This window comes from Bremerella alba (assembly GCF_013618625.1).
GTDB lineage: Bacteria > Planctomycetota > Planctomycetia > Pirellulales > Pirellulaceae > Bremerella > Bremerella alba.
In genome coordinates, this window is record NZ_JABRWO010000009.1 from 288,358 (window position 1) to 345,343 (window position 56,986).

Here is a 56,986-nt window from a genome sequence, read left to right on the forward strand (position 1 = left end):
TGTGGTCGGCCAGTGATCGGGCTATGCTGACTCGGCACAAACAGGTTAGTAACTTTCGGAGAGCTCGCTATGGGTTTTTCCTTTCGTAAGTCGTACACGTTCGGTCCATTGCGAGTTAATCTCAGCAAGTCGGGGGTCGGGTTTTCGTTCGGCGTCACCGGTCTGCGGGCCGGGTATAGCGCGAATGGGCGAAAATATGTTTCGGCAAGCGTGCCTGGCACCGGAGCACGGTACTATAAGTCGACCAAATCGCTTTCCGGTTTGTGGAACCAATGGTTCGGCGGCGATGAAGAGGCCGAAGAATCGCCGAAAAAGAAGCCTGCGAAGAAACTGAAAAAGAAAGAATCGTTCTGGTAAAGGCAAACCACAATGAAAGCCAAGTTCATACGCATCTTCCGCACGTCCAGTTCCGAACGCTTCCTGCTGCACGATGATGGAAGCGAAGAAATGGGCATGATCGACCTCCACTTCCTGGCCGATGGTACGGTGGCCGGAAACTTGTTTCTGGTCGCATCGAAAGTGACCGATGAAGGGGGCATCCGAGCGCTGCTCGAACTGATCGACGAACAACTGGTACCGGCCGCCAGCATGGAAGACGCGAATCTTTCGTTTACCGTCACTCAAGGGGAACTGGTGGGGACGTTTTCTAGCGCGGAAGAGTAAGTGGGGTTTGCCACAGAAGACACTGAGAACGCCAAGGGAAGATATTTGGCGTGCCACTGCTGGACGAGCCAGCAGTGGCACCCTTTTGAATTCTCCTCCCGTCGGTGCTCTCTGTGAGCTCTGTGGCTAAATATCCTTGCATCTGTCTTTCTAAACCGTTCAACTAGACGTTGCGCGGATTCGTGGAACTATCCGTTTCCCCCCACTGTATGCCCAAAGAGGAGATGCTCATGCGACGCCTGTCGTTGGTTGCTGCCGCTAGTTGCTGTTTAATGCTGTGTGCCGGCGTGGTTCATGCGATTGATTTGCCAGGGTTTTCCGTTGGTGAAGTCAATTTGAAGTCGGCTGGCCCCCTTTCGTTTGCTCCAGACAATGTGCTGATTGTTGGCGATCCGAAGGCCGCCACCGTCTATGCGATTCAAGTCGATAAGTCGGCTGCCAAATCGCCGACTGAATTGGAGATGCCGATTCCTGATGGGATTGAAGTCGCCGATCTGGTTGTGAGCCCTGACACGGGCGTGATTTACCTGTCGGTGACCGAGAACGGCAAGCCCAACATCGTACGCGTCGAAGGTGGCAAGCTGGTGCCGGTTGCTTTGGACAAAGTCAAGCGAGCCGTTGCCGAGTTGGCGAACGCTCCGGAAGACAAGGTCGTGGGCGAAGGTCGTCGTCGTGGTAATCCTCGTGAAGAGTCGATCACCGACATTGCTTACGTCGACAACCAGGTGATTGTTACGGGCCGAACTACCGGCGATGCTTCAGCTGCCGTGCATTCGATTGCCTATCCATTCCAAGAGCAAGGCAGCGCCATGCCGATTGAAATCTATCATGCGGCTCATGGTCGTTATGAAGACGACGCCGTGCCCCGGGTTTTTGTTCCGTTTACCATCGATGGCAAGCCGCATCTTCTGGCCGGTTTTACCTGCACGCCGCTGGTGAAGTTTCCGCTGGGTGAAATTGCCAAGGCGAAGCAGGCTTACCGTGGAACAACGGTTGCTGAACTGGGAAACCGGAATCGTCCTCTGGACATGGTTGTGTACGAAAAGAATGGTCAGCAGTACCTGTTGATGACCAACAGTGCTCGAGGCGTGATGAAGGTTAGCACCGAAGACATCGAACGCGAAGAAGGCCTGACCGCCCCGGTTAAGGGGGGTGGCACTGCCGGACAGGATTTCGAGTCAATCGACTGGGAAGGGGTCGTGCAGTTGGACAAGCTGAACGACAAGATGGCCGTCATCATCACTCAGGCCGAAGGTCAGCCGGCTGTCCTGAAGACGGTTGCCCTACCGTAAGGGAATTGCTTTCCTGTTAATTCACATAAAAAAGCCTCGCATCGTCTGATGTGAGGCTTTTTTGTTGTATGGGTTGTGTTGACGCTTCGCCTGACCAATTGACGGCTTGCGCGGCAAGAGTATCGATCATTCCGCGATAAAACTCCCGACTTACGTGAATTTCTGAGGAGAATCGACGTTTTTTGGGTCGGAGCGTGGACATTGCTTCGCATTCGGCCTCATATTTAAGGTGCCAGCGATGTCGCGCCGACTAGCGACCTTTTCAACTACCATGCTTCAGGACAACTTGAGAAATGAAACGAACCATCGGCTTTCTATGTGCAGCGCTCTTGCTCATTTCGGTACCATGTATCGCGCTGGGTCAGGTATCGCCGCAAACACTGGACGCGATTTCCACGCCGGAACAACTCACAACGCCCATCGGCCCGCTTGATTTTCACGATGGGACGCCCAGTGAAGAGACCGCACAAAAGGCAATTGACACGGTCACGTTTGCTCGTGCGTTGAACGTGTATAACAACAGTTTTCGCGGTTCGTCGGCGCTGGGATTGGTCAAAGGCTTTCAGAGCATCGGAGCTGAAAGTGGCGACATTATCATCTTTGAAGAGTTGATGGATTCCAATTCGCTGTTTCTGACGGCGAACGCCGATACGGTTTATTACCTGGGATGGATCGACCTTTCCAAAGGCCCGGTCGTTATCGACCAACCTTCAGGTGGCCTCGGGGCGATCAACGACATGTGGTTTCAATGGGTCATCGATATGGGGCGTCCCGGCCCTGATCGTGGGCTGGGCGGAAAGTACTTGATCGTGGGGCCAGACTACGACGGTACGCTGCCGCAAGGTGGCTACTTCGTGGCGCACGCGAAGACAAACACGGTGCTGTATGCTTTGCGGGCCTTCATTGTCGATGGCAAAGATCCTAAGCCGACGGTCGAAAACATCAAACAAAACTTGAAGATCTATCCCTACGTGCCAGGCAGCTTTGGTTCGCCCATTGCAGAGGCCCTAGAAGGAAAGATCCGACTTGCCGGAGAGCCGAAGATCCCGGATACCAAGTTCATCAATGGTAGTGGGAAGTCTTTCAACACGATTCCTCCGGCCGATTTCGGTTTCTACGAGATGATCAATGAAAACGTGCAGAACCAGCCGGCGACCAGCTACGACGTCGAACTTGCTGGTCAACTGGCCGCGATCGGTATCGTGCATGGAAAGGAATTCAATCCTGACGAGAAGATGAAGAAGATCCTGGCCGATGCGGCCTCGGTCGGTCAGGCCTACGGTCGTACGCTGCAGTGGTACTTCAAAAAAACCAATCCAGAGTGGGCTTACTACGAAGGATCGAACTGGGGCAATATGCTCTTTGAAGGTGGGGCCCTTTTTGAAACGCCACCGCCAGCCTACGAAGATGGCATGTTCAAGCCCTATCCAGCTACCGGGGCACGAACGCTCAACTCGCGTACGGCATTCTACTTTGCTTACACGCTCGACTCGCCTGGCATGATCATGCGAATCCCAGGCGTGGGCTCGCAGTATCTGATGAGTTTCCTCGATGCCAACAGCAAGCCGTTCGATGGAGCGAAAACCTACAAAGTCGACTTGCCGAAGGGGATCCCGGCCGCCGCGTTCTGGTCGTTCACGGTTTACGACAACCAGACGCGGTCCATGTTGAAGACGCCGCAACGATACCCTCGTGCCGGTAGCCAAAGCTATCCGACGCCTGCCGCGGTCGCCAACGAAGATGGCTCGACCACCATCTACTTCAGTCCTGAAAAGCCAGAAGGAATCGAGCAGGGGAACTGGGTCCAGACCGATCCAGAGAAGGGTTGGTTTACGATCCTGCGTCTTTACAGTCCGCTGCCATCGTTCTTCGATAAATCTTGGCAGCCAAGCGAAATTGAGTTGGCCAACTAAGCCAACCAATGCCTAAAGAATTTTCGTGCCTAGTCGAAACGCCCGCATCTTGGTGATGTGGGCGTTTTTTTGTCGGCCGCCAGTTGTGGGTGTGCCAATTTTGTCGCCAGTCTTGACTGGTAAGGTATTTCTTACGTAATGTGGTGCCATGGTTAGAACTCCTAATTCCGAGCCGGACGTTTTTGGTGCTCTCAGTCATCCTGCACGTCGCCAGATGTTGGAAGTGCTCGCCGAGGCGGACTATTCGGTTAATGAGATCGCCGGACATTTCGCGATGAGCCGACCAGCTGTTTCACAGCACTTGGCTATTTTGAAAGATGCCGGCCTGGTCACCGACCGTCGCGAAGGACGGTGCATCTACTACCGGATGGAACCCCTGGGGCTCAAGCCGGTAATTGATTGGGTTTCGCATTACCGAGCGTTCTGGCCGAAGCATATCGAGCAACTGGAAAACTTGTTGGACAAGATGGACGAATGAACCCGGACGACCAGACTCCCAAGTCTCAGACGGAAACGCTGTTATTCGTTTTCGATTTGAAGCACCCACCTGAGAAAGTGTGGCGAGCACTAACCGATCCAGAGCTACTAGCCCAGTGGCTGTTGCCGGTGGTTGATTTAAGGCCTGTACCAGGCCAGGCCTTCATCTTTAAGGCACCGCCACAACCCGGCTGGGACGGCATGGTTCATTGTCGACTGCTTGAAGCTGAGCTCCATCAAAAGATCAGTTACACGTGGACTGTCGGTGAAATGGACACGGTCGTCACGTTCACGCTTTCGCAGACCGAATCTGGAACGCATGTGACGCTTATGCATGCTGGCTTTAAACCAGACCAAAAGAAGAACTTCGGTGGTGCCCGATATGGCTGGCAACTGATGGGCGAGAAGCTAATTGAACTGCTGCGTTCGGTTGCCTAGTTGAGTGGTTGAAGCTGTTTGCTGTTCTTAATAATTGTCTTGAGGTAGATCAATGATGAATATTTTTTTGTGGATTCTTCAGGGACTTCTCGCGCTGCATACGATGATCGGAGCGATATGGAAGTTCTCTCATACCGCGGAGCAAACGATGCCATCGCTCCGGGCGATACCCAACAGTGTTTGGTTGGGAATGAGTGTGCTCGAGATCGTATGTGCGGTCGCGCTAATGGTTCCAGCGTTTAGCAAATCATGGGGAATCTTTGCCGTGATCGCCCTGGCGGGGATAGCTGCAGAAATGCTGCTTTTTACTTCGCTACACTTTGCTTCCGGCGACTCTACGCTGGGGCCGGTCATTTACTGGGGTATCGTGTTTGGCTTGTGCGTCTTTATCGCCTACGGCCGGTTGGTTCTGCAACCATTTTGATCGTCATCGATTGATTCGTGCTAGCATCGCCAATCCATTCGTTCCGGTTATAGCGAATTCCCCGGAGCGCCGGGGATGGAACCCGCGCAATCTGAGCCAACTGGCTCAGAGATGCTTCTGTGGGCGTCGATACGACTACTGAATGATTTTCTGAGAAATCAATCGGACGCCCGTTCTCTCGATGCACCGGAGGCATCATGTCGAAGACTTTCCCCGCGAGTCTCCTAGCGACGACGTTTTTGTTTTTTGCCAGTAGCGCCGCCGTCGGGCAGCAGGTTGCTTTTCCAGAATCGGCTTTCGGTCAAGAGACAAGCACCCCGGGTCAACAGTACCAGGCGGCCGTCGATCAGGTTTCGTACTACGACGATTGCGGTATGAGTTGCGGCGACGTTGCCCCGAGCTGCGGCGATTGTTGTGCAGCGACTGCACATGATAGCCTGTGGTGCCGCGACAAATTCGCCGGCGATGCAGGTGGACATCGAAGTTGTCTGGCCGCAAGTGGAATTACCGTCGAAGGTGCTTTCACGCAGTTTTATCAGGGCCCATCCAGTGGCGGCAACAAGGAGGTCTTTCGCTATGGCGCAAAGCTCGATCTGTTCGTCAACATGGACACCGGCAAGCTCGGCCTCTGGGAAGGTGGGCAATTGACCATGCACGCCGTTGACTGGCAGCTTGGCCAGAACGCGATTCTCGACGCGACCGGGCTTGCTCCGGTGAACAACGCGATGCTGCTACCCAAGTTGGGCGAACCAGCGTTTGCGATGACCAGTTTGCAATACACCCAGGCAGTTGGCGGAGGCTATCTAGTCACCGGCGGTCGCATCAATATGCTCGACCTGTGGGCCACGTTCTATCCGGAATACGGTCGCGGTATCGATGGCTTTATGAACTTGTCGATGATGGTTCCCATGAATGTCACGCCAGGCCTTCCCCTGGTGACCAATGGGGCTGGGATCATTAAAGCGGGCGAACGCGGCGTGGAAGCCGCACTGTTGGTCTTCGAGAGCCAGCAAAGCCCGACGACTGTTGGGCTCGATTTCCCTAATGGCGTGACAATTATTGGTGCGGCCAGGAAGTACACCGACTTCATGTGCCAGCCTGGCTCGCATACGCTGCTAGGGATTTATTCGACCGGGGAATACACCTCGTTTGATACCTCCGGCTGGGCTGTCGTGCCCGGCAACGGTGTTGTGCCAGCGGTGAAGCAAGGAACGTGGACGGCCATGTATCTCGGCCAGCAGCAGCTGTGGGCAGATGCCTGTAACCCTAAGCGTAAAACGAGCTTGTTTGGCTACATCGGATTCTCCGATCCCGATAACACTCCTTTTCAGTTCACGTCCAGCATTTCGATCGAAAAGTTTGGCCCCTTCGCTTGCCGCGAGAACGACCGAGCCGGTATCGGGTACTTCTACAACGGGCTGAACTCCGACTTCCAGGACACGGTTAGTATTGTCGCACCTATCGGCGACCTGCACGGCGGCGAAGTCTACTACAACGCCGAGATCGTCCCCTGGTTCCACCTGACCACCGATGTCCAGGTAATTAAGCCAGGTCTGATTGCCAATGACACGGCGGTTGTGTTGGGACTACGCGGCGAACTGGAGTTCTAATCTCATAGGACCCTGCGTGTCGCGGGTCGCCGAGCGTGTAGCAGCGGATACGACCCGCGACACGCAGGCTCTACTTTCCCTTTTGATGGACTACAAAAAAAGCCCCGCATCAAGTTGATGCGGGGCTTTTTATTATTGGTTTGCAACAGCCAGGAAAGGCTTAGCTTTCGTCGCTCGATTCGCCACCTTCGCCACCGCTGCCGGCACCGACTGCTTCTTCGGGTTCGGGTTGCTGGAGCGAGCCTTTGAAGTCCAAGCGGGTGAGCTTGCCTTCGTCGTTGGCAATGGCGTCGACCGTTATGGTGTCCATGCCTTGGAACTCGCCTTTGAGGAGCTCTTCGGACAATGGATCTTCGATCGAGTTTTCAATCGCACGGCGTAGTGGTCGGGCACCAAAGTCTTGGGCCTTATCCGACTGATTGCTGCGTTTGATAATCAGCTCTTTCGCGGAGTCGGTCAGGACGAGGTCGTAACCACGTTCCTGAAGACGTTCGCGAACCTTGGACAGTTCCAGGTCGATGACCTGTTTCAGATCTTCCTTGGTCAGGTGATGGAAGATGATGACCTGGTCCAGGCGGTTGATGAATTCAGGACGGAAAACCTTGCCGATTTCTTCTTCAACGCGTCCCTTCATGCTTTCGTATTCGGCACCTTCTTCGGGTGATTGGAAACCGAAAGCCGATTCGTTCTTAATCGCGCCGGCACCTGCATTGGTGGTCATGATCAAGATCACGTTCCGGAAGTCGACGTTACGACCGAAGCTGTCGGTCAGGCGGCCTTCTTCCATCACTTGCAAGAGCATGTTGAAGATGTCCGGGTGTGCCTTTTCGATTTCATCGAGCAGCACGACCGCGTAAGGACGACGGCGAATCTTTTCGGTCAGCTGGCCCCCTTCTTCGTAACCGACGTATCCCGGAGGGGCACCAATCAGACGACTGACGTTGTGCTTCTCCATGTATTCGGACATGTCGATTTGAATCAACGCGTCGGCGTCACCGAACATGAATTCAGCGAGTGCCTTGGCGAGCAAGGTCTTACCGACACCGGTGGGTCCAGCGAAAACGAACGTCCCGGTCGGACGCTTCGGATCCTTCAGGCCACTGCGGCTACGGCGAACAGCTTTGGAGATCGCCTTGATGGCGTCGTCCTGGCTGATGACCTTCTTGTGCAGAACGTCTTCCATCTGCATCAGACGCATGCTGTCTTCAGTCGACATACGAGTCAGCGGAATGCCGGTCATCTTGCTGACCACTTCGGCAATCACTTCTTCGTCGACGACACCGTCTTTCTGGCGGCTCTTGGCTTGCCATTCTTTGACGATGTCTTCCTTCTTTTTCTTCAGCTTGTCGGCCTGATCACGCAGAGAAGCAGCCTTCTCAAAGTCTTGATCGGCGACAGCTTGTTCTTTCTTGCGGTTCAAGGTTTCGACTTCTTCGTCGATTTCCTTGAGATCTGGCGGACGAGTCATCACGCGAAGCCGCACGCGGGCACCCGATTCGTCGATCACGTCGATCGCCTTATCTGGCAGGCAGCGTCCGGTGATGTAACGATCCGAAAATTCAGCCGCCGCGACGATGGCGTCGTCGGTAATCTGAACGTTATGGTGTTCTTCGTACCGATCACGCAGACCCTTGAGGATCTCGACGGTTTCATCCTTCGAGGCCGGATCGACCTGAATTTCCTGGAAACGTCGAGCGAGGGCACTGTCCTTCTCGATGTACTTGCGGTACTCGTCGAGCGTGGTGGCACCGATACATTGAATTTCTCCACGGGCCAGTGCTGGCTTGAGCACGTTGGCTGCGTCGATAGCGCCTTCCGCACCACCAGCACCCACCAGGGTGTGAAGCTCGTCAATGAAGAGGATCGTGTTCTTGGCACGACGAACTTCGTTCATCACGGCCTTGATCCGCTCTTCAAACTGACCACGGTACTTGGTACCAGCGACCATCATGGCCAAGTCGAGCACGACGATACGTTTTTCGGCCAGCAGTTCCGGTACGTCGCCATCGATGACGCGTTGTGCGAAACCTTCGACGATGGCCGTCTTGCCGACGCCAGCTTCACCCAGCAGAACCGGGTTGTTTTTGGTACGGCGGCAAAGAACCTGAATGGCTCGTTCGATTTCACGCTGGCGACCGATCACAGGGTCGAGCTTGCCTTGCTTGGCAAGTTCGGTCAGGTCGCGACCGAAGCTATCTAGAGCAGGCGTCTTGCTTTTGCTGCCTTTGCCGGGGTTACCGCCAGCTTCGGCAGTTCCGCCAGGCTCGCCGCGACCTTCGCGGCTGCTGTCGCCTTCCATGCCGTGGCCGAGAAGGTTGAGGACTTCTTCGCGAACGTCTTCCAGCTTCAGACCCAAGTTCATGAGAACCTGGGCGGCGACGCCTTCTTGTTCTCGCAGAAGACCCAGCAGGATATGCTCGGTGCCTACGTAGTTATGGTTTAAGTTGCGAGCCTCTTCCATCGAATACTCGATGACTTTCTTGGCTCTAGGCGTTTGCGGCAGCTTGCCCATGGTCACCATATCGGGACCAGATTGGACGAGCTTTTCGACTTCAAGCCGAATCTTCCGCAGGTCGACTTCCAACGTCTTTAAAACGTTGGCAGCCACGCCGCTACCTTCTTTGATTAAGCCCAGAAGGATGTGCTCGGTGCCGATATATTCGTGGTTGAACCGCTGGGCTTCTTGGTTGGCCAGCTGCATCACCTTGCGGGCACGATCTGTAAATCGTTCGTACATGGTCATCCGTCCTCATTTCGAGTTGGCGACTGCATCAACTACTGTCGTTCCAACTCTATGTTGTCTCACAATTACGCGGCTTCCGGTAGGCTGGGTTCGCCTGTCTCCGCGTTTTGTTCACCCAAGTTGTCTGTCGAAGTTTTGGATGCTTCGACGCGGGCTTCCGTTTCCCCCTCTTCTCGATCATTAAGAAGCTGCTTCTCGCGGTGAATTTCAAACCACCAGCGTCGGCTAGCATCGAGACGCTCTAATTTTTCGAGTGTCCCTCGCGCTTCGTCATATTGCTTCGTATGCCGCTTGAGCGTCGCCAATAATAGGAGCGCATCTGCGTCGTCCGGCTCGCGCCGTAGAAGCCTTAGTAATACTGCCTCGGCTTGGTACCATTGACCTTTTAAATAGGCAGTTTGGGCGCTTTGGTAGAGCTGGTCGATGGTGGCATCGATGGCATCCCAACTACCCGAGGTAATTCGGAAACCCATCCACCCTGCGTTAATCAGCCAGAAGCCAAGGACGAAATACCAGAGTCCACTACGAACCCAGACGTTACCTAGCTCTGGCCAAACTCCTTTGGATACCAGCGCCGCATTCAACAGCAACGTGAATCCTAGAGCCCAAACCAGTCCAGTCCAGCGCCCGCGTACCCAAAGCTCGCTGAGCCCCGGCCACAGGCAGGTAATCCATGGCGTTGATAGCATCCTTACTATTCCGTAATGTGCGGTAGGCAGCTTTGAATTCACTCCCTAATCCGCTAGGAAACGCCGAGGAATTGTAACTTTAGAAACCAAGGGGAGCAAGGTAAGTCGGCAGAGTGCTTGCAGTTAGCTAAACTGGGGCATCCGGCAATCGTTAAGAGCCCATTATTCGGCGAAGAAATTTCCCTGTCTGAGCCTCATAATCAGGACAAAACATACCCATTGCCTGGGCAAATCTTTCTGTATTATCGATAACTTTATGACCGACCCCGACAATCTGAACGATGGCGGCTTACCGCCGACGATGGACATTTCGCTCTGGCGCACGCTGGACGCTTCCGCCAACCGGGCCAGTGAAGGGCTGCGGGTCATCGAAGATTATGTCCGTTACGGTCAGAACGACGTCTTTCTGACGACCGAGCTGAAAACGCTTCGGCACCAGCTGGACAGTACCCTGCAAAAGTTCGAGCGAGCGCCGGCCATCCAATCTCGCGACACCTTCGGCGATGTGGGAACGAGCGTCCAGGGGAAGTTAGAGCAAACGCGTTCCGGCTGGGCGGATCTTCTCACAGCCAACTTCAAACGCCTGCAACAAGCGCTGCGGAGCTTGGAAGAACATGCCAAGCTGGTCGACGGGGAAGTGGCAGCTTCGTTCGAACGAGGGCGGTACCTTTCTTACTCGCTCGAAAAGATGGTCATGACGACGGTCGCCGCCAGCCAGTTATTTCCCCAAGTGTCGATCTACGTTCTGATCGACGGTGGTGACGATGGACACTCGTTCGACACTTTCGTCGCCACGCTGGTGGATGCCGAAGTCGATGTCATCCAGCTTCGCGATAAGAAACTGGACGATCGCACGCTATTGGCCCGGGCCCAGTCGCTGCGAAAGCGAACCGCCGGTACCAGCACCAAAATGATCCTCAACGACCGAGCCGACTTGGCGAAAGTCAGCGGGGCCGACGGCGTACACGTCGGCCAGGAAGAACTGACGGTCAGCCAAGTGAGAAGCGTACTGGGGGCTGGCAAGCTGGTAGGCGTGTCGACGCACAGCATCGATCAGGCCCGGCAAGCGGTGCGTGATGGCGCCGACTACATCGGCATCGGCCCGACGTTTCCTAGTGGGACGAAGAACTTCGAAGCGTTCCCCGGAGTGGAGCTTCTGCGGGAAGTGGCTGGCGAGATTACGTTGCCTGGATTTGCGATTGGTGGGATTGATCCCAGCAACATAGCGGAAGTTGCGGCAGTGGGGATTCGACGCGTGGCGGTTGCTGGAAGTGTCACGACGGCGGTGGATCCGGGGGCGGTTGTTCAGGCCATGCGTACGTGTCTCTCCACTGGTTCAGAGAACTCATGATGAGCGAAGAAACCATCCTCTCTGTCCCCGTCTTCAGTGACCTGGCTAACCTGGCATTCTCCCTTCGCCGGGAAGTTTTTGTCGCCGAGCAGGGTGTGCCCGCGGAAGAAGAGCTTGATGCGTACGACCTGACTGCCGATCACTATGTCGCCATCAAGGATGGCAACGTGGTGGCGACGACGCGGGTGATTCATAAAGAAGAAGGCGCCAAGCTTTCTCGGTTTGCGGTTCGCAGGTCAGAGCGAGGACACGGCGTGGGTGGGCGGCTGATGGCGTTTGTACTCGAAGATTTGAGCGCGCGTGATAAGCCGCGTGTTTTTATGAGTGCCCAGGCCGATAAGATCGGCTTCTACGAGAAGTATGGCTTTCAGGCCTACGGGGAAGAGTATCTGGAGTGCGATATCTTGCACCGCATGATGAAGAACTGGCAGGACAAATAATCTGCCGTAATGATGCCCGCAAGAAATAACCGATGGCCGACCTTTGAAAGGGTCGGCCATCGGCTAACAGGTTTCGTTATTTCATCCTACTTAGGCGCCGTGACGTTGGAGTGCGTTTCAGCGACGCTTGATAGTTTGCGATCGGCGTTCGCTTCCTCTTCGAGAGTTACCCCAAGCAGTTCGGCTGCATCACGGTGACCAAGACGGTTGGCAAGCGCGCGAGCTGTGCCGTAACCGGCCATTTCGTAGTGTTCCACGCGTTGGGCAGCCGCAATCAGGCCGGCATCAAGGACGTCGGCGTTGCCTTTGGCGTCGAGCATTTCTTCGCCTTCTTTGAGAAGGCCTTTCATTGCTTCGCAGGTTTCGGCCTTGGGTGACTTACCAATCAGGCGAAAGACTTCTTCCAAGCGTTCGACCTGACGTTCGGTTTCCACGAGGTGAGAACTGAACGCCTCCTTGAGCATCGCGTCGGTAGCCGCATCACGCATTTTAGGAAGTGCTTTGGTCAGCCGCTGTTCGGCGTCGTATAGATCTTCGATCTGAGCGATGAATAGTTCTTCAAGCGTTTCGTATTTCTTACTGGTAAATAGTCCCATGATGATTCATCCTTTAAAATCGGGGGGGTGAGTGATGTCGTATATCTCCTATAGGTTTGATGCAAGCGACGCGCCATACGTCATGAATCTGCGGACGTTGAGAGGAAAACGCCGGAACGAGGAAGATCGACGCCCGTTGTTTGATCCAATTTCGCGCGGGTTGGATTCGTGAAGACCAAAACTGAGAAATACGTAGATAGGACAGGGGCTAAGTTATCGCGTGCAGCGTCTTTGGGTTTCGCAATATTTATTGAGCAACTCTCCGAACTGGCTTATCTTGAATGAATCGATGTTGCTCTGCAGGAGGTCTCCTAGTGCCACCGCTGGATACCATCGCAGTCGGAGCCAAGCTTGAAACCACATCTAGTCGATTCCATCCATCGAGTACGTATTTCAGCCGAGATTTCTTATGCCCCCTCCGATCAAGGTTGAATTGGTTCCTCACGATCCTGTCTGGGCAGAGATCGCCGCCGAAGAGTCGCTCAGGCTGAAGGAAGCTTTGGGAGCTTTGCTGGTTGTCGTACATCCGATTGGCTCGACCGCCATCCCAGAGATTCACGCGAAGCCGATCGTCGATCTCATGCCCGTCGTCGGCAATCTTCAGCAGTTCGACCGAAACCAATCCAAGATTGAGCAACTGGGTTTTCGATGGTGGGGCGAACTTGGCTTGCCGGGGCGTCGTTATTGCACCAAGAACGATCCGGCAACCATGGTGCGTTTGGTGCAGTTGCATTGTTACGAGCAAGGCTCGCCAGAAATCGTCCGTCACGTAGCTTTCCGAGACTACTTGTGCCGTCATCCCCGTTTGGCCCGACAGTACGAACAGATGAAAACTGAATGCCAATTGCAGCACCCGAATGATTCACATGCCTATTCGGAATGTAAATCCAAGTGGATTCAGCGGATCGAGTTAGAAGCGATTGCCTTTTTTGCGCCAGTGCTACCCGTCGATTAGCCCAAGTCCCATGCGGGCTTCATCGGATCTTTACAATCTCTGAACATGTATTCCATCGCTAAGAGATAACTTTAGAAGCTTATTAGGAAATTAAGGCTACCTTCGGAAGACGTTCCGTGTTTAATCGCTGTGATGAAGTGATGTGAAGGCTGCCCGTGGAGTCGACTCAAATTTCAAATAATGCTCAATCTCGCAGTGGTGGGATCTTCGTTTCCGGGTACGAAGAAATCACGATCCTGGTCGTGGACGACACGGCGGTCGATCGTGCGCTGGTAGGGGGCATTCTGCAGAAGAACAACGCTGGAAATCTGACAATTCATTTCGCAGAGAGTGGGGAAGAAGCCCTCGAAATGATCGAGGCGGAAGATCCCGACATTGTGCTGACCGACCTGCGGATGCCGGGTATCGATGGCTTGGAACTGGTCAAGTCGATGCGGGCTGATTATCCTTTCATTCCCTGCATCTTGATGACCGGACACGGGAGCGAAGAAATTGCCGCCGAGGCATTGCAGCAGGGTGCGGCGTGCTATGTTCCTAAGAAGGATCTGATTCAGAAGCTCGCTTCCACGCTGATCCATGTGTTGGCTTCGGCGCACCACGAGCGTGTTGCCAGGCGTTTCGATGATTGCTGGCACGAAACGACCTCGCACTTCACCTTGGCCAACGATGCGAGCCTGATTGGTGCCGTTACGGGGCACGTCCAAAGCTATCTGCAGAAATTTCGCAGCGTGTCAGAGAACGAGTTGGTGCGTCTGGGCGTCGCACTAGACGAAGCGCTACGCAATGCGATGTTCCATGGTAATTTGCAGTTGGAATCTGATTTGTGGGCGGCCGATCCCGAGAAGTTTTATGCCGAGGCCGAACGACGCCAGCTGGTGGAACCCTATCGAGAGCGAACGGTTGATTTCACGCTCACTTGCCGTCGCGAAGAAGTTCGCTTTGTGGTACGCGATCGTGGTGCAGGATTCAACGTTGAAGGCCAGGCGTTTGATCCGACCGATCCGATGCAATTAACCCGTCCTAGCGGGCGAGGGCTCTTTCTCATTCGTACGTTCATGGATGAAGTTAACTTCAATGAAGTCGGCAACGAGATCACTATGATCTTCCGTCCCAAGTCGGCGGTTGAGTTGGCCTTCGACGAAGAATCGATCTAACGATTTTCGGCTCCTTTTGAAATTCTTTCGTTAATCCAATCGCCCTGTCAGCGGTTGCCTACCGAGAACACGAGATCTCGTCCGAGTGTTCCCGGTATTTAAGCGTGCTGATTGATGCATTGATGCATAGCCACCTTTTGCCGGGATTTGCCAAAGATGAATTTTCTATTTCTCACCCTAAGGTAAATTGCAATGGCTTTCCCGAAAATGGCTCTCGCCACGCTTTGCTCTCTCGCTTTAATCTGCACGACATCCTTCGCGGAAGATGCCCAGAAGGAGCACACTCAGAAGGATATTGTCGACACGGCGGTCGAAGCAGGCTCGTTCAAGACGCTCGTCGCCGCCGTTCAGGCAGCCGGTCTGGTCGAAACGCTGAAAGGTAAAGGACCCTTTACCGTATTCGCCCCCACCGACGAAGCATTCGCCGCACTTCCTGAAGGCACGGTGCAGAACCTGCTAAAGCCGGAAAATAAAGAGAAGCTAGTCAAAATTCTTACCTACCACGTGGTGCCGGGTAAGGTGCTGGCCAAAGATGCGATGAAACTGAAAGAGGCTAAAACGGTCGAAGGTTCGACGATCGATATCGTGGTGAAGGATGGTGCCGTGATGATTGACGAAGCGAAGGTCGTCAAGGCAGACATCGTCACCTCGAACGGTGTGATCCACGTGATCAATCAGGTCATCATGCCGTAACGTTGGCTCAGATCAACACGAGGACCGAAGCCACGCTAGGCTTCGGTCCTTTTTTATGCGCTGGGCGCGGAAGCCGATTTGCTTGCTGCTTGGCGAATTTGAAGGATTCGGTCCGAACCCCAGCCACCGATAATGGCTGCAGGCAAGTAAAGTGCCAGGTCGATGGCGACAAACCAAAACGGGAACGCCATGGATATTCCGTTGACAATCCCCATCGCGGTGAAGAGGCCTCCGATGGCGAGCGATTCTCGCCATACCTGTCCCCCTTCAATCAAGCGACCGAAAGCGGCTCCGCTGAGCGAACCGCCAGCGTGTGCTAACCAAACCAGAGCAAAAGCCGTGAGGGGAAGCGAAGCGATGTGCCGACCAAACGCTTCCGCGTCGCCAGGGTCGTTGACATCTATTCCGGAGGGTAAGGGGTACATCAGAAAACAGGGAGTCAACAGCAAGACCATCATGACCATGCCGAGAACGACACCCAAGGGAATCGAAACAATGGCTCGTAAAGTGGCCATCATAGTAAGTCGCCGCTCCTGTCGGATTTGCGGCCTCGTGTTGAGGGGGAGAAGGGGCCGCCGCGAACTGAGGTCCCTCGCGACGTGCATGGAGGTGGGACTCGTCGGACAATTATCGACGGACCGCATGCTTGCGATAATAGCATTCCCCGGGATTGCGGTAAATTGTTCGTCGTTAGCAGTGTCGTGAATAATCGCTAGCAATTTTGCCTCTTGATCGTGCGAATAGTTTCTCTAATCGCTACAACTTACTGAAGCCGCAGAGTAGGTTTCGTCGATGATGAGAGAGACGAAGCGACATACAGTTGCTGCGAAGTGAATGCTAGCACGGAAAGAATAGCACGTTGGCCACAGGGACGGCTGAAAACTCGGACGACGATCAACAGCACGAGCCTGACTCGATGTTGGCTGCTATCCAATTGGCGCTCTTCAATTGGCTGGCCGACTGGGGCAGCGTGGCGATCGATTGCGTGGTTGCCATCGGAGAGCTAACCCTCTTCGCCTGGCGGACCATTCTCTGGACGTTTGGACGTATGCCCCGGCGAGAAACGCTTCTGCCCAGCTTTTATCAAGTGGGTGTGATGAGTCTTCCGGTGGTTGCTTTGACCGGAACCTTTATTGGGATGGTGCTTGCCGTTCAAAGCTATTATCAGTTTCGCGAGTTGGGTTTGGAAACCCGGCTTGGGGCTGTCATTAATATGTCGTTAGTGCGCGAACTGGGACCTGTGCTGGCGGCCACGATGTTGGCTGGTCGGGTCGGTAGTGCGATGGCCGCCGAGTTGGGAACCATGCGTGTTACTGAACAAATCGACGCGCTGACCTCGATGGGGACCAACCCCATTCATTATCTTGTGGTGCCCCGGGTGATGGCCATGCTACTACTCATTCCCGCACTGACGGTCATGGCCGACTTCATGGGTTTCGTGGGTGGATACTTCTACAGCGTGATCATCATTGGCATCGATAAGCACTTTTATTTGTACAACTCGCAGGTCTTTGTCGGCTCGTGGGATATTTTCTGTGGGCTGTTTAAGAGCGTTTTCTTCGGAGGAGTAATTGCCCTGGTCAGTTGCCATCAAGGGTTTTACTGCACCGCTGGTGCCGAAGGCGTGGGTAGGGCCGCGACGGCTGCTTTCGTGTACTCGTTCGTCATGATTTTGATCATCGACCTGGTCCTTAATATTGGGCTGGAACGCGTCTATTTGGCGATGTGGCCAGATGCCATAGTTTCGATCGGAGGTGGCTAGATGATGCATGCTCGCCTGGAAGCCGATGATGCAGACTGCCTGATTGAAGTCGATAACTTGCTCGTCCAGTTTGACGGCCAGACGATTCTGCGCGACATAGGGCTGAGTATTCCGCGCGGAGAAACGCTGGCCTTGATCGGAGAAAGTGGGTGCGGGAAGACGGTTCTCTTGAAATCGCTCATTGGCTTGGTGAATCCAACCCATGGTGAAGTCTTGTTCGACGGACAAAACATTCACGGTTTGAACGACAAGCAGTTGACCGAACAGCGAATTCGTTTTGGTTTTGTCTTTCAAAATGCGGCCTTATTCGACAGCATGACCATCGGACAGAACGTCGCTTTTCCGCTGAAACAGCATACGAATAAACCCTTGTCCGAAATCCGTGACATCGTCTTCCAGCATTTGAAGGAAGTCGGTTTGCCGGAATCGGTGGTATGGAAGAAGCCTGCCGAGCTTTCCGGAGGCATGCGTAAGCGTGTCGGCCTAGCCCGGGCCTTGGTTTTGAAACCGGACGTCGTGCTATACGACGAGCCCACCACTGGGCTCGATCCGATCATGAGTGATGTGATCAACGAACTCATACTGCGGACGCGTAGTAAGTACCCGGTGACCAGTATTGTGGTCACCCACGACATGCGGACAGCCCAAAAGGTTGCCGACCGGATGATCATGATGTACCCGGCCGCTCGCTTGAAGGAAGCGGAGCCGCAAATCTTATATGACGGACGACCTGAAGAAGTCGAAGATTGCCCGGACCAACGCGTCACGCAGTTTGTTCGCGGCGAGGCAGGTCAGCGCATCGAGGAAATGGGAGCCTTCACCGGCGATTAGCCCGAAGGAGCAAGGTCATGGACGACCGTGTATTACAATTTCGAGTTGGTTTTGTCATGTTGGTGGCCGTGCTGCTGACAGGAATCCTGTTTTTCTTGCTGGGAGAGCAGCCGCAGTTTCTCTCGAAGAAGGAAACGGTTTACGTTGTTTTCACGACCGCCCCTGGCGTCACTATCGACACGCCGGTGCGAACCAGCGGAATATTGATTGGGCGAGTCAGCAATGTGAAGTTGCAGGATGACCGCAAGGTTCTGGTAACGTTGAAGGTCGAAAAAGAGAACATGCCGCATCAGAACGAGGTCGTGCGGATCGTATCTGAATCTCTGTTAGGGGATGCTGCGCTCGAGTTTGTCCCTACCGATCGACCAGGGTTACCCAACCAGCCGCTTCCCGATGGTGCTAAGATCAACGGGATGGTTCAAACCAATCCGTTGGATGTGCTTGTCAAACTGGAAGGATCTTTAGTCTCGGCACTTTCGACCATCGAGCAAGCCGGCGGTAACGTCAGCCAGTTTGCCGCTAACGCCAATAAGCTGCTCGAAGAGAACGGCGATGACGTGGGCCGCATCATGTCGAAAACCGAAGGGGCGATCGACCGATTTGACTCGACATTGGCCGCAGTGCAGAACCTGGTGGGCGATCAGGAACTTAATCAACAGTTGAAGCTGGCCTTACAAGGTTTGCCTGAGACGATTACGGAATCGCGTAAGTTGATAGACGAACTGCGAACCGTCGCCGGTCGTGCGGACCGCAATCTGGAAAACCTAGAAGGCTTTACCGAGCCGCTGGGCGAACGTGGAGAGCAGCTGGTTGCGAATCTGGAAAACAGTACCGAGAACCTGAACATCCTGGTGACGCAGCTCGCCCAGTTCGGACGTAAGATCAACGAATCGGATGGAACGTTGGGGCAATTGATCAATGACCCGCATCTGTATCAGAACCTGAACGACGCGGCAGCCAACATCCGCGAGCTGACTCTTCGGCTGCGTCCCATCGTGGAAGATACCCGGGTGTTTGTCGACAAGATCGCACGCGACCCAGGCCGAATCGGTGTGAAGGGCATTTTGAACCGGAACCAGTCCGGAATCAAATAGCCAGGCAGCAGAGTTTCAGCTAGTTCGCTTCGGTCGAGCGAAGCACTCGCGGCTCTACTTCCCCCTCTTGCCTGAGTAAGATGGACTGGGGGCAAGAGCGGGTCACCATAAGTGCCAGTCGAGCGTTAGCCGCTTGAGGGTAGTGGTGGTAGTTCATAGCCACCTGATGGCAAGCTGTTCATGCCGGGGCTATTCATTCCAGGATTGGGCAGAGGGACTTGTTCGGCCGGCGGAGGCAGCGTGGCCGGATCCCAGTACGGAACGCGTTGCTGCTGCGATGGGGGAACGACCGTTGAAGGAACGATTTGCTGCTGAGACGGAACAATCGGCGTCGTGAAGCCGGCTTGGGCGTTGGCTCGCAGCTGTTCGGCCCTGGCTCGCAGTTCTTCCCGCGGAACGATTCGCAGCGGAACCATCTCGAAGTCGAGTTCCCGCTGGTCTCGAATTTCCCACGGAATAACGTTCTCGCTCACAAAGTCGAGACCGGGGTACTGATACCAAGGTGTCCGAAACGTGTGCAATTTGGCAACTGGTTCGTATCCGTCTTTCTCTAGACGGATTTCACGTGTGCCGTAATAGGTGTAACCGGTGTCCACCGGCGTGACGCCGATTTCCTGGTTATCGACGTACAGCACCGCCCCCGGCGGATTGGTCCGTACCGTGAACCGTCGGCGCACGCATCCCTGAGTCAGCAACAGGGTAGCCAGCAGCGCCAGCACACTAATGTGATGAAAAACGGTCGGTTTTTGTGTGAAAAAAGGCCCCATGAGCTATCCTGAAATCTGGGAAGACGTGGGGCGGGAGTATAGCGATCTCTCCCGACGGTGACTAGATAGTTTTCCGCAGCGTGCTGGCACCCTGTTAAACTTGAGATAATCGCGACAGAAAGTCGACTTTTTCAGGTTTAATGGTGCCTCAGCGAGATCGGTTTGCGGTGGTGGGAGAATCGAACAATTCCTAACCAGTTGGGCCTGGGCGAGTTGCTCTTGCTAGCGGCGGCGTTTATTATCGAAGGCTTGCATAAACTTTGTTGATGTAACTTTGGGGCTCGGTTGGGCCCGCCATTGAATCAAGGATGCAGGGCGCGTGCAGATCGATATCGCGATCTAGCAACGATTGGAGTGACCCTGTTTTACGAGGATCGTAGGTTTCTGCTGGTATGCCCCAGACCGAAAAGCATGATTGGGCCGGATGTCTCCAAGTCGCCGCGATGAGCGACGTCGGGATGCGACGTTCCAACAATCAAGACCACTTTGGCGTGGCGATCGCCCAGACGTGGGAAGACTGGCAGGCCCGGGGGCATTTGTTTATTGTCGCCGACGGGATGGGAGCCCACGCTGCCGGCGAACTTGCCAGCGAGATCGCCGTCGAGCAAGTTCGACATCTCTATAAGAAATACATCAGCAAAAAGCCTGCGATGGCGCTTACCTCGGCGATCGAGGAAGCCAACATGGTCATCAATCGTCGGGGTGAATCCAACGCAGCTTTCCACAAAATGGGGACGACGTGCAGTTGTCTCTTGCTTTTGCCGCAAGGCGCGGTGATGGGGCACGTCGGAGATAGCCGCATCTATCGACTGCGGGGCGATAAGCTCGAGCAGATGACGTTCGACCACAGCATGGCCTGGGAAATCAAGGCCGCTACCGCCGGCAAAGACTATTCATCGGATGTGTATGCCGCGATTCCCAAGAACGTCATTACCCGCTCATTGGGCCCCTCGGCCGAGGTCGAAGTCGATCTAGAGGGGGCATTTCCGTTAGAAGTCGGCGACACGTTCATGATGTGTAGCGACGGAGCGACGGGGCCCGTGACCGATGAAGAGATCGCCTTGATTCTTCATTCGCTCGATCCAACAAAAGCAGCTCAGTTGATCATCGACCTGGCGAACCTACGAGGTGGCCCCGACAACATTACGGTGATTGTTGCACGTGTCACGGACGAGAAGATGGCCAACGATCCGTGTAAAGGGAACCCTTTGATCGAAGAAGAGGACCTTCCGCCGCCACCAATCGAGCGGCAGGTCCGACGTATTCCTTTGACGCTTTGGATGGGAATCGGTTTGCTGTTGGTCGCCGCTGCAATGGCCTATTACCTGGACCAGATGCCCTACGCTTTGGCCGGTGTCTTGGTGGCCTTTGTGGCTATCATCATGGCGTTTGTCTACAAGTTCACCGGCGAAATTATACCCGTGCCGGTGAAAAAGAAGTTTCGCTTCGGCAAAGGCCCCTACTCGGATGTCCCCTGTCACGCGGATTCTAATACGGCTCTGAATCTTAAGATTCTGTATGACGAGCTTTCGGATGCGGCAGAGTCCAACAAATGGAAAATAGAGTGGGATACTGTCCGGCAACTTGGCGAACGGGCTGATGGGGAGATGAAGAAGGGGCAATATTACGGAGCAGCCAAGCACTTTCTCCTGGCCATTGGCTCGCTAATGTCTCAGATTCGTGGTCAGAAAGGGGCGAAAAATCCCTTGGTAGATGATTCGCGGGTCGATCTCGCCTGATTGTCGTTCTCCCAGATTCTGATAGCTGCTAGAGTACGTGCCGATTCTTTTCTTAGCACGGTGCTGGGACCGGATCGAAATGGATTTCGATCGCGATGGGCATATTACAACGATATATCGTCGAAGAGCTCTTGAAGGTCTTCCTTCTCGCGCTGGTATCGCTGACGTTCCTCCTGCTGTTTATCGGGCTGGGACAACAAGCGATCAAAGAAGGCCTGGGGTTTATGCCCCTTTTAAAAGCGATTCCGTACCTGCTTCCCAATGCCCTCCGCTTTGCTATTCCCGGTACCATCCTTTTTGCGGTCTGCAATGTCTATGGACGCGTCAGTGCTAGCAATGAGCTGACAGCAATCAAAGCGGCCGGCATCTCGCCGATCTCGCTCATTGCTCCGGGGCTGGTGCTTGCGTTGATCCTTTCGCTGGTCAGCGTCTGGCTAAACGATGTGGCCGTCTCGTGGGGACATATGGGGCTGCGGCATGTGGTAATGCAATCGATCGACGACATTGCCTATGGCGTGCTCAGAACGAAAAAGTCCTTCTACAGCGACAAGTTCTCGATTCTCGTAAAAGACGTCGAAGGCGATCTTCTGATTCGACCCGAAATCACGGTAACTCCGTCCGGTGATCAAGGGCTTGTCACTATTTCGGCAGCCACCGCTCAACTGAAATCAGACCCGCAGCACAAGCGTGTGATGGTCACGTTGACCGATAGCCTCATTCATTCCACGGGGCCGGACAGTCAGGTCTTTGAGCATCCCGGGAGTTTCGTCACCTCGATTCCGCTAGAAGATCCCACCGCGGTCGAAGGAATTCGCGACGCTTCGCACCAACCGATGCGGCGCATCCCGGCATGGCAAGAGAAGATGAAAAACTATAACCAACAGGCGTCGCAGGTTCTGGCTGCCAAAGGTGCTGCGTGTCTGGTGACTGGGCAAATGCCTCCACACGATGACCCCTCGTGGCTGTACTGGATCAACGAACAGCAGTGGTCTAAAGTCCAAATCAGCCGCCTGAATACGGAAACGCATCGCCGCTGGGCGAATGGTTTCAGTTGCCTGTGCTTCGCCCTGCTGGGTATTCCGCTGGCCATTCGTCAACGCAACAACGACTTCATCACTTGCTTCTTTGCGGCCTTCTTGCCGGTACTATTATTGTATTACCCACTGATGGCGTTGGGGGTTGATCGAGCTAAGGATGGCCAGTGGCCAGCTTCGATGGTCTGGCTGGGCAATGCGGTGCTCCTGGTTGTCGGAGGATGGCTTTTGCACCGAACGATAAAGAACTGAATTCTACGGCGTCCGCTTGGCGGTTCGCCCGCAGAAGGGGCACGTCTGTGCAGCGACCGGATCGAACGGTTCGTCCTCGTCATCACTCCGAAACGCTTCGGTTTGGCGGAAGCCACAATCAGGGCACTTGTGCTCCCAAGAGTAGATTTCGAGCTCATCATTCTGAAAGTGATTCTGCTGGCACGTCAAAAGATCTGAGCCACACTTAGGACAACCGCCGATTGTGATCCGCTCGCGAGACATGGGCTCTTACTTCCAAAGACAAAAAAAGCAGGCACCCCAGGAACCTGCTAAGTCTCGTTCTATCATACTCCGCGAGTCATCACGCATCAAAATCCGCGGGCGGCAATGATGTCGTCGAAGTCGCGGAGGTGGTAGCCGACGCCAGCGAAGTCGAGTACGCGGCAGAAGCCTCGTAGGGCGACACCGAACCCGTCGGGGCCGCTGAAGCCACCGAACTGACCGCCACCTTTGACGTGTGGTTCCAAGTCGCAGAAGACGCCTGGGATGCCGCGTTTCTTCAGCTTCTTTTCCAGCTTGGGAATCGACAAGGCGAAATCACGCATGATGCGTTCGTAGGCGCTGTCGCCTAAATCGGCCGGCACGAAGTTCTTCAAAGCATCTTCGTCGATGTGTCCCTTTTCGCCGGCTGGCTTGGTGATCTTGTAATCTTTAACGTGCATCCAACCCATGCCGGGTTTCATGGCCACGTATTGGTCGTACACTTCGTCAGGCGTGTAGCCTTGGCAGACCAGATTGCCGGCATCGAAGATCAGCATCATGGCTGGGTGATTCACCTTCTTGTGAATCTCGGCCAGGATGTCCCCATTTTGACCGATCAGATTGGCCTCGACTTCCAAGCCGAACGTCAGGTCGCTGCGGTGACAGGCCTCGGCGATTTGACCGAGTTGGTCGACGGCCTGGGCGATGTAATCTTTCGGCTCTGTTCCCTTGGGATGATAAAACGAGAAACCGCGAATCAGCTTGGTCTCGAATGCGTGGGCCAAATCGCAGGCCTTGTTAACGTCCTTCTCCAGATACTTTTTGAAGGGGACGAAGCGGTTCTTCGTGCCGTCGTTTTCGTCGAGCAGCTTGACCTTGCCGATTGGCGAGCCCAGGGACGAAACGTTCAGGCCGTATTCACCTTCCAAGGTTCGCAGTTTGGCGATTTCGGCCTTGGTCAGGTCCATGACATTCTTGATGCCGTTGCCGACGTCGATGAAGCGAATACTGTAGTATTCCAGCCCCAATGCTGCAAAGGCACTGAACTGTTGTTCGGCTGTCTTCTGATTGGCAGATTCGTCAGCAAAACCGGTCAAAATCACTTGGGACGTGGTCATGTCGTCATTCCAGCTTGTGTCGCGTAACAATTCTCTAATGCACTAAGGTTTGTGCACGGGAAGTGGTATTGTGAATGCCAGGACACGCCAGAGCAAGTGCCCCGCGAAAAGAGGGGGGGCGGTTTAATAGAAAGCAGGCCAGGCAAGAAGGCAGAAGAGCAACCATGGGTTACGCAGATAGGATTTCCTTCGTCCACGAAGTCGATGAGACCTATCTTATCAGTGTTCCTCTGCGTAATGGGTGGTTGAAATCTCTTCTCACTGTGGCCTCGGAGTTCTCTGGGGCAACAATATTCTTCCGAAGCGAATGATCGTTCTGTTACAACATCGAGTGCTCGCAACTCCCTTTTTTGAGAAGGCAGCCCCATGACGCCGGAATCTCTGATGCAATTGGCGATTGAGAAATGCCGCACAGGCATCGCGCTCGGCCAGACGCCGTTTGGTTGTGCGATTGAACTCAATGGTCAAGTCATTGCCGCCTCGCACAATACGGTTTGGCAAACTATCGACATCACAGCCCATGCCGAGATCAACGCGCTGCGGGAAGCTTGTCGACAAACCCAACATCCGCTTTTAGAAGGGGCGATTGTTGCGACGACCTGCGAGCCATGTCCCATGTGCGCAGCGGCGCTGCATTGGGCTCGTGTTGAAAAGGTTTACTTCGGCGCGACAATCGCCGATGCCGGTGCAGCAGGTTTCAGCGAGTTGGACCTGCCGGCAGAAAAAGTGATCGCTGCAGGGGGCGGATCGACAATATTGGTGCCGAATCTACTTCGCGATGAATGTCAGGCCTTATTCGCTGAGTGGAAACAAGACGAAAAGAGGCGGCATTACTAAGCCTTTCGGCAATTTGACGAAGCCTTGCCGCTGCAACCAACCGATAAATGATCGTAAGTTGCGTGGTCGATCTTCCCGGGAGAACAAGGATGTTCTGTTCCCATTGTGGCGTCAAAGCAGACGGTAATTTCTGTTTTCAATGTGGTAGCCCTCTTCGTCAGGCCGACGAGATGGTCTCCATAGATAACACTGTCTCCGAGGATCTTGTCCCTGCGGTCCTTTGCTGGGACGACGATGCAAACTACGAGCGCATTGCCCAGCATCCGGAAGTACGTACTGCCATTGCCAGCCATGCAGCGCAAGCACGTCCGGGGCTTTCGGCGGAAGCGTTGATGGAAATCGCCGACAAGGTAGTTCCGATTGGCATCTCGTACTCGGCGGTGGCTTCGATCGCCCAGCCGATGTGGGCTTCGCTGGGGGTTCGGACCGGCAAGCAGCGCTCGGCTGTTTTCGCCGTTCCCATCGGTCGCACGATGGCCCGCGTACTGTGTAGCCTGGCCAAGAATCAGCAGCCAGTGCAGCGGGTTGAGCAAGAGACCGACGGATGCACCATCCAGGCCGAATTGCCGTCGAGCGTCTGGGCGATGAAAGGAATCTTGACCGTCAAGCTTGTCCGCCAAGACGACGGCTGCGTGGTAACCGTCGCCACCGACATCCCCGGCCAGGCATTCGACTGGGGCATGAGCCAGCGCTGTGTTGATTCTCTACTGCAAGAGATTCAGCAAAATCTGGATTTGCCTCTGGCGGAACCGCGAAGTCGAGCGGCGTGAACTCAGTCTCTATTGCTCTTCGCGTTGTTCGTGATGCGAAGCCGGCTGAGCGGCACTTTGGCGCGAACGCCAGAAGTTTAGGGTAGTGGCACAGACGAGAAAAATGCAGCCGAATAGAGTCGCTTGCATGAGGACAATTCGTATTTGATCGTCGGCAACTTGGCTCTTGTAAGGAAATTGAGAGCTCTCGGGAATAACCTGCAGAAGCATGCCTCCCAATATCGCACTGAAATAAAACGTCACCATGGAATACGCAAATCGACGCACTACCGAGCGATTCCGCGAATTGACGAATAGCTCGGTACCAGCGAAGGTCAGTACGGCGTAGATTCCACGAGCCCAAATGTCGCGGGGGAGATTCTCGAAGGAGCCGAAGTAGCGACCGGAGAAATATACGCCCCCGGCATAGATCGTATAGCCGAGTAAGCCCAATGAAACCGCACGAACAATCCGAGCCCAAAGAGGCAAAGTCGGAGCACGAACTTCTGTGACTTCCGACTTCGGGGATTCGAATGGATTGTTCCTCATGACATCGACCGGACGCGCCCTTGGGGGTGTGGACGACTGGCAATCGTGTTAAATCACGTGCAGTTCTTCCGGTGGCGTGTCGCTGTAATGTTCGACAGTAATCGTCGAACTGATTCCACCACGTGGGGTGAATTCGGCACGGACCTGCATCCAGCGAGGCTGCAGGCTTTCGACCAGGTCGTTAAGGATAACGTTGGTCACGTTTTCGTAGAAGATTCCCTGGTTGCGATAGGCCTGCATGTACAGCTTCAGGCTTTTCAGTTCTACGCATAGGGCTTCCGGGATGTACGTGATATGGATCGTGCCGAAGTCAGGCTGGCCGGTTTTAGGGCAGACCGAAGTGAACTCAGGCACGCTGATTTCGATCTCGTAATCTCGGTTGGGGTGTTGGTTCTCGAAGGTTTCGAGAAGTCCGCGATTCTCTTCTGACACGGTCCGATTCTCCTCACTGACGGGTTAAACTGCTATTTTGGAGGCAAACCGAGGCCCTGCCTAGACCCAACACTTGGCCGATATTTCGACATTTTCCCGTGCGGTCTGCCGAACTTCCTCCACACGAGGTCCGTCTTGGCGGGTATTCTGAAGGATTCCCCTCAACACGCTGCCCAAAAGCGTGGAGAATGGGGCACTCGAATGTCACTCTCTGGGAACGGTTTCTCGCATTGCGGCGACAGACCTTTCGACAAGCGGTATCCTTGCGTGCGAATAGCTGAAATTTATCCATCGATTCAGGGCGAAGGCCTTCTGACCGGCGAGCCCAGTACGTTCGTCCGGGCCAGTGGTTGTAACTTGCGCTGTTGGTTCTGCGACACGCCGCATGCGTCTTGGAATCCGGAAGGGGAAGATCTTTCGGTCGCGGAAATATTAGGACGGATCGAACTCTTGGAAGTTCGCAACGTTGTGCTAACTGGCGGTGAGCCCATGCTATTTGCCGAGATGATCCCGCTTTGCGAGGGGATCCGGCGATCGGGACGGCATATCACTATTGAAACGGCCGGGACGCTGCACCTTCCCTTGCCGTGCGACCTGATGTCGATCAGTCCCAAGCTTTCTAACTCGACACCCAATGCCCAGGAATTTCCGCGTTGGCATCGGCGGCACGAGCAATCGCGAGATCAGCCTGAGGTTATTCAGCGGCTAATCGATGAATTTCCGTATCAATTCAAGTTCGTCATCGATAAACGGGAAGACTGTGACGAGGTACTGACCTACCTGGGGCGGTTTCCGGGTATACTCCGTGACCGCGTGTATGTGATGCCGCAAGGAATCGAGCAAACGCAGTTAGACTCGATCACCCAGTGGCTCACGCCGTGGTCGGAAGAGCACGGTTTGCAACTTTGTTACCGCAAGCAAATCGAATGGTTCGGATTTGCTCGAGGGACTTAGTCTTGGCTGCCTTCGATGTGATCAGTAGCTTGGGGCAAACTATGCGGATTAATGATTTCATCGTTGAAGCGTTTTTCCATACGATCCCGACGATGATTCTTAACATGCTGGTAAATCACTGCGGACTGTAGCCACCAGAAGACTGTCACCACGTACGCCAGGCAAGCACCCGCGAAGGAAATGCTTAGGTAGCTTGGCGAGAGATAGTGCAGGAAGAAGCCGGTTGCCAGGGCCAACATCGAGACGAACAGTTTCGATTTGCAGAGCGATTCCCAGCGATTGAGTGTTGCCGAATCGATCGCCGCTTTAGCCGTTTCATTAGCGAGTTCGCGTAGCCTGCGAATGTCAGACGTTTGTTCTGGTGCAAAACGCGACGGGACGAACTCTTCCCGCGTAATCGGTTTGACAGGTTCCTCTGGTTTGACAGGCTCAGGCTTGGCTGCGATTGTTTTTTCGGTGGATTTTTGCTGAGGTGCGGGTTCCGGATCGCCGCTCTTAGCTCGCATTCGTGCCAAGAGGCTTTGCATGTAGTCGTCGATCGAGATGTCATCGTCGCTGCCGAGAGTGGCAGCTAAGTTCTCGGTCTCTTCAGCGGCCGTTTCGCTGAATGACTCATACGAGGGTGCATCAACTTCCGGTTCCTGCGGTGTTTCTTCCTCAGGGAATTCAAAATCAGGGAAGCTCGAAAGGCCGGTTACCGGATTCACAGCCGGTGGTTGGTCGGTTTCGGGCGACTCCGCTGGAATCTCGGCTTCAGAATCGTGATGCGAAGACTCCTCTGGCAGGGTCGGAGGGGGCGTTTCTCGGAGAATACCCATCGATCGTAGGTGATCGAGCGGTGACTCGTCCTCCTCTGGCGACAGGGCATTTTCGTCGTGGCTTTGCAGGTCGGCCAAGCGTCGTTCGTCTTCCAGTTGACGACGAATTTCCAGGCACTGTTGCCGAGCGTCATCCAACTGGTTCCTCCAATTGTCCTCGATCTCTTTCTGCTGGGTGATGGTCTCATGGAGTTCGAGGTTTTGCTGTCGCAGTTCGTCCAGCTGAAGTTTCAGGTCGTCGCCACGCAATGTGGCGTCATCGAGTTGGCTATGCAACTGCTTAAGTTTCGACTCGTGCTGGGCAACTTCCTCGTCAGTCATGCCGCTTGGCTGAGCGTCTTGGGCATCGGCGAGTTGCTGTTCCAACTCGGCGATCTTACGTCCCACGTTTTCTGAGTGCTGCTGACGCTGTTCGAGTTCCTGTTGTGTCCACGCCAATTCGCTCTCGGCATCTTTGAGCGAGTCTTGGCTTTCATGCAAGTCACGCGAGGCATCCTCGTACGCAAGCCGCATTTTAGTTAAGCGAGAAACACCTTCATCTTCTTTCTCGTTCGCGGAGGCATCCAGCTGTGAAAGCTGATCTCGCACACCACGCAGGTGCGAGAGAATCGAGTTCACGCGGGTTTTGCCGAGCTTACGCGTAGAAATCCATCGCTGGCGAAGACGCTCTTCACGCGATTGAAGTTCGTTTGACTGTTCCTTTAGATGCGCGATCAAGGCCACGGACTCTTGCAGGTCAGACTCGAGCCGGCGATGTCGTGCTCGTTCTTCTTCTGTGGAATCGGCATGAGAAGTCAACTCTTGCCGAATTTCGTTGACTTGATTCTGCTTAATCTCTAGCTGTTCTCGCAGCTCAGCCTGAATGGTGTTGTTGCTGCTAATCAGATCGCGAACATGATTGAGCAAGAGTCGGGTACGTTGGTTGTGCCGCTTGCGGCGCTCGATGCGATGTTCGGTCGATTCGGTTGCCGAGGGTTGCGAAACCTCGTGCGTGTCGGCCTCGCGGGTCATCAGAGAATCGACAAGCAGCTGCGTCTGGTCGAATTTGGTCTGCAATGCGCTGAAGGAATTTTTCTGCTTGCGGACTTCGTTCAATAGATTGCGAATCCGGCGATTGGACCTCTTGCGTAGCTTTCGATGCGATGGTGATTGAATTGGCAAAGGTTGGGTAACTGCCGGCGATTCGACTTGCTGGTCAGCTAGGACCTCGAAGCTCAAGCTTCCCAGGCTCAAGCGATCGCCGATGCGTAGCCAGGCTTCGCTGACGGTGTCGCCGTTGACGCGTGTGTCGCGGGTCCACGACTTCACGATCATTCCGCCCGAACCGCGATAGATCACACAGTGCTTCGGCTGGACATCGGCAGCAATCAAACGCAGTTGGCAATCTGCGGACGATCCGATCAGACATTTCGGCGCATGAACACGAATGATCTGACCATCACGCTCGGTACCTTCAATTTTCAATACCAGCGCCGAGTTCGACTTACCGAGAAGTCGAGAATCGCGTTTCGATCGGGGGACGACGTTGTTTTGGACCATGATTCTGCTTGAAAAAGGAGGGAACCGCTGGCGGACAGGGGGCTGTCTCTGACGGCAGATTGCGATCAATGCCTGCCAGTTAGTGCCTATTTCGCTAAGTCATATAGGTCACGCAGATGGTACGGTCAAAGCAGTACCCTGGGAGAATTGAGCGGCCAAAAAGGGCTCAGGGGGTGAATTTTGATAGGTTTTAGATAGAAAAATGACGATGATCGGATTGCGTCAACCGATCGCTTTCGGATGATATCGGACCGATTTTCGCAAGAGGAAAGTGTCTTAAATGCGAAATCGGATCGACTTATTTGGAAATCCCAAGTCGTCGCTCGAATGCTGAGAAGTGCCGCAAAGTGTTATGTAGAAAGCGATTGCATTAAATCGCTCGAAATTGCTAGAGAACGGTGAAGAGACGAAAATTTTTCGGTTACTGTTCCAGAGGCGTACTATAGTTTCGGTACGATTAATCAATGTAGGATTTGCCCGCCGAATAGGGGGATCGACGTCCGCGAATTAAATCGCGAAGAGGCGACCCATTCAAATACTAGGCAGGGGCGAAACGAATCGCTAAAAATACGACTTTCCTGCACCTAAGGTGACACCATGCCGCGGCCAAGAGACGAATTTATTGGGAAGATGAAGGAAATTCTCCTTCGCCGTCGTGACGCCCTGCGTAAGGCTCTCGCCGGGGACTTGAGTCTGCTGAAAGAACTTGAGCAGACATCAGGCGACGTCGTTGATTTCGCACTCGATTCGGTCCAGGACGAACTCAGTTCGCAGCTGGCCGAGGTCGAAAGTCGCGAGTTGGCGAGCATCGACACCGCATTAGAACAAATCAAAGCGGGTAAGTATGGGGAATGCGAAGGCTGTAGCGCCACCATTCCGATCGCCCGCTTGCAAGCGCTTCCTTACGCTACTTTGTGCATTAAATGCCAGCGTGAACTGGAAGAACTTGGACCCGATGGGGTCAGTTGGGCTCAAACCGACGATACGCAAGCCGTCAACTAACGCACGGCCGCTACAATCCGATAACTTTCGACGGGATGAGTGTAAAACTCATCCCGTTTTTCTTTTCCTGGTCCCACCGCTAGCACGATCTAACTTGTAAGGTGTGACTCATGATGGATTGCGCCCCGACGACTTCCCCCGGTTTGGTAGCGGTACTATGCGATCTTTCCTTGCTCTTTCGCTCGTTCTCCTGACAGCTGGTTTTACGACTGGGCAGGATCGCTCTCTCGTATCTGCAGATCGCGCGGCAATGCGGGAAGAAATATTAGCGGAAGCCGATTTCCTCGAGCGTCAGCTCAACCATCTAAAGCGGGTCGTCAAATATGCGCGTCCTTCGATTGTGCATATCGAAACGACGATGGCCGGCAATGGGTTCTCGAAGTCGAGCGAAGTGGACGAGGCAGGTGCCGGAATCATCTTTAAGCACGATAAGAGCTTTTTCGTTCTAACCAACCGTCATGTGATCAATCAGGCACCGCTCGAGCGAATTCGGATCTACCTGGAAGATGGTCGCCTGATACGTGCCCGGCGGGTGCTAACCGATCGCGATACCGATGTGGCCGTTGTAGAAGTCGATGCCGATCGCTTGATTCCTGCCGAGGTGGGCGACAGTTCCCAGGTCGAAGTGGGTGAGAATGTCTTCGCCGTCGGCAGTCCGTTTGGCCTCAGCCAGACCGTCACCTCCGGAATTATCAGTGCCGTCGGACGACGCAACCTACAACTGGGGCGACAAGGCTTGAAGCTACAGAACTTCTTTCAAACCGACGCGGCCATCAATCCCGGCAATAGCGGCGGACCACTGATCAATCTGCGGGGAGAAGTAATTGGTCTGAACACGGCCATCGCCAGCAACTCGGGCGGGAACGACGGAATTGGCTTTGCAATTCCAATTCATGCAGCCTTAGGGGTGGCAGAGCAATTGATTGAAAAAGGTCAGGTAGCTCGGGCCTTCTTTGGCGTGCGGATGGATGCCGACTTCGACGCGGCGGCGGCTAAAGAGATTGGTTTGTTCCGAGCTCGCGGTGCCAAAGTCAGCGGTGTTACGCCGGGCTCGCCTGCGGAAGCCGCGATGATCCAAGTGGGCGACGTTATTACCCGGTTCTATGGGCAGGAAGTAGAAGACGACCTGCAACTTATTAGCATCGTCAGCCTGTGCCCGCTGGATGAGGACATTCGTTTTGAGATCTACCGAGACGGAAAGGTCATCGCGAAGACCGTTCGCCTGGCTGCTCGGAATCGGTTTGAGAACTAAATCCGGCGAGGAGATTATTCCGCCGTTTCTTTAGCGGCTTGAAGGACTCCGCGGATAATGCAATCTTTCACTCCGGCGGTATCGACGCTGGTCATCACTTCCATGTTAGGTGTCCAGGTCCGCACGATTCGCTTATCGAAAATCGTTGCTCCGAGGGTCAGGTCTCCTTGCGTCTCGACATCGCCAGCCATGGGAACGGACTCAAACAGTTCTGGCTGCATCAGGGCAACCAGCGCCACGGCATCGTTCAGACTGATACCTTCCTGGGCTAAATGACGTCGATGCGAGCGGAACGAGAACGGCAGAATCTGATTCAATAACTTCGTGACCCGCGATTCTTGCTTCGGAATGTGATCGAGCAGATCGATTCCGAAGGTGACTTGGCTGGTGATATCGATTGGCACCAACGTTTTGGTCGTTTTCGAGTGCAGCACCCGACGTGCGCTTTCGGCATCGAAATGGCAGTTGAATTCTGCACAGGGGCTCACGTTGCCGATTCCATTGAGCGAACCTCCCATAATGATGATCTGTCCGACCTGGGAGGCGAACGTAGGATCGCGCTGCAGACAGTTCGCCACATTGGTCATAGGGCCCAGGCAAAGAATAGTGACTTCATCCGGAAAAGCTCGGATTTCGTCACCGATCAGCTTTTCGGCTGAATGCGTTTGATGCAGCTTGGCCACGTTCAGGTGGATTTCGGCCAAGCCATCACTGCCATGCAAAAAGGTGGAATCGACCGGCGGAGCATGACGTGGACCAGGCCCCATGGCAATGCGGGGACGCCGCGGCGGATCGAGACATTCAATCAATGCCTGCAAGTTGGTATAGGCTTGATCTGCATTGACGTTTCCGGCAGTAGAGGTGATCGCAACGACATCCAGACTCGGATCGAAGAGGGCGATCATGAGCGCGATGGCGTCATCGATGCCGGGATCACAGTCGATAATGACCTTCCTGGACATAGTGGTCGGAACCTCCTGCCTTCATGGTGCGTGTACGTGAGGATGCCGGCCTTGGGGGTGTCGTGCCCTATTACGCAGGACATGACTCATCCAAGTCCGGTTCAACGCATGACGAGTTAGGGTACCAGACGGACAGGCCACCTTCCTCGACAACGTCATGTTATAACAGTTTTCGCCCCACGGCGGCAGAGACATCGTGGCTAGGAGAGGGGCTCTATGGGGACTAAAATGTCGAATTCGTCGTACGCACCAGGCCCAAATCCGGGGAGTTGATCGGTTGTCGCACTCAGAAGTTATTGCCAAGGTACGGTCCGGGACAGATCTAGCCCTCGAAGAAATGGCCGCTGCCATCGGTGAAATGATGAAAGGGGATTGGAGCGACGATGATATTGGCTCGTTGCTGATCGCCTTGAACGAAAAGGGCCCCAGCGTCGATGAAATCGCCGGTGCCGCCACCGCGATGCGTAGCCATATGATCACGATTGAGTCGCCCAACGAGGCGTTTATCGATACTTGTGGGACCGGAGGGGATCGTAGCGGAACTTTTAATATCAGCACGGCAACGGCTTTGGTGATTGCCGGAGCTGGGGTGACGGTTGCCAAGCATGGTAATCGGAGCGTAACCAGCAAGTCTGGCAGCGCGGATGTTCTTTCCCGCCTGGGCGTGAACATCGAGGCCGACGTACCGACCATCGAAAAGTGCTTGAATGAAGTCGGCATTTGCTTCTGTTTCGCCCCGCTGATGCATGGCTCGATGAAGCATGTGGCGCCGGTACGGAAGAAGTTAGGTGAGCCGACGATCTTCAATTTGCTGGGGCCCCTGTGTAATCCGGCCAATGCTCCGTATCAGTTATTGGGTGTCGGTAGACCCGAATATCGAGAATTGCTGGCAAGTGCGCTTCAGAAATTGGGTACGACCAAAGCGGTGTTTGTGACCGGACGCGATGGAATGGATGAAGTCACGATCAGTGACGTGACCGACGTGATCATCGCGACGCCGGCCGGATTAGTACCGATTGTGTGGCAGCCGGAAGAATTTGGGATCGAGCGACAAGGGAAAGAGGGCATGCTGGTCGAGGGGCCCGAGGAAAGCGCAGCCATGATTCGCCGCGTCCTTTCAGGCGAAAAGGGGGGAGCACGCGACATTGTCGTGATTAATGCCGCCGCCGCCCTGTGGACGATTGGCAAGATTGACTCACTCAGCGAATGTGCACGACTCGCGGAAATCGCGATTGATAGTGGTGCGGCAGAAGCGACGCTGACCAAGCTGGCGGAGGTCAGTCGCGGGTGAAGTCAGCCGGAACAACCTTAGCGATCTTAATTCTGGCGGTCTGCGCGGCCCATGCCATGGTGCATGTGCTGGAGGGATCGCTGCCGTGTGTCGAGCAGTCGATTGCCACGCAATTCCATGTTGGCTCGGCGACCACTGGCTGGCTGCAAACCGTGTGGCGATTTCCCTGGGGCGTCGGGGCGCTTCTTGCCGGTTGGCTGGTCGATCGATACGGGGCCAAGCGGATGCTGGCGCTTTATTTGCTTGGCGGAGGGGTTACCTGTTTCACGTCGATCTTACTGCCGGGACTTCCTCTGCTTTTTGCCTCGATGTTTATGATGGGGGTAATGGCAAGCATCTATCATCCGGCGGGACTGGCGCTACTTTCGCATGAAACGACGCCGGATACGCTCCCTAAAACGCTCGGTTGGCATGGGGTGTTCGGTTCGCTCGGGATCGGCGGTGTCCCGTTGATTGCTGCCGGAGTGCTTTCGCTTACCCACTCTTGGCACGCTTTTTATGCCGTTCTGGGCGTAATGTCGATTGCGTTGGGCATGGTATTCGTTTATCTCACTTTGCAGTCACCAGAGCGAGTATTCTCGAAAGTCGATCAGGCTGCTCCCGACGATCGTGGCAACTGGGGTAGCTTTGGTGTTCTGTTGGTTATGTCCAGTTTGATTGGTTTGTCTTACCACGGCGTGATGAGTTTTTTGCCGCGCTACCTATCGGATGCGAAAGTCCTCGGATTTCATACCGAGGGAGAGATCGGCGGGAATATCTTAGCGGCCAGTTCTCTCTTATTAGGGTGCATTGGCCAGTACATGGCTGGGCAAATGGCTCGTCCCAAACGGCTTGAATTCCAGTTGATGTTGATTTGTGCCGGGACGATTCCTTTTCTCGTTGGCATGAGCTTTGCTCCGCCCCAGTGGAAATGGTACTGCGTAGCGGCGTGGGGGATGATCTTCTTCATGCATCAACCGGTGTTTAATAGTTTGATTGCCAAATACACCCCCCGGTCACGCCGCAGCCTGTGCTATGGGGTCTCGTTTGCGGTAGGAAACGGCATTGGGGCCATTGCGGCAGGGCTTGTCGGAGAGAATACTCATTTGCAGTCCGCTTATTTGGGACTGGCCGGATGTGCGTCGCTGGCCGCTTTGAGTGGACTGATTTTATGGATTCGCGCGACCAGGTACCCTTCTATCGGGCCAGAAAACTCGTGAGAACAAAGTTTATGCTTTGCTTTCCTTAGCCGGGCAAGGATAATCGGGCATCTGAAGAGGGCCTGGCTTTATTGACCTCCCTAGTGGTCCTTATCTATGCTTCTAGGGGTTCCTACTTTTTCATTCGTAGTCATCTTGCGATTTCTAGAAAGCCGACTCCATGGCGATCAAATACCACTATTTACGAGTCCGCGACGTGCAAGACGTCGTTGTTGCAGAATTCATCCAGTCTTCGATTTTGGACGAAACGGCGATCGATCGCGTTGGGAAGGAATTCGAGCAACTGATTTTAGAAGCCGCCACGGCCAAGAAGCTGCTGCTTAATTTTCGCGCCATCGAATACATGTCGTCGGCCATGATCGGTAAGTTAATTCTGCTGAACAAGAATTGCAAAAACGCAAAGATCAAGTTCAAAGTCTGCAACGTGACCGGCAATATTCTGGAAGTCTTCCAGATTATGAAGATTGGCAAAGTGATCGACATCCAGAAGGACGAAAAGACCGCCGTTGATGCGTTCAGCGGGCCATCGATCGGAAAGTGGTTCGGGCTGAGCTAGCTATGACAATCTTCATACCGATCTAATCTATGTGCCTTGCCTGGATGTATATTAGGCAAGGCTGCGCTGGCATAGCAGTTGATTTCCACTCTTGGGAAGGCCGATGCGTGTGCTAGCATTGCTTTACGGCCAGTTCGCTCTTAGCGCCGCGTAAGCGTTTGCGTAAGATTCTGCGAGTTTGGACACCATCCGTTTTGCAACATTGAGTTGACTGTGCGCCAAGCGTACCGAGCAACGATCTGGGCTCATGCCTAAGCACTCTGAAACATCGGAAGAAAAATCGCTTCTCGCGAGGCCCTTGGCATGGGGGACGCGTCTGGTTGTGCGCTTCCCGATTGTCGTGCTGCTGATTGCTTTCATGGTGGCTGGGCTCTCGATCATTTACGCGACCAATCACTTGGGGTTCAAAACTAGCCGCTTGGATTTGATCAACCAGCAAAGCGGATTCAATCAGCTGTGGCTCGAGTATCTCGATCAGTTCGGTGCTGATGATGACGTGGTTGTTATTATTGAAGGGCCTGGTCGAGAGGAAATCGTCCCGGCGCTAGAAGACCTCTATACTCAACTGACTGCCCAAGAACACTCCTTCTACGCGGTACTTCACGAACGCGGGCTAAGCAAGGTTCGTGAGAAGGGCCTGCATTTTCTGCCGGAGTCGGACCTGACTCAGATCGATCAGCAGCTTCAACGGCTACGTCCGGTGATGCAAGGCCAGTGGGATTCGATGGGGGTGGGCCAACTGGCCTATAACTTGAATCAGCAGCTGCTCTTCGCCCAGCGTCAGCCTGATGCTCCCCAAGCCCAGATGATGGCCGAGCAAAGTCGCCAGCAACTGGATCGTTTGGCGAGCAATCTTCTGGCCGCGATGGGGCAGGGAGAATCGCAAGGTTCGGTTCTGGTTCCACCGAACGACTCGTTAAACGCATTGAGCCAGATCGATTCTGATTATTTTCTGGCCAACGAAGGACAGCTTGGCCTGATCTTGTTGCGACTGGTGAAGGACAAATCAGAGCTCGCACAAGGGAAGGATGCCATCGCCCAGTTGCGAAGTATTCTGGACCGATTCCAAGGGAAATATCCTCGGCTGAAGTTTGGGCTGACCGGACTTCCAGTGATGGAAAACGACGAGATGGAGCGCAGCCAGGTCGATATGACCAAGGCCAGTGTCATCAGTTTGATTGGTGTGGCATGTTTGTTCATGGCATCTTTCGGCGGTCTGCGGCATCCGCTGTTGGCGGTGGTAGCGCTTTTGGTTGGCATCGCCATGTCGGTTGGTTTCACGACGGCATTTGTTGGCCACCTGAACATTTTGAGTGTATCTTTCGGCGTGATTTTAATCGGGCTGGGGATCGACTTCGGAGTTCACTACGTAGCGAGATACCTCAAGGAAGCCGAAGAGAAGAGAACCGACGAGGCGTTGGTGCAAACGTCACGCGACATAGGCCCTGGTATTGTGACCGGTGGTTTGACGACGGCGGTCGCGTTCTTCACCGCATCGCTGACCGATTTTACCGGCGTCGCTGAGCTTGGAATTATCGCGGGCGGCGGTCTGCTGGTTTGTTTGATCGCTTCGATGACCGTCTTGCCGGCGTCGATTCACCTAGCCGATCGGCATCGCAATCGATATCAATTGCCTAAGCCACTGCATCTCGATTGGTGGGTTTTGCCGCTATTAAAGACTCCCAAGATCACGCTCCTGGTTTCACTGGGGATCGTGGGGCTGTTAGCGATAGGTTTGCCTAAGCTGCACTATGATCACAATCTTTTGAACCTGCAGCCCAAAGGTTTGGAAAGCGTTCAATGGGAAGAGAAGCTTCTAAACGATACGGATCGCAGTGTCTGGTTTGCCCTTTCGATTGCTGAAAACCGCGAGGCTTTGCTCGAGCGAAAAGAAAAGTTTGAAGCGTTGCCGACGGTGAACCGGGTTGAGGAGATCGCCTCACTCATGCCGGACAGCTCGCCTGAGAAACTGGTGATGATCGAGGATCTTGATCGACGCTTAAACAAGCTGCCCGAGAACGTGCCGACCATTTCGATTCCACCGGCGGGGCATTTGGGCCAGGTACTAGCCGACTCGCAGCGAATTCTTTCGCCAGAAGATCCTGCGGCACAGCACACCTATCGTCGGTTGGCGCAAATTCGCGAACTATTGCGGGGTATGCCTGAACCGAAGTACAACGCGATTATCTCTCAGTTTCAGCAGCGAAATGCAGGCGAACTATTGCAGTGGCTACACTCGCTGGCGGTGATATCGAATCCAGAACCACCCACCATTAGTGACCTACCGGAAGCCTTGGTTTCGCGATTTGTGGGAAAGAACAATCAGCTACTGCTGCGTATCTATCCCAACGCCAGCATCTGGGACATGGATGCTCTGGAAGGATTCGTCAAACAAGTTACCTCGGTCGATTCCAAGGTGACCGGGCAGCCGCTCCAAACCTTCTACGCATCACGGCAAATGCAGCGGAGCTATATTCATGCGGCCGTTTACTCGTTGATTGCAGTGATGATCATTCTGCTGATCGACTTCCGCAGCATGACCAATACCTTGCTGGCCTTAACGCCGGTAGGACTAGGCATGCTGATGCTCTTCGGAGTTCAAGGGTTTGCTGATATTCCACTGAACCCGGCCAATATGATCGTTTTACCGTTGATCCTTGGTATCGGCATCGACGACGGTGTCCATGTGGTGCACGACTTTCGGCGGCAAAGCCGTGGCTACTCGCTGGGTGCTTCTACGGCGACCGGCATCATTATTACCTCGCTAACCACCATGATTGGCTTTGGTGCTTTGATGTTGGCCGACCACCGCGGTCTGGCCAGTCTCGGGCGAGTGCTGACCATTGGCGTTGCGTGCTGCCTCTTTACTTCGTTGGTTATCTTGCCGTGCCTTCTGACGATACTCACCAGCTTTCGCCGAGAAGTGCCTGAGATCGAGTCAAACGCCTCGCCGTCGCGTGATCGGCCTCGTGGACGCAAGCTGACGAGCATTCCCGATGAGCCAAAATCGCACCCGCACAAAGAACCGTCTCGCGAGGATGCTGAATCCCGAGAGTCATTTGACGATCCTTCGCCGAAGCGTTAAGCGGTTTGGTGGCAGGGGTTTATGGGATTTCTCCGGGGTGCTTCTAAGCTCTCGGCAGGCTTCTATTAGGGCTTTTCGCTGGGCTTCAAATCGTTATACTAAATAGATTCCGAACTAGAACTCGGCGCAGACTCTTCAGTTTGCCCTTTATATTACGTATTTTGACCTCAAGGTAAGAACCATGGCCAAGCCACATCGCAAGTTGAAGAAAGCTAATCACGGTGCCCGTCCTGCGAATGCAAAAGCTCGCAAGTCGAAGCGTAAGAATATCAAGACCTAAGGCAATCGTATTGTCTTGATGTTGGCACGGAAGATCTGGTCAGCATCATTGAGTCGTCCTTATTTTGTTCCTTGTCGGTAGCTGAAGGATTCACGGTGGCGCGAGAAGACCTGATTCTCGACCCTGCGTCGATCGATTTTGACAACGTAATCGCGGGTCTTGATGCAATTCAAGTATCCAATCCGCAGCGATACGAGATGGAACAACTCACCGGCATCGTTTACGACGATGTCGAAGCAGGCGTTTGCGCCGGGTATTTAGATATCGCGCAAGATGCTTTTTGGGTGCGAGGGCACATGCCTGGCATGCCTCTGATGCCAGGCGTTTTAATGTGCGAAATGGCGGCGCAGGTCAGCACCTGGTATGTCGTCAAGCACGACCTGATGCCCGGCAAACGTATGGGTTTTGGCGGCATGGATGAAGTCAAGTTCCGCGGCATTGTTCGCCCTGGTGACCGGCTGTTGTGTGTCCTTAAGCAGACTCGCTATCGTCCCAATCGAATGCTCGTGTGTGCATTTCAGAGTTTCGTCGGGACCAATATGGTTGCCGAAGGCGTGATCCGAGGCATTCCTTTGCCGGACGAGATCTAAGACGCCGGGGGCGGCCGCGACTCACGGCCTGTTCTCTGCTGGTAACTCCCCATGCTTTTCCCACTGATCGATGAAAATCCAACGCGTCGCTGGCCATTTGTGACCGTGGGACTGATTGCGATCAATACCTTACTATTGCTGGCGATGCTCGGTTTAGATCCGCTGGAGCACAACCGCCTGTTTCTCGAGTATGGTTTCGTTCCCCAGCGCTTCACCGAAGCATTGAACTCTGGCGAGAATGTTCAGATTGATCTGAAGCAGCTTTTGCAGGGGTCGCCAGAAGCTCGAGAGGTTCTCGAAACGAGCAAAGATGACTCCGTCGTTACCTTGCCGGGTACGATGTCGGCAGCTTTGGGGACCATCTTTTCCTCAATGTTCCTGCACGCCGGGATTGCTCACCTGTTGGGCAACATGTGGTTTCTGTGGATCTTCGGCAACAATGTGGAAGATCGCTTGGGGCATGTTCCTTACTTGTTGTTCTACTTGCTGGGGGGCATTTGTGCGGCAGTTGCCCACTGGGCTACGACAAGTTCAGCAGGGGCATTGATTCCGACGGTTGGGGCTAGTGGGGCCGTGGCAGTGATCTTGGGCGCGTATGCGGTAACTTATCCCAAGGCTCAGGTTCGCTGCATGTTGTTTCTGTTTGTCATCTTCTTCATGGTCGATCTGCCGGCTTTGGTTGTCCTGGGCGTTTGGATCACCTTTCAGCTAGTGCAGGGCTTGGGTGCTTTGCACGTGGGGCTCGATGGTGGTGTCGCCTGGTGGGCACATATTGGTGGGTTTCTCTTTGGAATGGCCATCATGCCGCTGCTTGCATGGATCATTCCGGACACCACCTACTCAGCGATTTCGAAACAGGAACGAGCGTTCCAATTCGACCCGCGTCGTCACGATGATTTCCGTTTTTAGTTTTATCGATTACGAATCTATTATGGGCCGCAAAGCACTACCTAAGCTGAACCCTGACGTCGACTTCTCCCAGCACTTTTTTGAGTCGGATGTACTCGAAACGCGCCCGGACCTGCAGTCATACTTTCCCACTCAGCAGCCGCTCGAGATTGAAGTTGGTACTGGCAAGGGGCTGTTCATGAAGAACGCATCGGGCCAGTTCCCCCAGCACAACTTCCTGGGGATCGAGATCGCGTTCAAGTATGCTCGCTTTGCCGGTTACAAGCTGGCCAAGGAGGATCGCACTAACGCAGTCATGCTTCACGGCGACGGACAGAAGATCTTTCGGGAGATCGTCCCCAGCGATAGCTTAGAGGCCGTGCACGTCTATTTCCCAGACCCATGGTGGAAGGCCCGGCATCATCGTCGTCGCTTGATGAACGAAGAATTTTGCCAGCAGATTCAACGTGTCCTGCGCCCCGGTGGCAAACTGCATTTCTGGACCGACGTGCTAGATTACTTTGAGATGGCCGTCGAGACGTTGCACCAGGCAACCACGCTGCAAGGTCCCGTCGATGTCGACGAAACGCCGGCCGAGCACGATCTCGATTACCGTACGCACTTCGAGCGGCGAATGCGGAAGAATGAGATGGACGTGTTTCGCAGCCAGTTCTTGAAGCCTGGGGCTTAGGGGCTTGCGGTTTTCGGTGGCAATTCTTCCCCTGACCTCTACTATTTAAAGTGAGGGAGGCCTTTTAAGCCGAACGGAAGAACGCAAGCTTCGCCCGACCGGGGCGTAGCCTCTAGTTTGCGTGGACGCGGTTTTGTTACAATTGGCCACGAAAATCTGATAATGTTGGACGTTGTTCAGCTATGATGGCCCGCGTCGTCGTCATCTATGTACTAACTGGGCTGAGCGATGACGCTTTCCATGCAGCGTAGATTATTTGGGTATGAGTATGAGCTTAGCGGATGCAACCAACGGGGCTTTAGAGAAATGCCCTACCGGCATTATCGGCTTCGATGAAATAACTGGGGGAGGGCTGCCAAAAGGTCGGCCTACACTAGTTTGCGGAAATGCTGGCTGCGGAAAAACACTTTTTGGTTTAGAGTTTCTGGTCCGAGGTGTCGTGAGTCATGGAGAGCCGGGCGTCTTCATGGCCTTCGAGGAAACGGCTGAAGATCTAACCAAGAACGTGAAGTCGCTGGGTTTCGATCTCGAAGATTTGGTTGAGAAAGAAATGCTATCGGTGGACCACGTTCACGTGGAACGCAGCGAAATTGAGGAAAACGGCGAGTACGACTTAGATGGACTGTTCATCCGGTTAGGGCTTGCGATTGACTCTGTCGGGGCGAAACGCGTTGTTCTGGACACGCTCGAAACGCTGTTCTCTGGCCTATCGAACACTGCCGTATTGCGGTCAGAGTTGCGACGTTTATTTCGTTGGCTGAAAGACAAAGGTGTCACCGCTGTGATCACAGCAGAGCGTGGTGCTGGAGCGTTGACGAGGCATGGATTAGAAGAATACGTTTCGGACTGTGTGGTGGTCCTCGACCATCGAATAACCGATCAGGTAGCGACCCGAAGAATACGCGTGGTCAAATATCGCGGTTCGTCGCATGGTACTAACGAATACCCATTCCTGATCGACGAAGGAGGGTTCGACGTTCTCCCAATCACGTCGGTAGGTCTCGACCATCCTGCTAGTGAAGAGCGGATTTCATCTGGATTGGATCGACTCGATACCATGCTAGGTGGTAAAGGGTTTTATCGCGGTAGCAGCATTCTCGTATCTGGTACGGCAGGGACAGGAAAGAGCAGTCTTTCTGCTGCATTTGTCGATGCTGCCTGCCGTCGAGGAGAGAAGGCCGTCTATTTTGCTTTTGAGGAATCCCAGAACCAGATTCTTCGGAATATGAAGTCAATTGGTATCGATTTGCAGCCGCATCTCGACAAGGGACTGCTTCAGTTTCGTGCCGCGCGCCCGACAACGCAGGGTTTAGAAACCCACCTTGCGATTATGTACAAGGTTATTCGTGAGACCAAACCCCAAGTGGTGGTGGTGGATCCAATTACTAACTTTATTTCTGTCGGCACTTACGAAGAAATAAAGTCGATGCTGATGCGTCTTGTCGACTTTCTTAAGGCGACTCAGACGACCGGTTTCTTTACGAGCCTGAACCACGGAAATCTTGTCACTGAGCAGACCGACATTGGAATATCTTCGCTCATCGACTCCTGGCTTTTGCTGAAGGATCAGGAATGTAACGGAGAGCGTAATCGCGTCTTGTACTTGCTCAAGTCCCGTGGAATGCCGCATTCAAATCAAGTTCGCGAATTCCTGATTACCAGCAGTGGAATTGACTTGGTGGACGTCTACACTGGCCCCGAGGGCGTTCTCACTGGTTCGGCACGACTGGCCCAGGAAGCGAAAGAACGGGCCGCAGCCAATATTCGTGAACAAGAGATTCGGCGGAAGCAAGGTGAACTAGATCGAAGACGCCGATCCATCGAAGAGAAAATTGCTGAGATGCGTTCAGACTTCGAGGAAGAAGCAAGCGAGTTAGAGTTGATCTTAGCTCAAGCTCGAAAGCAAGAAAAGCAACGTGAACTAGACCGTTCGGAATTAGCTGCCAGTCGCAAGGCAGATGTCCATTCAACATAAGGAGCTGATGATGGTGCAGAGTTCCGAGTCTTGGGCGACTGGATCCCAGGAGCCAGTTACCGATACGACTGAGACATGGCGACTTCGACTCTATGTCGCTGGTCGTACACCTAAGTGCGTCAATGCATTTGACAATCTTAAGCGTTTTTGTGAGGAGCATATGGCAGGGCGATACGAGATTGAGGTGATTGACCTTCTCGAGAACCCGAGACTCGCCAAGGACGATCAGATAATCGCCATACCAACTTTAGTAAGAAAACTTCCGGAGCCATTGCGTAAGATCATCGGAGATCTTAGCGACGCCGAGCGGATGTTAGTTGGATTCGATATAAAGTCCAAGTAAGGCTTCCCAGCCTGATGTTAGAGCTTATTCGGAAGAAACGATGACGGATCCTACGATAGAAGGTGAAAGCGATGACCAACAATCGCTTAAGAATGAGATCGAGGTCCTGCGTCAAGAGAATCAACGGCTTCGATCCGCTCTTGAAGAGATGCATTTCAAGCTCGCTGAACCGGAGGAAGTGATCCGCGCTATCCGGCACGGCGAGGTTGACGCACTGATCGTTCAGGAATCGGGAAAGGAGGAGGTTTACTCTCTACAGCGATTTGATTCGGTATATCGTGCCGTGGTCGAAGAGTGTTTTCCTTTTGGCGTCTGGCTTGCTAAGCCATCGGGCAAACTTCTTTACGTCAGCCCATCGTTTGTAAACCTTCTAGAATCCGACTTTAGCACCTTTGCCGAGAAGGGGCAGTTTTTCTTTTTACCGCGTGAAATTCGTGATGAAATTGAAAATAAATGGGAAGAGTCTCGCCGTTCCGGCAATCCATTTAGTGTCGAGTATTCTGTTCCCTTGCAAGACGGTTCCGTAAAAAACATCTGGACCCAAGGCATTCTAGCTGAGACGCACGATGGGCAGCCGCATTGGGTAGGTGTCAATATCGACATCACGGAACTCACGCAGTTCAAAGACGAGATTCGCCATCAGTCGAAAGCGTTGCAAGAGGCGGATCGTCGCAAAGACGAGTTTCTGGCAATTCTCGCACATGAATTGCGAAACCCGTTAGCTCCGATTCGTACCGGGTTAGACCTTTTGAAATTCACGGGAGACGATCCGGAGTTGGCGGAGCAGACCCGCGAAATGATGGAGGAGCAGGTAAAACAGGTCCTCCGGTTAATCGACGACCTGTTCGAGATCTCCCGATTTACTAGTGGAAAGCTCGAACTACGCAAGGCATCGACGGATATTCGTTCGGCAATTCGCAACGCGCTCGATGCAACCCGTCCTCTCGTGATTGAGTCGGATCACACTTTAGAGTTGGATCTTCCCCCTGAGCCGATCTACGTGGATGGGGATCCCGTACGGCTCTCACAGATATTCACGAACCTGATCAACAACGCCTGTAAGTATACCGACTCAGGTGGAGAAATCGCGATAAGTGCGTCGATGGATGGCGGCGACGTGACCGTATCGATTCAAGACAACGGCGTAGGCATTTCGGCCGAACATCTTCCCAAGCTATTTCAGATGTTCTCGCAAATCGATTCTCCGCTTGATCGATCTAAGGGAGGGCTGGGGATTGGCCTGTCGCTGGTGCAAGGGTTGGTTGAAATGCATGGCGGGACGGTTGAGGTGCATAGCGATGGCCCTGGTACAGGAAGCACATTTACGGTCCGAATTCCCGTGCTGACCGATGAACCGGAACCAGCCCAATCGGGAACTACCGAGCACAGGGCGATCGACGAGAAATCGCGGGTTCTTATTGTCGACGATAATAAAGAGGCGGTTCGTATGATGGCCGCCCTTCTGAAGCTCATGGGGAACGAGGTTGAAACGGGGCACGATGGTTACGATGCGGTCAGGCTAACCGAGTCGTTTCGTCCTCATTTCGTGCTCTTAGATATTGGCATGCCGAATATGAACGGTTATGAAGCCGCACGCCGTATTCGTAGCCAATCGGGCGGGCGTGAAGTTGTTTTAATCGCCGTCACAGGCTGGGGACAGTCAAACGATCGGGATCGTGCGGCGAGTGCAGGGTTCGATCATCATGTGACTAAGCCTGTCGAAGCGTCTGTCATCCAGACGATCTTGCGTAGCCATAAGAAATAACGACGCAGACAGAGGCCTGGCCGTCGACGCGTTGCTCGTCAAACGGCTTATTGCTTTCTGTCATTTCAGCCGGAAGAAGCACTTCGTGGATTGGCTTCGACAAGCGGGACAGCCTTAAGGTTAGGCTCCGGTCGAATGGGCCGCTTGTTCTTCGTCGCGGCGTTCGTAGGTACGGCTATCGCCGGTTTCCTGATCCTTCGTCTCCAGGGCGATTTGATAGAGCCGTTCGCCCCCTTCGGTTGGGTACTCTCCGGTGATGCAGGCCTGGCATAGTTCATTGCTGGAAAAGTTAACTGCCCTGGCAATGGAATCGACCGGCAAGTAACGCAGCGAATCGGCTCCCAGTTGCTCGGCCATTGCATCCTGCATTTCTTCGGTCAGCAGGAAGCTGTCGCCCATAAACTTCGGAGCGAATAGCTCGCTGATGGTCGACATGTCGATGCCGTAAAAGCATGGGGCGATGATCGGTGGACAGGCCACGCGGACGTGAATTTCTTTCACCCCGCCACGCTCACGAAGACGGTTGATGAGAACCTTCATGGTGGTGCTGCGGACGATGGAGTCTTCAACAAGGAAGATTCGCTTGTCTTCCAAGACTTCGCGTAGCGGTGTGTATTTGATTTCCGCAGCCCGGCGTCGTTTGCTACCAGTTTCGATAAACGTACGACCGGAATACCGGTTGCGGATCAGACCTTCGCGGGAAGGGATACCCAGTTTGAACGCCATCGCGTCGGCAGCCGCTTTGCTGGTATCGGGCACAGGGACAACGATGGTATCGCCATCGTCCAGTGGAATGTTGTCTCGCTCGAGTTCGATCGCCGCGAGTTCTTCCCCCAGGTTGGTGCGGCTCACGTAGACACTTTGCCCATCGAGCGTGCTGGCCACATTAGCGAAATAGATCCACTCGAAAAAGCAATGTGCTTTCCGCTGTGGTTCGATGAACTGCTTTACTTCGATCTTGCCGTCGGTAATGGTGACGGCCTCGCCTGGCTCGACGTTCCGGATTTCGTCTTCCTCGAAGCCAATATTGACCAACGCGACACTTTCGCTTGCGGCGGCAAACAGGGGGCCAGATACGGCGTAGCATAGCGGCTTGATGCCGTGAGGATCGCGGGCCACGAGCATTTCGCCGTAAGCATTGAGCATGACCAAGCTGTACGCCCCGTCAAATCGCGGTGCAGCGCGTTTGAGGGCCTCGAACATGGTAATCCGCTTTTCCCCGGTCATCTCACGGCTTAGCTCGTGCATGATGATTTCGGTGTCGGTTTCGCGGCTCAGATGGTGGTCGTCGTCGGCCAATAAGCGGTCGCGGAGTTCGCTGTAGTTGGAAAGCTGCCCGTTAAAGGCGAAGCTGAACCACTTATGTTTGACCAGGTGGTGCCGCTCGAAAGGCTGGGCATAGCTTCGATCGTCCTGCCCGCATGTTGCATAGCGAACGTGGCCAATCGCTGCGCGGCCAGCGTATTCCTTCATCAGGGCTTCGCTCTTGGCACGATGCGACAAGCGAAACACTTCTTGGACGGTACCGATGTCTCGGTGCGTGTCGATCAGTTGGTTTCGCTTGGGGTGGTACGTAGTGAACCCGGCGGCCAATTGGCCACGATTTTGGATATCGAGGAGCATTCGCGGCATGATCCGCGAGACTTCATCGGGGCCTTGATCAGGAGAGAGAGGGCTTTCTTCGTCGCCTGGGAGATGGTAAATCGCCGCGATACCACATTCGTGGAAGAGTTCACTCATAGAATTTCAATTCAATCCTGCCGAGTTTACAGAGCCCCCCCAATCGAGATCGACATGAATGGGGGCGTGGGCCGGAAGTAGCAAGCACGTCATCATTCTAGGGGCGAAGGTAAGAATCCTCAACCGTCGCCGCCGCGAAGTCTCGGATTACCCTAATCCTTTTCTGCAACTGGGCGGAGGGTCTCTTCCGGCAGGGCGAACTATCCTTGCTTAAGAGCGATTCAAGCGAGAATCGGTAGGGAAGCTCGATTCACGCACTGAGCACCTCATCAAAGCGTGAACCCCCATGGCAACTAAGCCGTCAGGGTCTAAGATAACGTTACCAAACCACTTAAGTGTTTTCTTGAAACCTCGCCACCATGACCGATTTGCTGCGGCAGGAAATCGCCACGTCCGCCCACACCATCGTCGTGAAAGTAGGAACTCGCGTTCTTACCTCCGATCAAGGCGTCCTCAGCGAAGAACAGATCACCCAACTGGGGAGGCAGCTGTCGCAATTAGCGGCATCGGGTCGACGCGTGGTGCTCGTTTCCAGCGGCGCAGTCGGGGCTGGGATGAGTCAACTCGGTTTGAAGCAGCGTCCAACGGACTTGGCAAAGTTGCAAGCGGTGGCAGCGGTGGGACAGGCGAAGCTGATTGAATTGTACGACCGCGTGCTGCGCGATAACGGCCGGCATGCCGCCCAGGTGCTTCTCACGGCGGAAGATCTCGACGACCGGACGCGTTACCTGAACATTCGAAACACGCTGCTGAGCGTTCTCGACTTCGGTGCAATCCCCATTATCAACGAGAATGATACCGTTGCCGTCGAAGAACTGATGCTCACCTTCGGCGATAACGATCGTCTGGCTGCTCGGGTCACCAACCTTTTGCGGGCCCCGCTGCTTATTCTTCTTTCTGACGTTCAGGGGTTATACAACGGCTCGCCAGAACTGTCCGAGTCGAAGCTGCTGTCGGTAGTGCCCAAGCTGGACGAAGAGATCATGAGCTTTGCCCGGGACAAGAAGACGGGGCATTCCAAGGGGGGCATGGCCAGCAAGTTGGAAGCAGCCCGGATGGTGACCTCGACCGGCGAGAATATGATCATCGCCTCGGGCAAAGTGCCCAATGTGCTGCCGCGGCTGATGGACGGAGAAGATCTAGGAACACTCTTTCTCGCTCAGGGCAAAGCCGTCACGCCGCGTAAACGCTGGATAGGTTATTCCGTTCAGCCGCGTGGCGAACTGGTGGTCGACGACGGAGCCGTCAAGGCGCTAGGCGAGAAAGGGAGAAGCCTGCTGCCGATCGGCGTGACCGAAGTTCGTGGGACGTTTCAGAAAGGAGATGTGGTTCGCGTCTGCAACGGCCAAGGCCAGGAAATTGCTCGCGGTTTGACGAACTACACTTCGGAAGAAATCGGCAAAATCCAGGGCAAGCAAACCGATCAAATCGAAGGCATTCTCGGGCATCACCCGTACGATGAGATTATTCATCGCGACAATCTAACGGTGAGTCGGGTTTGAATGTGCCATCCGTTGCGTTGAAATTCAAAGTCTATCGTTGCCTGATTCTGTGTTTTCGTCCCAATTTGAAGAAATTCTTGACAACCTTGGATACGCTTGCGTGACAATCAGTTTGGTGAGGCGAAATTCGAATCACGACAACCGTCATTTCTAAGTGATTGTCCGTTGTGATTGGATCGATTCGCCCGTCATCTTCAGGGTGATTTCGCCTTATCAGCTTGTCTGGGAAGCACTTCTCGTCACATCGTCGAATATTCGGGGGAGCATTTATCGTGATTGGATACGAGATAACGGCCAGATGCCATAAGTTGAAGTATGCTCGGTCTTATAGCGGTTGGTTTGAAGGGGACCCCAAACTGGAGAGCAAAGCCAAAGAAGTGGCGGCGAAGGCGGTGATGAAGCAAGTCGCCAAGCAAGGGGTCAAGCTCTTTATTAGTGCCTCGGCAGGCAGCGTCGTGACGGTGGCGGATATTGTCTCTAAGCCACTGCAAGGACTCGGCTCGGCGGCAGGGCAGTTGATCGCTGGCAACATCTTGAAAATCAATCGTCTGTTGGCCGGACAAGGAGTTGTTTTTAATGACATCGCCGTGAGCTTGTCAGGCGACTTCGAGGGAGGTTACCGGATCGACACGGATGCAGACCTAGAAAAGCTGCCTCACCTGTTGGCGCTCATCCCGGAAAAAGGAACGACCGATTCGTTCATGGGGGAATCGGTGTTAGAAATGGCTGTGATGGCCCACGTCAATTTTGCACGCTATTTGCGTCAGTTCCACCTGAAGACAGGGGCGAATCAGACATTATATCACTTGGAAGTTAAGGTCGATGTGTGATCGCCTTCGGTTGATTGACTCGGGCTCAAAGCGAATCGGGGGCGAGTTGCCTCCCGATTGCGTTGAAAATACGTCGTGCGACGCGACGCTTGCTTAGCTAGTCGTCTGTGAATTCTTCTTCGGGAAGAACCGCTCCAGATGCTCTTCGCTCGGCGGCTTGGTCATCAGTGAAACAACGACCATCGCGATCGCCGCAGCCGGCACCATGGTCGCCACCGGCATCATGCCGAACACGGTGAAGTGCGGGTTCAGGGCCATATCGCTCATGTAGAAGAACAAGCACCACAGGCCGATCGCCGTAATCACGCAAGCATAGGCACCTGGCTTGGTGAGCCGCTTCCAGTAAAGTGCGGCGAATACTAGCGGGAACAAGCTCGAGAAACCGCTGAACGTCCACACGCCCAACGTAAACACACGGCGAGGTTCGTACAGGCTAAGGATATACGTGACCGCCACGATCGCAATGATAAAGCAGCGAGCGGTGATCAGCACCTGTTTGTCGGTAAAGCGTTTTTTGCCGCCATAGTGGACGACGATGTCCTCGGTAAACATGGTGCCGATGCAAAGGAACTGGCTGTCGAGCGAAGACATGATCGCCGCCAAAACGCCGGCGGTGAGCAGGCCACTCAAAAACGGACCGCTCATGTTGGCCACCATGAACGGCAGCACCGCATTGGGATTGAAGTGAGGCGGGATCAATGCCCGTTCTGTACCAGGCACCACGGCTGAGGTCGCCCAGACACCCACAAGCACGCACGGTATCCAAACGACGGCAATAAACAGCGGATGAGCGACTACCGGAAGCTTGAAGCTTTGGGCGCTCTTGGCTGTCAGCCAGTGCTGAAACAAGTGCGGGAACATGCCGACCGAAAGCGGAATGAACATGTATGTAACGAATACCAGCATCGACATCGCACGCGGCTCTTCAGGCGACCACTTTGTGGCACGATAGACACCGGCGGTACGTTTACGGGTCCACTTGTTACCCAGTTCTGGCTTGTCTGGGTTGATCAAATCGTTGGGATGACCCAGGTTTTTGCTATAGATCGGGTCTTCATAGGCCTGGAGTACCGCATTTTCGTTGCGATGAAACTCGTTCAACTCGTGCCCTGTCATGACCTCTTTGTCCCACCAAGTCGGCTTTTCGGTGGGCATGACGCGGTCATCTTGCTCGATGAATGCATCGTTTTTCTCAGCGATCGAAATGTTGATCAGGTTATTGGCCACGGCAAGGTTAGCCTCGGCTCGGGCTTTCCAGTTGCCGATGGGTGGGCCTTTATAGTCGGCGATTGCTTTCGCTTTTTGCTCAGGCGTTAGCAGTTCGCCGTCGGCCTTCTTATTGGCGTAGTTGAACTCGGCCAGCGATTGCCAGGTAGCAAAAGCTTTCTCGTACTTCTGTTCGTCTGACTCGGCAACCGCACGCATCAGTTTGGAAGGATTCCGTTTTGCCACGGCTTCCGACGCGGCTTGGACACCGCCCAGGTTATCGGAAATAACCCAGAAAGTGATGACGCCCAATATCATGAACACAATCGTCTGGAACGCATTCGCCCATGCCGTACCACGCATGCCACCAAAGAAAACGTAGATCAGCACAACAATCGAAATGACCAAGCTACCCAGCCAGTTCGGGACGCCATAATCGTACTCGGCAAACATGCTCGAGAAGGCCCCTTCGCTCACCGCGCTGACGACGGTTCCGGAGGCCATCACGCCAATCAGCAGGTAAGGAATCACTAGGCCGACGAGAATGGGGAACAGCAAGACGCCAATTTTGTCGCTTTGCAGGCGATCTCGAAAGAACTGGATTTGAGTCGTGTATCCGTATTTCTTTCCTAGGGACCAAAGTTTGATACCCAGTACGAAGAAGCAAAGTGAATGAATGATCCCGCTAGAGGAAGCCAGTAGACCATACACGCCGACACCTTCGGCGTAAGCTTCACCGGTCGAACCGACCAGCGCAAACGCAGTCATGGTTGTGCCGAAAAGGCTCATTAATAGAAGGAATGGACCGATCGAATGGCTGGCCAGCATATAGTCTTGGCTAGAGCCACGGAACATCGTGCTGGCGAAGATACCTAGGCCCAACAACAATAAAAGATATACGCAGATAACAAGCAACGGTATCATTATTCGCCCCCCTCAGCTTCCTGTTGTGCCTCTTCGATCAAGTCAGTCGGCCAAGCAAAGATGGTGGCCAAAAACCACACAAAGCCAGCACCAACCGAAATGCCCCCTTGCCACAGGAGCGTAATTGGCATGAAGCCCCAAACCAAGGTGCGATCGTCCCAGTACCAAAGATCTTGATGGAGGATGATGAGGGCTACGACCAGTAGCCATACCACGTATCTCATGGGTGTGCGGCCTTCATGGTGGAGTAGGGGCGGGCAAAACACGTTGAGAAGACAGTTGGTTAAACAACTATCGGCACATTCTAAACGCCCCTGCGGCGCGATGCCAGACCGAGTTGATCACTTTTCCTCGGAGCCTAGGCGGTTTGAGAAGTTTGTTTTGCAATGGAGATTCCCTCAAAAGGCTGGTAAACTAAAGCTCGTCATCCGATCTGTTGCCCGCCCTTTGATGACATTTCCTGCCACCTCATCTTGTGAGATATCGTCATGACGATTTCCCTTTCCCGTCGTCAGCTTCTGGCCGCTTCGGTCTCTGGTGTCCTTCTTCCGACATCGCTGCACGGGGCTGAAACTACGGGTGATTCGCCCAACGAGCTTACCGAACCGCAGCGAACCATCCCTGTGGCCGACACAACTGACGTGCTGGTTTGCGGCGGAGGACCTGCGGGAATTGCTACCGCAATCAGTGCCGCGCGGACGGGGGCTTCAGTGCGAATACTCGAAGCGCATGGCTGTTTGGGGGGCGTTTGGACCAGCGGCATGCTCTCGTACGTGATGGATGCCGAAAAGCCTGGGCTGAATGCCGAGTTGCCTCGGCGACTCAAGCAGATGGACGCCGTTCGCCCGAGTGGCTCTAAGAACTACGTCTACGACGTGGAAAGCATGAAGGTCCTGCTGGAAGAGCTGTGTGACGAGAACAAAATCAAAGTGCAGTATCACACGCGGATCGTCGCTGTCGAGAAAGATAATGCCAAGCGAGTGCGCGGCGTGATTACCGAGTCGAAGTCAGGACGTCAGGCCTGGCGAGCCAACACAGTGGTCGACACGACCGGCGATGGCGATGTGGGTGCATTGGCTGGCTGCGAGTGGGAGTTCGGCCGGGAAGAGGATTGCCCCTGTCAGCCGATGTCGTTGATGGGGATCATCACGGCCAGCCCAGAAGCGCTGCAGCAGTTCGACCGACTAAAGGGAAGCCAGACGAAGGACGAGTTCCGGGCTTACATCCAAAAAGCAGGTTTAGACCCTTCGTATGCCAAGCCAACGCTCTGGTATATGGGCGGTAGTGTCGCCGCGGTGATGATGAATCACGAATACGGTGTGCGACCGTTCGACGCCGGAGCCGTCACTGAAGCAACCATCCGTGCTCGCCGCGAGCTTTACGATATCTGCCGAGGGCTCAAGGGGCTCGGCGGAGCTTGGAGCGACTGCCGCTTGGTAACCACTGCCGAACAGATCGGTGTTCGAGATGGCCGACGTATCAAAGGACGTTACTTCGTAACGGTCGATGATGTACGCGAAGGAGCCCGACATGAAGATGCAATCTGTCGCAGCGAGTTCAGCGTTGATATTCATGCGGCGACCCGAGAAGAAAACAAGAAAGCTGCGTATAGTGGACAAGGCGTCAAAGCCAAGCCGTTCGATATTCCGCTGCGGGCGCTCATCGCGTCCGACGTTGACGGGCTGATGATGGCCGGCCGTTGTATCAGTGGCGACTTCTTCGCCCACGCTAGCTATCGCGTAACTGGTAATGCGGTGGCAATGGGCGAAGCCGCTGGCGTGGCTTCCGCTTTGGCAGCTAAAGAAGGTTGCTTACCACAGGACGTGCAGTGGAAACCCATTTCTGATCAGTTGACCGAATTACGTAAGCCGGTCGCTTAATCGCGGGTTACGATTTCCAGCAGTTCGACGGCTGGCTCGCCGTTGCAGTAAATCAATGCCGTGCGGCCGTAGATCGTTTCGTTCGGCTCAAGACCCATCAGCTCTCGAAGTTCGCTGGCCGGTCGGATGTGCCATAAGCAGGTGAGCTGGACTTCTCGCAAGACGTTGTGCTCGATCAGCACGCGGCCTAGTGGTATGCGTTCGCTTTTGATTTCGTTGGCAGGCTCTTCATCCAGGAAGTCGCAGTTCAAGCGAACGATTCCGTACTGCACCACTTTGCCGTCGCTTTGCCGTGTGAGCAGGATCTTGCGGGAGTAGTACTGCCCCTCGGTTCGCTTTTCGAGCACCTTTACATCGACCTTACAGCCATGAAAGTTCTCAACGGTGACGGTCATGTGCTCGTCATGGGCGAGCAGCTGATGAAACGGAGCAGGCGTCTGCTGGGCCGAGACTTCCTCGAACTGCCCTAGTTCCTCGGGCTTGTCGTAAAAGAGAGCGATCAGTTGGCTAAGCTCAGGCATCGTATGGCGAGACGGTTTCACGTCGGTTCCTTTTGCTGCAAAGGGAAACGAAACTTGAGTTGGCCAACGGTACAGTTCAAGGTGGGGCTAAGAGGTGGGCGCGGCCAAGGGGAATTCGAGTTGCGAAGTGGGGATGACGATCGTTGGTTTATGATCCTCAGTCGTTTCCAAAATCGAATCAACTAGATAATACAACAATCGTCGGAAGGGTTCAGGGTCGATTTCGTCGGCGATTTCTTCCGCTTTTGCTCGATATTTTTCCACGAGCTGCTGTGCGGCAACAAAAACGCCCCCTTCGAGGTACAGGCTGCGTACGCGTTGAATCTTCGCAGCTGCGGTCAAATCAGGGTCGTTGGCAATTTGAATGAGTTCGTTCTTGCGATCTTCCTTCAGGTTCTGCAGAGCCAAAGCCCAAAGTACCGTGGGGCGACCGCCGATAATATCATTTCCTGCGGAAAGCTTGTTGTCCGAATCGCCGAGCCAATCTTTCAGGTCGTTCAGGATCTGGAAAGCAACACCAACGTGCCGGGCAAACTTTCGCATCTGGTCGCGATAATCTTCCTGGGTCTTGGCCAAGGCAATCCCGCAGTGCAGGGCGGCCTCGAACGCAGGCGAAGTTTTCAACGCATATATTTTCAACGCATCGATCGGGGTCAACACTTTGCTTGCCGAATCACGCCACATCAGTTCGGCCCCTTGGCCCTCTGACAGACGCATGTGTGCTTCGGCCAACTGGTCGACAATCTTGGCGACCACTTCAGGGCCGAGCGTTTTGACTTCGCGGCTAACCAGACGATAACCGAGCCCGATCATGTAGTCGCCCAGGTTAATCCCAGTCGAAACACCGAACTGACGATGGACGGTGGGCTCGCCATAGCGGAACTCGTCGTCGTCTTCGATGTCGTCATGAACGAGCGAAGCTTTATGGAATGTTTCAATCGCCAGGGCACTACGTTTGACCGCGTCGGTATAGCCGGCGACGTGGGCGGCACCATCAGGCGAGGTGCCTTGGCCGCCGGTTAGTGAGTCGTAAACGGCGAGCGTGGTGAACGGTCGCGAGTACTTTCCGCCGCGACCAATGAAGTCGATTGCCAGACGCTCGGTTGCGGCGATCGGATCGAGATTCGGCAGATCAGCAAGCTCGGCATTGGCCGTCGCTTCGGTCTGTCGCTGTGGTGCGATCAAGCGGGTAAGCTCTTGGCGGTCGAACATCTCCTGAGCCGCTCGCATCAGGTGGACGTACGTCGCTGTCTTCTGTTGTGGTTCGCGGTGGGGTAGGTGGATCATGTCGAAGACCCACTGTTCGTCGACTGATGTATTGCGGCAGTCGCTCGAATGCAGCGGCACCGCCATGCAGGGAATGCCAGCGAGCAGGATTTTATCGAACGCCTTTTCCAGCACGTTCAAGCAGGCCACGCCCACGACCGCGTCGACGTAGCCGCTCACCAGAATCTTCATCACGATGGGCGAGCCTTCGGCGACGAGAACCCGATAACCGAGTTCTTCGGCTTGGGTGCGGTAGTCGGCGATACTGCAGGCGCCACAGGTCTTGCAGTCGAGACCGAACTGATCGTAGTCGGCCGGGCAACCTTCGGCATGCTTCAAGCAGTGCGGTAGCAGGAAGAGTCGTCGTTCGGGTGGAATGGCCGAGACCTGATCACGCCAGAAAGCGGAGGTCATCATCACCAAGGTCCAGCCGAGGTACGTTTCCGGGAGATTCATTTCTTCGAGCAGTGCTCGAGCGAGCTTCTCCATTTCGTCTTTGGAGAGGGGACGCGACTTGTCGAGCTTCTCGCAGATCTGATAACAGCGATCCTGGATCTCTTCGCGCAGGGCCAAGCGATCTGGGACTTGCTTCAGGTGGGCGGTCTTGCGGCGGCGGGAAACCCGCTTTTTGGCACCACCGTTGGATTCAGGCTGGGAGGGGGAAGGCATAGGCAAGGTTGCTTAACTCGATTCTCTTGTTCCACTTCCGCTAAGTTCGTCACCGCGCACATTCGATTCTAACGCTCGGCATACATGTGCCAGCGCACTAACCGTCATGATCTGCGGGTAGAGCTTTTCATAATACCACAGCTTAGAGAAGTAAAAACCGATTGGCGAACATTCGACATGAGAATTTTCCTCGACTCGTCGGCATAGCCAATCCACGGCTTTTACTAGGCCTGGGTAGTTTTCGATTCCCTTATTGTCGCAGAGTAACCCCTCTATGGCCAGCGAAGTCTCCTCAACGCTGCTCTTATATCGGCCATTGGTGGCATCAGAGACGGCCAGGCCGCCACCAAAACCACCATCTTCATTTTGTTGATTCGCCAGCCAATGAAGAGCTTTATCACGAATACTGGCCAGCTTGTCCGGTAACGATGCTT

Annotated in this window: 54 protein-coding genes (1 of these 54 cut by a window edge); 37 read left to right on the top strand and 17 right to left on the bottom strand. The window is 54.3% G+C overall.

The genetic code is table 11. The features are described from left to right. Nucleotides 1-69: 69 nt before the first annotated feature. The 8 genes from HOV93_RS16785 to HOV93_RS16820 all read left to right on the top strand — a co-directional run bounded on the left by HOV93_RS16785 (nt 70) and on the right by HOV93_RS16820 (nt 6,817). Entirely contained in the window at nt 70-357 is a 288-nt protein-coding gene (locus HOV93_RS16785) for a DUF4236 domain-containing protein (RefSeq protein WP_207397678.1), read from the top strand. Between the two features lie 12 nt (nt 358-369). Next, entirely contained in the window at nt 370-663 is a 294-nt protein-coding gene (locus HOV93_RS16790) for a hypothetical protein (RefSeq protein WP_207397679.1), read from the top strand. A gap of 230 nt (nt 664-893) precedes the next feature. Then, complete coding sequence (locus HOV93_RS16795) at nt 894-1,955, top strand: hypothetical protein (RefSeq protein WP_207397680.1); 1,062 nt, start codon at nt 894-896, stop codon at nt 1,953-1,955. A 293-nt stretch (nt 1,956-2,248) separates the two neighbouring features. Beyond that, on the top strand, nt 2,249-3,868 hold the full coding sequence (locus tag HOV93_RS16800) for a DUF1254 domain-containing protein (RefSeq protein WP_207397681.1): 1,620 nt from the start codon (nt 2,249-2,251) through the stop codon (nt 3,866-3,868). A 148-nt stretch (nt 3,869-4,016) separates the two neighbouring features. Further along, a complete protein-coding gene (locus HOV93_RS16805; protein ID WP_207397682.1) occupies nt 4,017-4,346 on the top strand; it encodes an ArsR/SmtB family transcription factor in 330 nt (109 codons plus the stop codon). After that, complete coding sequence (locus HOV93_RS16810) at nt 4,343-4,783, top strand: SRPBCC family protein (protein ID WP_207397683.1); 441 nt, start codon at nt 4,343-4,345, stop codon at nt 4,781-4,783. Before HOV93_RS16805 ends, HOV93_RS16810 begins: the two co-directional genes overlap by 4 nt. Nucleotides 4,784-4,835: 52 nt before the next feature. Beyond that, nucleotides 4,836-5,207: a DoxX family protein gene (locus HOV93_RS16815; protein ID WP_207397684.1), complete on the top strand. Its 372-nt coding sequence runs from the start codon at nt 4,836-4,838 to the stop codon at nt 5,205-5,207. 197 nt (nt 5,208-5,404) lie between these two features. After that, complete coding sequence (locus HOV93_RS16820; RefSeq protein WP_207397685.1) at nt 5,405-6,817, top strand: carbohydrate porin; 1,413 nt, start codon at nt 5,405-5,407, stop codon at nt 6,815-6,817. A 160-nt stretch (nt 6,818-6,977) separates the two neighbouring features. Here the strand turns inward: HOV93_RS16820 and HOV93_RS16825 are convergent, their stop codons facing one another. Continuing rightward, nucleotides 6,978-9,554: an ATP-dependent Clp protease ATP-binding subunit gene (locus tag HOV93_RS16825; RefSeq protein WP_207397686.1), complete on the bottom strand. Its 2,577-nt coding sequence runs from the start codon at nt 9,552-9,554 to the stop codon at nt 6,978-6,980. A 71-nt stretch (nt 9,555-9,625) separates the two neighbouring features. After that, nucleotides 9,626-10,249, bottom strand: a complete 624-nt coding sequence (locus HOV93_RS16830; protein WP_207397687.1) for a tetratricopeptide repeat protein — start codon at nt 10,247-10,249, stop codon at nt 9,626-9,628. 256 nt (nt 10,250-10,505) lie between these two features. Between HOV93_RS16830 and HOV93_RS16835 the strand changes: the two genes are divergently transcribed. Continuing rightward, the gene (locus HOV93_RS16835; RefSeq protein ID WP_235990515.1) at nt 10,506-11,600 is read left to right on the top strand and encodes a thiamine phosphate synthase; all 1,095 of its coding nucleotides are present in this window, start codon (nt 10,506-10,508) and stop codon (nt 11,598-11,600) included. Further along, the gene (locus tag HOV93_RS16840) at nt 11,597-12,040 is read left to right on the top strand and encodes a GNAT family N-acetyltransferase (protein WP_207397688.1); all 444 of its coding nucleotides are present in this window, start codon (nt 11,597-11,599) and stop codon (nt 12,038-12,040) included. The genes HOV93_RS16835 and HOV93_RS16840 overlap by 4 nt, the downstream gene beginning before the upstream one ends. An 86-nt stretch (nt 12,041-12,126) precedes the next feature. On the opposite strand, the gene HOV93_RS16845 is transcribed toward HOV93_RS16840, so the two are convergent. Beyond that, complete coding sequence (locus tag HOV93_RS16845; RefSeq protein ID WP_207397689.1) at nt 12,127-12,636, bottom strand: ferritin-like domain-containing protein; 510 nt, start codon at nt 12,634-12,636, stop codon at nt 12,127-12,129. A 409-nt stretch (nt 12,637-13,045) separates the two neighbouring features. Here HOV93_RS16845 and HOV93_RS16850 point away from each other — a divergent pair, with 409 nt between their 5' ends. The 3 genes from HOV93_RS16850 (at nt 13,046) to HOV93_RS16860 (ending at nt 15,438) form a co-directional block, all read left to right on the top strand. Continuing rightward, nucleotides 13,046-13,591, top strand: coding sequence for a GrpB family protein (locus tag HOV93_RS16850; protein ID WP_207397690.1), 546 nt, complete (start codon nt 13,046-13,048; stop codon nt 13,589-13,591). A gap of 155 nt (nt 13,592-13,746) precedes the next feature. Then, nucleotides 13,747-14,745, top strand: a complete 999-nt coding sequence (locus tag HOV93_RS16855; RefSeq protein ID WP_207397691.1) for a response regulator — start codon at nt 13,747-13,749, stop codon at nt 14,743-14,745. Between the two features lie 192 nt (nt 14,746-14,937). Next, nucleotides 14,938-15,438 carry a fasciclin domain-containing protein gene (locus tag HOV93_RS16860; protein ID WP_235990517.1) on the top strand — a complete coding sequence of 167 codons (501 nt, stop codon included), beginning with the start codon at nt 14,938-14,940 and terminating at the stop codon, nt 15,436-15,438. 53 nt (nt 15,439-15,491) lie between these two features. Here the strand turns inward: HOV93_RS16860 and HOV93_RS16865 are convergent, their stop codons facing one another. Next, a complete protein-coding gene (locus tag HOV93_RS16865; RefSeq protein WP_207397692.1) occupies nt 15,492-15,956 on the bottom strand; it encodes a hypothetical protein in 465 nt (154 codons plus the stop codon). A gap of 398 nt (nt 15,957-16,354) precedes the next feature. On the opposite strand from HOV93_RS16865, the gene HOV93_RS16870 reads away from it, so the two are divergent. Genes HOV93_RS16870 through HOV93_RS16880 form a run of 3 tightly spaced genes read left to right on the top strand, consistent with a single transcriptional unit; the run spans nt 16,355 to nt 19,125 of the window. Further along, nucleotides 16,355-17,200: an MlaE family ABC transporter permease gene (locus tag HOV93_RS16870; protein ID WP_207397760.1), complete on the top strand. Its 846-nt coding sequence runs from the start codon at nt 16,355-16,357 to the stop codon at nt 17,198-17,200. A 3-nt stretch (nt 17,201-17,203) separates the two neighbouring features. After that, nucleotides 17,204-18,031: an ABC transporter ATP-binding protein gene (locus HOV93_RS16875; RefSeq protein WP_207397761.1), complete on the top strand. Its 828-nt coding sequence runs from the start codon at nt 17,204-17,206 to the stop codon at nt 18,029-18,031. Between the two features lie 17 nt (nt 18,032-18,048). Next, the gene (locus tag HOV93_RS16880) at nt 18,049-19,125 is read left to right on the top strand and encodes an MlaD family protein (RefSeq protein WP_207397693.1); all 1,077 of its coding nucleotides are present in this window, start codon (nt 18,049-18,051) and stop codon (nt 19,123-19,125) included. Nucleotides 19,126-19,250: 125 nt separating this feature from the next. Here the strand turns inward: HOV93_RS16880 and HOV93_RS16885 are convergent, their stop codons facing one another. Then, nucleotides 19,251-19,892 carry a PEGA domain-containing protein gene (locus tag HOV93_RS16885; protein ID WP_207397694.1) on the bottom strand — a complete coding sequence of 214 codons (642 nt, stop codon included), beginning with the start codon at nt 19,890-19,892 and terminating at the stop codon, nt 19,251-19,253. A 392-nt stretch (nt 19,893-20,284) separates the two neighbouring features. On the opposite strand from HOV93_RS16885, the gene HOV93_RS16890 reads away from it, so the two are divergent. Beyond that, a complete protein-coding gene (locus HOV93_RS16890) occupies nt 20,285-21,631 on the top strand; it encodes a PP2C family protein-serine/threonine phosphatase (RefSeq protein WP_207397695.1) in 1,347 nt (448 codons plus the stop codon). A gap of 95 nt (nt 21,632-21,726) precedes the next feature. Beyond that, a complete protein-coding gene (locus HOV93_RS16895; RefSeq protein WP_207397696.1) occupies nt 21,727-22,917 on the top strand; it encodes an LptF/LptG family permease in 1,191 nt (396 codons plus the stop codon). 3 nt (nt 22,918-22,920) lie between these two features. Here the strand turns inward: HOV93_RS16895 and HOV93_RS16900 are convergent, their stop codons facing one another. Together HOV93_RS16900 and HOV93_RS16905 are read right to left on the bottom strand one after the other, a co-directional pair. Next, nucleotides 22,921-23,160 carry a hypothetical protein gene (locus HOV93_RS16900; protein WP_207397697.1) on the bottom strand — a complete coding sequence of 80 codons (240 nt, stop codon included), beginning with the start codon at nt 23,158-23,160 and terminating at the stop codon, nt 22,921-22,923. An 86-nt stretch (nt 23,161-23,246) separates the two neighbouring features. After that, on the bottom strand, nt 23,247-24,257 hold the full coding sequence (locus tag HOV93_RS16905; protein ID WP_207397698.1) for a sugar phosphate isomerase/epimerase family protein: 1,011 nt from the start codon (nt 24,255-24,257) through the stop codon (nt 23,247-23,249). A 366-nt stretch (nt 24,258-24,623) separates the two neighbouring features. Between HOV93_RS16905 and HOV93_RS16910 the strand changes: the two genes are divergently transcribed. Together HOV93_RS16910 and HOV93_RS16915 are read left to right on the top strand one after the other, a co-directional pair. After that, on the top strand, nt 24,624-25,094 hold the full coding sequence (locus HOV93_RS16910; RefSeq protein ID WP_207397699.1) for a nucleoside deaminase: 471 nt from the start codon (nt 24,624-24,626) through the stop codon (nt 25,092-25,094). An 89-nt stretch (nt 25,095-25,183) separates the two neighbouring features. Beyond that, nucleotides 25,184-25,864 carry a hypothetical protein gene (locus HOV93_RS16915; protein WP_207397700.1) on the top strand — a complete coding sequence of 227 codons (681 nt, stop codon included), beginning with the start codon at nt 25,184-25,186 and terminating at the stop codon, nt 25,862-25,864. Nucleotides 25,865-25,873: 9 nt separating this feature from the next. Here HOV93_RS16915 and HOV93_RS16920 read toward each other — a convergent pair whose 3' ends face one another. Continuing rightward, entirely contained in the window at nt 25,874-26,392 is a 519-nt protein-coding gene (locus tag HOV93_RS16920; protein WP_207397701.1) for a hypothetical protein, read from the bottom strand. Between the two features lie 48 nt (nt 26,393-26,440). Next, nucleotides 26,441-26,824, bottom strand: coding sequence for a preQ(1) synthase (queF, locus tag HOV93_RS16925; RefSeq protein WP_207397702.1), 384 nt, complete (start codon nt 26,822-26,824; stop codon nt 26,441-26,443). Between the two features lie 267 nt (nt 26,825-27,091). On the opposite strand from queF, the gene HOV93_RS16930 reads away from it, so the two are divergent. Then, nucleotides 27,092-27,778: a 7-carboxy-7-deazaguanine synthase QueE gene (locus HOV93_RS16930; protein WP_207397703.1), complete on the top strand. Its 687-nt coding sequence runs from the start codon at nt 27,092-27,094 to the stop codon at nt 27,776-27,778. Here the strand turns inward: HOV93_RS16930 and HOV93_RS16935 are convergent. Next, nucleotides 27,775-30,135, bottom strand: coding sequence for an FHA domain-containing protein (locus tag HOV93_RS16935; protein WP_207397704.1), 2,361 nt, complete (start codon nt 30,133-30,135; stop codon nt 27,775-27,777). The two genes, HOV93_RS16930 and HOV93_RS16935, sit on opposite strands and share 4 nt — an antisense overlap. A 597-nt stretch (nt 30,136-30,732) precedes the next feature. Between HOV93_RS16935 and HOV93_RS16940 the strand changes: the two genes are divergently transcribed. Further along, nucleotides 30,733-31,137, top strand: a complete 405-nt coding sequence (locus tag HOV93_RS16940; protein WP_207397705.1) for a TraR/DksA family transcriptional regulator — start codon at nt 30,733-30,735, stop codon at nt 31,135-31,137. A gap of 157 nt (nt 31,138-31,294) precedes the next feature. Continuing rightward, nucleotides 31,295-32,389, top strand: coding sequence for a S1C family serine protease (locus HOV93_RS16945; protein ID WP_207397706.1), 1,095 nt, complete (start codon nt 31,295-31,297; stop codon nt 32,387-32,389). 14 nt (nt 32,390-32,403) lie between these two features. Here HOV93_RS16945 and HOV93_RS16950 read toward each other — a convergent pair whose 3' ends face one another. Then, nucleotides 32,404-33,351: a nucleoside hydrolase gene (locus HOV93_RS16950; protein WP_207397707.1), complete on the bottom strand. Its 948-nt coding sequence runs from the start codon at nt 33,349-33,351 to the stop codon at nt 32,404-32,406. A gap of 277 nt (nt 33,352-33,628) precedes the next feature. On the opposite strand from HOV93_RS16950, the gene trpD reads away from it, so the two are divergent. The 11 genes from trpD (at nt 33,629) to HOV93_RS17000 (ending at nt 46,014) form a co-directional block, all read left to right on the top strand. Then, nucleotides 33,629-34,642: an anthranilate phosphoribosyltransferase gene (trpD, locus tag HOV93_RS16955; RefSeq protein WP_235990520.1), complete on the top strand. Its 1,014-nt coding sequence runs from the start codon at nt 33,629-33,631 to the stop codon at nt 34,640-34,642. Then, nucleotides 34,639-35,841 (top strand): MFS transporter, encoded by a 1,203-nt coding sequence (locus HOV93_RS16960; RefSeq protein WP_207397708.1) that lies wholly within the window; start codon nt 34,639-34,641, stop codon nt 35,839-35,841. The genes trpD and HOV93_RS16960 overlap by 4 nt, the downstream gene beginning before the upstream one ends. Nucleotides 35,842-36,001: 160 nt before the next feature. Beyond that, entirely contained in the window at nt 36,002-36,397 is a 396-nt protein-coding gene (locus HOV93_RS16965; RefSeq protein ID WP_207397709.1) for an STAS domain-containing protein, read from the top strand. A 247-nt stretch (nt 36,398-36,644) separates the two neighbouring features. Then, nucleotides 36,645-39,482 carry an MMPL family transporter gene (locus tag HOV93_RS16970; RefSeq protein ID WP_207397710.1) on the top strand — a complete coding sequence of 946 codons (2,838 nt, stop codon included), beginning with the start codon at nt 36,645-36,647 and terminating at the stop codon, nt 39,480-39,482. Nucleotides 39,483-39,663: 181 nt separating this feature from the next. Continuing rightward, nucleotides 39,664-39,762 carry a 50S ribosomal protein bL37 gene (locus HOV93_RS26625; RefSeq protein ID WP_369299121.1) on the top strand — a complete coding sequence of 33 codons (99 nt, stop codon included), beginning with the start codon at nt 39,664-39,666 and terminating at the stop codon, nt 39,760-39,762. Between the two features lie 95 nt (nt 39,763-39,857). Next, complete coding sequence (locus HOV93_RS16975; RefSeq protein ID WP_207397711.1) at nt 39,858-40,352, top strand: 3-hydroxyacyl-ACP dehydratase FabZ family protein; 495 nt, start codon at nt 39,858-39,860, stop codon at nt 40,350-40,352. A 51-nt stretch (nt 40,353-40,403) separates the two neighbouring features. Beyond that, on the top strand, nt 40,404-41,261 hold the full coding sequence (locus HOV93_RS16980; RefSeq protein ID WP_207397712.1) for a rhomboid family intramembrane serine protease: 858 nt from the start codon (nt 40,404-40,406) through the stop codon (nt 41,259-41,261). A 22-nt stretch (nt 41,262-41,283) separates the two neighbouring features. Continuing rightward, entirely contained in the window at nt 41,284-41,931 is a 648-nt protein-coding gene (gene trmB / locus HOV93_RS16985; RefSeq protein ID WP_207397713.1) for a tRNA (guanosine(46)-N7)-methyltransferase TrmB, read from the top strand. A gap of 268 nt (nt 41,932-42,199) precedes the next feature. Further along, nucleotides 42,200-43,906 carry a circadian clock protein KaiC gene (kaiC, locus tag HOV93_RS16990; RefSeq protein ID WP_207397714.1) on the top strand — a complete coding sequence of 569 codons (1,707 nt, stop codon included), beginning with the start codon at nt 42,200-42,202 and terminating at the stop codon, nt 43,904-43,906. Continuing rightward, nucleotides 43,890-44,249, top strand: a complete 360-nt coding sequence (locus tag HOV93_RS16995) for a circadian clock KaiB family protein (protein WP_235990525.1) — start codon at nt 43,890-43,892, stop codon at nt 44,247-44,249. The genes kaiC and HOV93_RS16995 overlap by 17 nt, the downstream gene beginning before the upstream one ends. A gap of 40 nt (nt 44,250-44,289) precedes the next feature. Then, entirely contained in the window at nt 44,290-46,014 is a 1,725-nt protein-coding gene (locus HOV93_RS17000; RefSeq protein WP_207397715.1) for a hybrid sensor histidine kinase/response regulator, read from the top strand. Nucleotides 46,015-46,134: 120 nt separating this feature from the next. Here HOV93_RS17000 and HOV93_RS17005 read toward each other — a convergent pair whose 3' ends face one another. Further along, on the bottom strand, nt 46,135-47,754 hold the full coding sequence (locus HOV93_RS17005) for an amidophosphoribosyltransferase (protein WP_207397716.1): 1,620 nt from the start codon (nt 47,752-47,754) through the stop codon (nt 46,135-46,137). A gap of 359 nt (nt 47,755-48,113) precedes the next feature. Here HOV93_RS17005 and proB point away from each other — a divergent pair, with 359 nt between their 5' ends. Together proB and HOV93_RS17015 are read left to right on the top strand one after the other, a co-directional pair. After that, a complete protein-coding gene (proB, locus tag HOV93_RS17010) occupies nt 48,114-49,256 on the top strand; it encodes a glutamate 5-kinase (protein WP_207397717.1) in 1,143 nt (380 codons plus the stop codon). Between the two features lie 272 nt (nt 49,257-49,528). Next, nucleotides 49,529-50,086: a hypothetical protein gene (locus HOV93_RS17015; RefSeq protein ID WP_207397718.1), complete on the top strand. Its 558-nt coding sequence runs from the start codon at nt 49,529-49,531 to the stop codon at nt 50,084-50,086. Between the two features lie 93 nt (nt 50,087-50,179). Here HOV93_RS17015 and HOV93_RS17020 read toward each other — a convergent pair whose 3' ends face one another. Further along, nucleotides 50,180-52,216, bottom strand: coding sequence for a sodium:solute symporter family protein (locus HOV93_RS17020; RefSeq protein ID WP_235990528.1), 2,037 nt, complete (start codon nt 52,214-52,216; stop codon nt 50,180-50,182). Then, a complete protein-coding gene (locus HOV93_RS17030) occupies nt 52,216-52,440 on the bottom strand; it encodes a DUF3311 domain-containing protein (protein WP_207397719.1) in 225 nt (74 codons plus the stop codon). The genes HOV93_RS17020 and HOV93_RS17030 overlap by 1 nt, the downstream gene beginning before the upstream one ends. Before the next feature lie 264 nt (nt 52,441-52,704). Between HOV93_RS17030 and HOV93_RS17035 the strand changes: the two genes are divergently transcribed. Beyond that, entirely contained in the window at nt 52,705-54,096 is a 1,392-nt protein-coding gene (locus HOV93_RS17035; protein WP_207397720.1) for an FAD-dependent oxidoreductase, read from the top strand. Here HOV93_RS17035 and HOV93_RS17040 read toward each other — a convergent pair. The 3 genes from HOV93_RS17040 to HOV93_RS17050 form a co-directional block, all read right to left on the bottom strand. Next, complete coding sequence (locus HOV93_RS17040) at nt 54,093-54,638, bottom strand: hypothetical protein (protein WP_315853427.1); 546 nt, start codon at nt 54,636-54,638, stop codon at nt 54,093-54,095. The genes HOV93_RS17035 and HOV93_RS17040 overlap by 4 nt on opposite strands. Nucleotides 54,639-54,704: 66 nt before the next feature. After that, nucleotides 54,705-56,552, bottom strand: coding sequence for a polyprenyl synthetase family protein (locus tag HOV93_RS17045; RefSeq protein ID WP_207397721.1), 1,848 nt, complete (start codon nt 56,550-56,552; stop codon nt 54,705-54,707). Between the two features lie 12 nt (nt 56,553-56,564). Then, nucleotides 56,565-56,986, bottom strand: partial view of a prenyltransferase/squalene oxidase repeat-containing protein gene (locus tag HOV93_RS17050; RefSeq protein ID WP_207397722.1) — the 3' end only. Its footprint extends 1,441 nt past the window's final position; the window shows 422 of its 1,863 coding nt (coding positions 1,442-1,863); its start codon lies off the right edge, out of view; the stop codon is at nt 56,565-56,567.

Excerpts from the sequence above, each read along its gene's own strand:
- HOV93_RS16785 (WP_207397678.1), top strand. The coding sequence starts at position 70 with ATGGGTTTTTCCTTTCGTAAGTCGTACACGTTCGGTCCATTGCGAGTT.
- HOV93_RS16790 (WP_207397679.1), top strand. The coding sequence starts at position 370 with ATGAAAGCCAAGTTCATACGCATCTTCCGCACGTCCAGTTCCGAACGC.
- HOV93_RS16795 (WP_207397680.1), top strand. The coding sequence starts at position 894 with ATGCGACGCCTGTCGTTGGTTGCTGCCGCTAGTTGCTGTTTAATGCTG.
- HOV93_RS16800 (WP_207397681.1), top strand. The coding sequence starts at position 2,249 with ATGAAACGAACCATCGGCTTTCTATGTGCAGCGCTCTTGCTCATTTCG.
- HOV93_RS16805 (WP_207397682.1), top strand. The coding sequence starts at position 4,017 with ATGGTTAGAACTCCTAATTCCGAGCCGGACGTTTTTGGTGCTCTCAGT.
- HOV93_RS16810 (WP_207397683.1), top strand. The coding sequence starts at position 4,343 with ATGAACCCGGACGACCAGACTCCCAAGTCTCAGACGGAAACGCTGTTA.
- HOV93_RS16815 (WP_207397684.1), top strand. The coding sequence starts at position 4,836 with ATGATGAATATTTTTTTGTGGATTCTTCAGGGACTTCTCGCGCTGCAT.
- HOV93_RS16820 (WP_207397685.1), top strand. The coding sequence starts at position 5,405 with ATGTCGAAGACTTTCCCCGCGAGTCTCCTAGCGACGACGTTTTTGTTT.
- HOV93_RS16825 (WP_207397686.1), bottom strand. The coding sequence starts at position 9,554 with ATGTACGAACGATTTACAGATCGTGCCCGCAAGGTGATGCAGCTGGCC.
- HOV93_RS16830 (WP_207397687.1), bottom strand. The coding sequence starts at position 10,249 with ATGCTATCAACGCCATGGATTACCTGCCTGTGGCCGGGGCTCAGCGAG.
- HOV93_RS16835 (WP_235990515.1), top strand. The coding sequence starts at position 10,506 with ATGACCGACCCCGACAATCTGAACGATGGCGGCTTACCGCCGACGATG.
- HOV93_RS16840 (WP_207397688.1), top strand. The coding sequence starts at position 11,597 with ATGATGAGCGAAGAAACCATCCTCTCTGTCCCCGTCTTCAGTGACCTG.
- HOV93_RS16845 (WP_207397689.1), bottom strand. The coding sequence starts at position 12,636 with ATGGGACTATTTACCAGTAAGAAATACGAAACGCTTGAAGAACTATTC.
- HOV93_RS16850 (WP_207397690.1), top strand. The coding sequence starts at position 13,046 with ATGCCCCCTCCGATCAAGGTTGAATTGGTTCCTCACGATCCTGTCTGG.
- HOV93_RS16860 (WP_235990517.1), top strand. The coding sequence starts at position 14,938 with ATGGCTTTCCCGAAAATGGCTCTCGCCACGCTTTGCTCTCTCGCTTTA.
- HOV93_RS16865 (WP_207397692.1), bottom strand. The coding sequence starts at position 15,956 with ATGATGGCCACTTTACGAGCCATTGTTTCGATTCCCTTGGGTGTCGTT.
- HOV93_RS16870 (WP_207397760.1), top strand. The coding sequence starts at position 16,355 with ATGTTGGCTGCTATCCAATTGGCGCTCTTCAATTGGCTGGCCGACTGG.
- HOV93_RS16875 (WP_207397761.1), top strand. The coding sequence starts at position 17,204 with ATGCATGCTCGCCTGGAAGCCGATGATGCAGACTGCCTGATTGAAGTC.
- HOV93_RS16880 (WP_207397693.1), top strand. The coding sequence starts at position 18,049 with ATGGACGACCGTGTATTACAATTTCGAGTTGGTTTTGTCATGTTGGTG.
- HOV93_RS16885 (WP_207397694.1), bottom strand. The coding sequence starts at position 19,892 with ATGGGGCCTTTTTTCACACAAAAACCGACCGTTTTTCATCACATTAGT.
- HOV93_RS16890 (WP_207397695.1), top strand. The coding sequence starts at position 20,285 with ATGCCCCAGACCGAAAAGCATGATTGGGCCGGATGTCTCCAAGTCGCC.
- HOV93_RS16895 (WP_207397696.1), top strand. The coding sequence starts at position 21,727 with ATGGGCATATTACAACGATATATCGTCGAAGAGCTCTTGAAGGTCTTC.
- HOV93_RS16900 (WP_207397697.1), bottom strand. The coding sequence starts at position 23,160 with ATGTCTCGCGAGCGGATCACAATCGGCGGTTGTCCTAAGTGTGGCTCA.
- HOV93_RS16905 (WP_207397698.1), bottom strand. The coding sequence starts at position 24,257 with ATGACCACGTCCCAAGTGATTTTGACCGGTTTTGCTGACGAATCTGCC.
- HOV93_RS16910 (WP_207397699.1), top strand. The coding sequence starts at position 24,624 with ATGACGCCGGAATCTCTGATGCAATTGGCGATTGAGAAATGCCGCACA.
- HOV93_RS16915 (WP_207397700.1), top strand. The coding sequence starts at position 25,184 with ATGTTCTGTTCCCATTGTGGCGTCAAAGCAGACGGTAATTTCTGTTTT.
- HOV93_RS16920 (WP_207397701.1), bottom strand. The coding sequence starts at position 26,392 with ATGAGGAACAATCCATTCGAATCCCCGAAGTCGGAAGTCACAGAAGTT.
- HOV93_RS16935 (WP_207397704.1), bottom strand. The coding sequence starts at position 30,135 with ATGGTCCAAAACAACGTCGTCCCCCGATCGAAACGCGATTCTCGACTT.
- HOV93_RS16940 (WP_207397705.1), top strand. The coding sequence starts at position 30,733 with ATGCCGCGGCCAAGAGACGAATTTATTGGGAAGATGAAGGAAATTCTC.
- HOV93_RS16945 (WP_207397706.1), top strand. The coding sequence starts at position 31,295 with ATGCGATCTTTCCTTGCTCTTTCGCTCGTTCTCCTGACAGCTGGTTTT.
- HOV93_RS16950 (WP_207397707.1), bottom strand. The coding sequence starts at position 33,351 with ATGTCCAGGAAGGTCATTATCGACTGTGATCCCGGCATCGATGACGCC.
- HOV93_RS16965 (WP_207397709.1), top strand. The coding sequence starts at position 36,002 with ATGGCGATCAAATACCACTATTTACGAGTCCGCGACGTGCAAGACGTC.
- HOV93_RS16970 (WP_207397710.1), top strand. The coding sequence starts at position 36,645 with ATGCCTAAGCACTCTGAAACATCGGAAGAAAAATCGCTTCTCGCGAGG.
- HOV93_RS26625 (WP_369299121.1), top strand. The coding sequence starts at position 39,664 with ATGGCCAAGCCACATCGCAAGTTGAAGAAAGCTAATCACGGTGCCCGT.
- HOV93_RS16980 (WP_207397712.1), top strand. The coding sequence starts at position 40,404 with ATGCTTTTCCCACTGATCGATGAAAATCCAACGCGTCGCTGGCCATTT.
- trmB (WP_207397713.1), top strand. The coding sequence starts at position 41,284 with ATGGGCCGCAAAGCACTACCTAAGCTGAACCCTGACGTCGACTTCTCC.
- kaiC (WP_207397714.1), top strand. The coding sequence starts at position 42,200 with ATGAGCTTAGCGGATGCAACCAACGGGGCTTTAGAGAAATGCCCTACC.
- HOV93_RS16995 (WP_235990525.1), top strand. The coding sequence starts at position 43,890 with ATGTCCATTCAACATAAGGAGCTGATGATGGTGCAGAGTTCCGAGTCT.
- HOV93_RS17000 (WP_207397715.1), top strand. The coding sequence starts at position 44,290 with ATGACGGATCCTACGATAGAAGGTGAAAGCGATGACCAACAATCGCTT.
- HOV93_RS17005 (WP_207397716.1), bottom strand. The coding sequence starts at position 47,754 with ATGAGTGAACTCTTCCACGAATGTGGTATCGCGGCGATTTACCATCTC.
- proB (WP_207397717.1), top strand. The coding sequence starts at position 48,114 with ATGACCGATTTGCTGCGGCAGGAAATCGCCACGTCCGCCCACACCATC.
- HOV93_RS17020 (WP_235990528.1), bottom strand. The coding sequence starts at position 52,216 with ATGATACCGTTGCTTGTTATCTGCGTATATCTTTTATTGTTGTTGGGC.
- HOV93_RS17030 (WP_207397719.1), bottom strand. The coding sequence starts at position 52,440 with ATGAGATACGTGGTATGGCTACTGGTCGTAGCCCTCATCATCCTCCAT.
- HOV93_RS17035 (WP_207397720.1), top strand. The coding sequence starts at position 52,705 with ATGACGATTTCCCTTTCCCGTCGTCAGCTTCTGGCCGCTTCGGTCTCT.
- HOV93_RS17045 (WP_207397721.1), bottom strand. The coding sequence starts at position 56,552 with ATGCCTTCCCCCTCCCAGCCTGAATCCAACGGTGGTGCCAAAAAGCGG.